Source organism: Polaribacter sp. (genome assembly GCF_049276715.1).
In the GTDB taxonomy this organism is placed as follows: domain Bacteria; phylum Bacteroidota; class Bacteroidia; order Flavobacteriales; family Flavobacteriaceae; genus Polaribacter.
Genome location: NZ_JBASWY010000052.1, coordinates 57,672 through 115,342, shown reverse-complemented (window position 1 = coordinate 115,342; position 57,671 = coordinate 57,672). Strand labels below are relative to the sequence as shown.

The window sequence follows — 57,671 nt, the reverse complement described above, 5'->3', positions numbered from 1 at the left end:
GATAAAAAAAAGGTAACTATAAATTACGGTTTTTTTACTACAAAAACTTTGCTTGAAAAAATTGAGATTGTAGAAAAATCAAAATAAGTCTTCATTATTTTTTGTAAATAAGTAATCTTTTTAAAATTTCCCAATTTCAGTTAAATACTGTTAAGAATATATTAAAGTGTGCTTTTTGTTGAAACGTTTTTAAAATCTAGGCGTCTTTTAGTTGTATTCATTTAACTTAAAACACTTATTATGAGAAATTTAAAATCAATCATTACTGTTATTGCTATTAGTTTAGCTACCACTTTTTCTGTATCAGCTGCAGACATTGAACCTTCAAAAATTACTAAAAATTTAAGAACAGAAATTGTTTCTATGTTAGGAGACAAAATTCCAACAGAATTTAAAAGCACAAGTTCTGCAGAAATTTCATTTATGGTTAATAACGAAAATGAAGTTGTTGTTATTACTGTAGATTCTAAATTAAACGAGTTTAGTTCATTTGTAAAGAATAAGTTGAACTATAAGAAAATTAATGTAAAAGGAATAAAAATAGGGGAAATCTATAAAGTTCCAGTAAAAATAAAAGTACAATAATTACAACTGGTTGGTTAGTTGGTGCCCAATTTTAATTTTTAAAAAAAAATTAAATTGGGCATTTTTAGTAATAAAAAACTCCTGAATTTCTTCAGGAGTTTTATTAATTTAAGAACTTAAAATGTTTATTTAGCATTTTGCTTTTTAATCAAGTTTAATGCAGAACCCTCATTATACCAATCTATTTGAGATTGATTGTAGGTATGATTTGCAATAAACTCATCTTTTCTACCATCAAGATGAACCACCTCTATTTTAAGTGGTTTTCCTGGAGCGAATTTATCTAGATCTAAAAAGTTGAAAGTATCATTTTCTTGAATTAAATCATAATCAGCTTCATTAGCAAACGTTAAACCTAACATTCCCTGCTTCTTTAAATTTGTTTCATGAATTCTTGCAAAAGATTTTACAATAACAGCAGCCACGCCTAAAAATCTCGGTTGCATTGCAGCATGCTCTCTAGAAGAACCTTCACCATAATTATGATCACCAACAACTATTGTTTTAATTCCTGCTTTTTTGTACTCTCTTTGCACAGCAGGCACAGCATTATATTCACCAGTTAATTGATTTTTAACAAAATTAGTTTTTTGATTAAAAGCGTTCACAGCACCAATTAAAGTATTATTTGCTATGTTGTCTAAATGTCCTCTAAAACGTAACCAAGGGCCAGCCATAGAAATGTGGTCTGTAGTACATTTACCAAAAGCTTTTATTAGTAATTTAGCTCCAGTTATTTTATTTCCAATAGGTGTAAAAGGTGTTAATAATTGTAATCTTTCAGAGGTGTCACTTACAGAAACAACAACACTACTTCCATCTTCTTTTGGCGCTAAATAACCATTATCTTTTACTTCAAAACCTTTTGGAGGCAATTCCCAACCTGTTGGTTCATCAAACATAACTTCTTCTCCATTTTCATTGATTAAAGAATCCGTTAGTGGATTAAAATCTAAACGACCTGCAATTGCAATTGCTGCTGTAATTTCTGGTGATGCAACAAAGGCATGTGTATTTGGGTTGCCATCTGCTCTTTTTGCAAAATTTCTATTAAAAGAATGTACAATACTATTTTTAGGAGCGTTTTTAGGATCTGAGTATCTAGCCCATTGACCAATACAAGGTCCACAAGCATTTGTAAATATCTTTGCATCTAGCTTTTCGAAAATTCCAAGAATTCCATCTCTTTCTGCAGTATATCTAACTTGTTCAGATCCAGGATTAATTCCTAGCTCTGCTTTCATTTTTAACCCTTTATCAATTGCTTGTTGTGCTATAGATGATGCTCTTGATAAGTCTTCATAAGATGAATTTGTACAAGAACCAATTAATCCCCATTCTACAGTTAAAGGCCAATCATTCGCATTTGCTTTTTCAGTCATTGCAGAGCCTACTGTTGTTGATAAATCAGGTGTGAAAGGTCCATTTAATAAGGGTCCTAATTCAGATAAATTAATTTCAATTACCTGATCAAAATATTGTTCTGGATTTGTATATACTTCAGCATCTGCAGTTAAATATTCTTTTACTTTATTTGCTGCATCAGCAATATCTGCTCTATCTGTTGCACGCAAATAACGTTCCATAGATTCATCATAACCAAAAGTTGAAGTTGTAGCTCCAATTTCTGCACCCATATTGCAAATAGTTCCTTTTCCTGTACAAGACATTGCTGTTGCTCCAGGTCCGAAATATTCCACAACTGCTCCTGTTCCACCTTTTACCGTTAAAATTTCTGCTACTTTTAAAATAACATCTTTAGGAGCTGTCCAGCCTGAAAGTTTTCCTGTTAATTTAACTCCAATCAGTTTTGGAAATTTCAATTCCCAAGCCATACCAGCCATAACATCTACTGCATCTGCACCTCCAACACCAATAGCTATCATGCCTAAACCTCCTGCGTTCACTGTATGAGAATCTGTACCAATCATCATTCCTCCAGGAAATGCGTAATTTTCTAATACTACTTGATGAATAATTCCTGCTCCTGGTTTCCAAAAACCTATTCCATATTTATTAGATACTGATTCTAAAAAATTAAAAACTTCGCTACTTGTGCTATTTGCATGTTTTAAATCAGTTGCAGCACCATCTTTAGCTTGAATTAAATGATCACAATGAACGGTTGTAGGGACAGCAACTTTAGCTTTTCCTGCTTGCATAAATTGCAATAAAGCCATTTGTGCAGTAGCATCTTGACAAGCAATTCTGTCAGGCGCAAAATCTACATAATCTTTACCCCTTACTAACTCTTTAGTAGGTTTTCCCTCCCATAAATGAGAATATAAAATCTTTTCTGCTAAAGTAAGTGGTTTACCTGTAATTTTACGAGCTGCATCTACACGTTCTGCCATATTTGCATAAACATGTTTGATCATATCAATATCAAAAGCCATATCTAATTTTGAATTTAAAATTTTGTAAAACAAATCTACAGTAATAAAATCAATTTTGAAAGATAAATAATAGATTGCTATAATTATTGAATAAATAAAAGCTATTTTTTTAAAAAGAGTGATTTTAATTCAATAAAAAAATAGTTTTTATCTTTTTTTATGCGAATTCTGTAATCAAAAAATAAAATAGCAGGCTTGTAAGCCGAATTCTGTTCCTAAGTAGTATAGGTTCTTATCATTTATCTAGTTTTAAGATTACTCTTAAAATCTATCTGCCTACCCTTTAGAATCGAGCGAGTAGCTCTCAAGCTCTAATTTACATGGCATTGCACCTCATAGAGTTTACCTGGTTTCACTACAGCCGAACTGTACTTGCTTTCTGTTGCACTTGTCCTCAACTTACGTTGGACGGATGTTATCCGCTATGAATACTCTTTGGTGTCCGGACTTTCCTCTTTATTCTAAACTAATTTAGATTAAAGCGATAAGATAAGCCTGCTAAAAGTTTCAAAATTAAACTTTTTTAAATTCATAAAAAAGCGCACGTAGTTAAAAATTCATTGATAAAATGGTAATCTAAAAAGAAAAAGTGCTATTGATTTTATCAGTAACACTTTAAATGTTTTTTACGAAATAAAAAAATACATTTTTAAGAAAACATATCTTTTACTTTTTCAAAAAAGGATTTATCTGATGTGTTTGGATTTGGAGAAAAGTTTTCATTTTCTAACATTTTTTCAAAAAACTCTCTTTGATCTTTATCCAATTCTTGAGGAGTCCAAACATTTGTATGAATTAAAAAATCTCCTGTACCATACCTTTCAATACTTGGTAATCCTTTACCTTTTAATCTTAAAATTTTTCCTGATTGAGTGCCTGCATCAATTTTAATTTTTACTTTACCTGTAACAGTTTCTACTTCTTTACTAGTTCCTAATACTGCTTCAGAGAAATTAATGTATAAATCATAGTGTATGTTCGTCCCTTCTCTTTTTAATTTATCATGAGGTATTTCCTCTATCAAAACTAATAAATCTCCAGAAATAGAATTTTTGCCTGGTGCATCATTTCCTTTACCACCAACTTTTAATTGAACACCCTCTGTAACACCTGCAGGAATATTTATTGAAACGGTTTCTTCTTTTACTATTAAACCTTGTTCATCTGCTCCATTAGGTTTGCTGCTGATAATTTCACCTGCTCCAGAACAAGTTCCACAAGTAGTAGCAGTTTGCATTCTACCTAAAATTGTATTTTGAATTCTCATCTGCTGACCAGAACCATTACAAGTTGTACAGGTTTTATATTTTACGCCATCAGCTTGGACTTTTCTACGAACTTTTACTTTTTTCTCAACTCCTTTAGCAATTTCTTCTAAAGTAAGTTTTACACGAATTCGCATATTACTTCCTTTTACTCTGGCTTGTCTAGAGCCACCTCCACCAAAACCACCAAAACCGCCACCAAATCCTCCACCCCCAAAGATGTCTCCAAATTGGCTAAATATGTCTTCCATATTCATACCTCCACCACCAAAACCACCTCCACCTTGAGGACCATCGAAAGCAGCATGACCATATTGATCGTATCTAGCTTTTTTATTTTCGTCGCTCAAAACTTCATAAGCCTCTGCTGCTTTTTTAAAGTTTTCTTCAGCAGTTTTATCATCTGGATTTTTATCTGGATGATATTTGATTGCCATTTTTCTGTAGGCTTTTTTAATTTCTGCTTGTGAAGCTGATTTTGTGATGCCTAATATTTCGTAAAAATCTTGTTTTGCCATTTTTTATAGTTTGCAATATTCAGTATGCAGAATTCAGTCAGTTTTTCACTGTTTACTGCCAACTGACGACTGATTACTTTATTACTGTCCTATTACCACTTTTGGGTAACGAATTACTTTTTCTCCTAACTTATATCCTTGCTCTACACAATCAATAATTTTTCCTTTTAAGTCTTCTGAAGGAGCTGGAATTTGCGTGATTGCTTCATGAATTTCTGCATCAAAAACATCACCTGCATTGGTTTCTATTTTCGATAATCCTTTTTGCTCTAATGTATTATAGAACTTATTGTAAATTAAAAGTACTCCTTTTCTTAATTCTTCGGCCTCTGCATCTTCTTCAATATGTGTCAGAGCGCGTTCGAAATCGTCTACAACTGGCAGTAAAGATGTCATTAATTCTTGGCTTGCTGTTTTATATAACTCAATTCTTTCTTTGGTTGTTCTTTTTTTATAGTTTTCAAACTCTGCAAAAAGACGTAAAAATTTATCTTTTTCTACTTGAATTATTTCGTCTACTGTAGGTTCTTCTTTTACAACTTCAACTTCAACTTCTTGACTTTCTTCTACTTGAGAAGTTTCTTGCTTATTATTTATTTCTTCTTCTTTTATATTTTCTTCTTTACTCATTTCTTTGTAACGTTAAATTATCAAGTTCTTATGGGCAAAAATGTTGCCAACAAAAAAAATAGTGTCAATTTGACACTATTTAATATTAATATCAAAAAATTATCTATATCTGTGACCAATTTTCACCAGACTTTATTCTGTGAATTTGGGTATCTGAAACACCAAAACGCTTGGCAATCATTGAAATTCTAGTTCTATTATTTTTAAGCTGACGTTTAATGATCTTTACTTTACCTGGAGTTAGTTTGCCTATATTTTTGCTTCTATTTTTAACTATGTTATCCCAATCTGGATGACTAAATTGATGCAACTCTTTTTCTCTTTTTGTTGCCCATTTTAAATTACCTAAAACGTTATTTTTTTTATCATAATCTAAATGAATTACAAAAATTTGTTCGGAATTTTCTTTTTTTATAAAGTGTTCAGCAACTAATTTATGAACATATCTACTCGTAGATTTATTATTAACCTCTTGTTTTAAAGAAATTGTTTCATAACCGTTAATAAAGGCTTTATTTTTTAAAAATTCTTTTTCTTTTGTGCAATTTATAATTCTGCCATAGTTAGAAATTTTAAATTTTTCGTTTTTTGATATTTTATCATCAAACCGAATATCTTTCCATTCTTCATTCCATAAGTTTCTTATCATTTCTCAAAAGTTTAACTAAAATTATTAACAAAACTTTTTCTTCTTCAATTCAATTTTTTTTTGATTTATTTTTATTAATCTATTCTTTCAATTTTTGCACCAATAGATTTTAAACGAGCTTCTATATTTTCATAACCTCTATCTATTTGTTCAATATTGTGAATTGTACTTGTTCCTTTAGCAGAAAGTGCTGCAATTAACAATGAAATTCCTGCTCTAATATCTGGAGAAGTCATTGTGGTTGCTTTTAAAGAACTCTCGAAATTCATTCCTATTACTGTTGCTCTATGTGGATCGCAAAGAATAACTTTTGCACCCATATCTATTAATTTATCAACAAAAAATAAACGGCTTTCGAACATTTTTTGATGGATTAAAACTGTGCCTTTTGCTTGAGTTGCAATAACTAAAACAATGCTTAATAAATCTGGAGTAAAACCAGGCCAAGGAGCATCTGCTACTGTTAAAACAGAACCATCTATATAATTTTGAATTTGATAAGATTCTTGTTCTGGAATGTAAATATCATCTCCCCTTTTTTCGAAATTAATTCCTAATTTTCTAAATACATTTGGTATTTGTCCTAAGTTTTCCCAGCTAACATTCTTAATAGTTAATTCTGATCGTGTCATAACTGCAACACCAATCCAAGAACCTATTTCTATCATGTCTGGTAAAACTCTATGCTCACATCCTTTTAAAGATTTTACACCTTGAATTGTTAAAAGATTAGAACCAACTCCGGTTATTTTTGCGCCCATAGAATTCAACATTTTGCATAATTGTTGAATATAAGGTTCGCAAGCTGCGTTGTAAATTGTTGTTATGCCTGTTGCAAGAACTGATGCCATTAAAATATTTGCAGTTCCTGTTACAGAAGCTTCATCTAATAACATGTCTGCACCAAATAATTCATCTGCTTCTACACCATAAAAATGCTCTTCTTTATTGTATCGAAATTTGGCCCCTAATCTTATAAAACCTTCGAAATGGGTATCTAATCTTCTACGACCAATTTTATCTCCTCCAGGCCTTGGAATATAACCTTTTCCAAATCTGGCTAAAAGAGGACCAACAATCATAATAGATCCACGCAGAGAACCTCCATCTCTTTTAAAATCTTCAGATTCTAAATAGTTTAGATTGACTTGATCTGCCTGAAAAGTGTAAGAATTACTTGTTAATTTTTCTATTTTAACCCCTAATTCCCCTAATATAAAAATTAACTTATTAACATCTATAATATCTGGAACATTAGTAACCGTTACTTTTTCTGGAGTTAATAAAACTGCACAAAGAATTTGTAAAACTTCATTTTTTGCTCCTTGAGGAGTGATGGTTCCATTTAATTTATGACCACCTTCAATTTTAAATGATGCCATTTAATTTTGTCTTTTTCTATTTCTATTATTGTTGTTGTTTTGTTTTTTATGAGCACTCTTGGTCGTATTTTGCCCTTGAGAATTTCGTTTTTTTAATAGATTCTTACTCTCAGACAAATCTTCATCAGAATTACGCAAGTCTATTTTACCATCAGATAAATCTACCAAATGTTTAAAAATTACAGCATCATCTACTGTATCTTTATTCCAATTTAAATAACATTTTTTCATGTGGTTTGCAATGGTAAAAACCAATGCTTCTTTCATTTCTCCTTCTTCCCAGCTTAAAGCTACATTAATCATGGTTTGAATATTTTTACCATAATAACGATATTTTGAGGCTGCTTTTGGATAAGGCAAACTTTCTGGTTTTTCTTGCAATTCCTCTCGTGAAGTAACTGGATAAGGAGAATCTGCATCTAATTTAAAATCTGACATGATAAAAAGTTGATCCCATAACTTATGTTTAAAGTCTGGAACATCTCTTAAATGCGGTTGTAAATTACCCATAACATCTACAATTGCCAAGGCCATTGTATTTCTTTCTTCTTTTGTAGGCAATGCCATACAGTGAATGATTAATTTCTGAACATGTCTGCCATATTCTGGAATTATCATCAAGGTTCTTTCTGAATTATATTCTAAATCGAATGTCATTTATTTATTTTTGTGAAGTGTGTTGTATACGCATTTTCTGTTTTTATTTTCATAAAAGAAAAACACTCGAACTAACATCTTATTGTTTGTAGTTATTTAACGTTGCAAAATAAGAATTTATTTTCAGTTTTTCTTAAATTTTAAGGAATTGATTTTCACGAGAATTATCCAATCACTTTTAATTTTGCAAATTGTAATAATAATTTTTTATTACCAACTGTACCAAATTTAATATCTGCTTTTTTATTTGGCCCATTTCCTTCTAGGGCAATTACTTCGCCATTTCCAAATCTATTGTGTTCTACAATATTACCAACAACAATATTGCCATCAAATAAATTTACTTTTGGAGTTGTTTGGGAGATTTTTTTTAAATTTTTAGGAATTATAATTTCTTTCTTTTCGGCTAAATCTCTTTCGGCTTTTTTACGCTGAATTGGTTTTTGAAAGCGAATTCCTTTTGGAGCATCATCAAACAAACTTTTGTCTAAAAATCGATTTATACTTGGCTCTGATTTTTTTGGTGTGATGTAATACAAAAATTGATCGTCTATTTCTTCTAAAAACCTACTTGGCTCAGCATCAACTAATTTACCCCATCTATAACGTGTTTGTGCGTAACTTAAATAGGCCACTTTTTCGGCTCTAGTTAAAGCCACATAAAATAATCTACGTTCCTCCTCTAACTCACTTCTGGTATTCATACTCATAGCAGAAGGAAACAAATTTTCTTCCAAACCAACAATATAAACATACAGATATTCCAAACCTTTAGATTGATGAATGGTCATTAAAGAAACACTTGGTTTGTCATTATCTTTTTTAGAATCAAAATCTGTAGCCAAAGCAACATCTTCTAAAAAAGTAGTTAAAGAGGCATCTTCTCCTTCTTCGATTTTATCGGTTATAAAATCTTTAATTCCGTTTAACAATTCTTGAACATTCTCCACTTTACTAACAGCTTCTGGAGTGCCCTCTTTTTCTAAATCTTTTATTAATCTTGTTTCTTTAACAACGGTTTCCGCAATTTCAAAGGCATTTTTTGTTTGATTTTCTATTTGCAAACGCAACATCATATTCATGAAATTCTGCAACTTGTTTTTTGTGCCAGAATTTATATTGATGTCTATTTTATCAATATATTTTATGATTTCAAAAATTGATTTTTTATAATGATTTGCAGCAATCGTAAGCTTATCAATGGTTGTTGCTCCAATTCCTCTAGCAGGATAATTGATAATTCTTTTTAAAGCTTCTTCATCATTTGGATTGATTAAAATACGCAAATAAGACAAAATATCTTTGATTTCTTTTCTTTGATAAAAGGATATTCCACCATAAATTGTATAATCAATTCCTTTTTTTCTTAGAGCATCTTCTATAGCTCTAGATTGAGAATTTGTTCTATACAAAACACAAAAACTATCGGGTGTTAATTGATTGTTCATCATATTTTCCCAAATAGATTGCGCTACAAAACGCCCTTCTTCACCATCAGAAATGGTACGCATTACATTTATAGAATCTCCTGCATCATTACTTGTCCAAACTTCTTTGTCTAATTTTGTTTTATTTCTTGATATTACTGAGTTCGCAGCATTTACAATATTTTTTGTTGACCTATAATTCTGCTCTAATTTAAAGGTTTTTACCTCTGGATAATCTTTTTGAAAATTTAAAATATTCTGAATGTTTGCACCTCTAAAACTATAAATACTTTGAGAATCATCACCCACCACACAAATATTTTCGAATTTATCCGCCAAAGCTCTAACAATAATATATTGTGAATGGTTTGTATCTTGATACTCATCAACCATAATATACCTGAATCTGTCTTGATACTTTGCCAAAACATCAGGAAAACGTGCTAGTAATTCATTGGTTCTTAACAATAAATCATCAAAATCCATGGCACCAGATTTAAAACATCTGTCCACATATTCTTTATAAATATCACCAACTTTTGGTCTGCTTGCGTGCATATCTGCTTCTTGCAAATCAGCGTTATTAAAGTAGGCTCTAACTGTTATTAAACTGTTTTTGAATGATGATATTCTACTTAAAATCTGTTTGGGTTTGTAACGTTCTTTATCTAAATTCATTTCTTTAATAATGGCTGTTATTAAGCGAACTGAATCTTGTGTATCGTAAATTGTAAAGTTTGATGGAAAACCTAATTTATCTGCTTCCGAACGTAAAATTCTTGCAAAAACCGAGTGAAAAGTTCCCATCCAAAGGTTTTTGGCTTCACTCTGCCCAACAACTCCAGCAATTCTATTTTTCATTTCTCTGGCTGCTTTGTTGGTAAATGTGAGCGATAAAATGTTAAAAGAATCTACTCCAGATTGCATTAAATGCGCAATTCTGTAAGTTAAAACACGTGTTTTACCAGAGCCAGCACCAGCAATAATAATCATTGGACCTTCTTTTTGTAAAACCGCTTGTTTTTGTGCTTCGTTTAAAGAATTTAAATACGTATTCAATCGTTTATTTTAGATAAGTTATAAGCTGTGAAATTAACCAAACTAATCCTTTTTAAAAAGGAAGATTGTTAGTTTTTATTCACAAAGTTTTCATCTAAAAAAAGTATTTTTGTTTCAGAAAATAAATCGAATGGAAGATAAAATTTTAGAAAGTATTGCCTACATTTTACCAGCTGCTGTAACAGGTTTTGTAGCTTATTATATGTTTAATGGTTTTATAAATCAACAAAATTCTGAAAAGAAATTAGAACTATTAGCACAAAGGAAAAAGGAATCTTTGCCCATAAAACTGCAAGCTTACGAAAGAATGTTATTGTTTTGCGAAAGAATAAACCCTATTAAAATGTTGGTTCGAATTCAGCCAATATCAGAAAATACAAATGATTATTTACAACTATTAATAGCAAATATAGAACAAGAATTTGAACACAACTTGGTACAACAAATTTATATATCTAATGATGCTTGGACTGCAATTGTTGCAACAAAAAGAGCGATTATCACCAAATTAAAACAGGTCGCAGAAACATCAAACTCCGCAAATGATTTAAGAGAAAATGTTTTAATCGATTATTCTAAAACACTACCACCAACTGAAACAGCAATTGCTTTCATTAAAAATGAAGTGAAAAAATTAGTATAAAAAAAGCTCTTTTTAAGAGCCTTTTTTATACAATTATAGGTTTATTCTTAAACCTAAATTATAGTTTCTACCACGAGTTGTAAAACCTGCAATTTCTTGAAAATTTTCATTTAATAGATTGGTTACACTTCCATAAAAAGTAACTTTATTTTCTAACAAACTATGGTTGATAAAAAAATCTACCAAGCTATAGGAAGCCAAAGCTACATTTCCGAAATCTTTAGTTTCATCAACAAACCTGTAACTTACAGATGTAAATGTTTGTGAAAATAAGTTATAATCTGCCTTTACAAAAAACTTGTTTTGAGGAATTTTTAATAACAAACTTTCATCTCTCTCAATAAAAGTATAGTTTGCTAAAAGTCTTAATTTATTGGAAGCTTTGTAAGAAATTTCGGTTTCAAAACCTTTGGCTAAAAAAGTTCCAAAGTCGTTAATGGTTTGAAATGTTGTTGGATCAAAACCAATTTTATTAGTTTCTTCTCTGTAAAAATAGGTTCCATTCAAATTGATTTTATCACCCAAATCCAAATCAAAACCAGCTTCGATAGTAATATCTTCCTCTGGCAAAAGTTCTTCTATTGAGGGTAGTTTTGTAAAAATTTCTGATAAAGTTGGTGTTACAAATGCAGTGCTGTATGAACCAAAAACTTTCATCTTATTTTCAGCAATTTTAAAGTTATAAGAAGGATTTACATTAAAAACAAAATTATTTCCATATTCACTATGCATGTTTAAACGCGTTCCTGCATTCAAATTAAAACCATTTGCTCCATTATAATTTACAGACAAATAAGGATCATAAAAATGTTGTTTTCCTGTTCCTTCTTCAATGGTGCTGAAAGAAGTTCTCTGTATCATATCTTGAAATTGCGAAGTAAAACCAACTAAAAAAGAAAACTCATTGTTGAATTTGTAATTATTGTACACATCAAAACCATACACTTCTCCAAAGAAAAAATCTTCATTGGGCGTTTGATTTCTATCAATTTCTGTTAAAAATGTTCTGATTTTCAATTCCCCTTTTTCGTAACTGTAATCTGCATTCACCCCTAATCTTTTTTGCATACTTTTTAAGTTGTTATCTCTATCTGCAGGAATACTTGCAAAGGTTACAGGATCGAAATCGAAACCATCAAAATCTGTAGAGAACTCATCATAGCTTGATAAAATTCCAATTTTTAATTTATTATTTACAGCATAATTCACCTTTAATAATACATTTTGTCTAGAGAAATTATCTTCCAAAAAAGGCGTATTTGTTGTACTTTCAGCTGCTGATAAACCACTTGATCCATTCGTATTTAAAGCCAGTAAATAATCAACTTTATTTAAAGTTCCATTAAAGTTAAAGTTTGCGGTAAATTCTTCTGCAGAAAATTTTGCATTTTCACTTGATGAATTTGTACCTACAGATGTTGTAAATGTACCTGTAAAACTATCATTTGATGCTTTTTTTAAGATGATGTTAATTACACCTGTTGCAGCACCTGAACCATATAAGGTAGATGATGCACCTTTTAGAACCTCAATCGTTTCAATTTGATTAATGTCTATTTGACGTAAATCAAAATCACCATTAAAAGAAGATGGATCATTTACATTTACACCATCAATTAAAATAGCTACTTGTCTGTTTCTTCCTCCTCGAATGTAATATCCTAAATTCTGACCTTTCGTACTAAAATTACCGTTAATTTCTACTCCAGGAATGTCGTTTAATAAATCTACAACTGTTTTTCCTTGACTTTTTTTAATAGTTTCTTGTGTAATTTTATATACAATTTTACCAACATTTTTTTTATTAGTTGCAAATTTTGTAGCAGTTACAACAACTTCATTAAGCGACTCAATACTGTCTTTTTTTTGTTGAGAGAATAAATTTGGATTGAAAAAATTACACGCTAATACACTAACAATTAATAATTGTTTTTTCATTTTTAATAAATTTGATTTACAATAAATCAGGTAAATTCTGTGTACAAAAAATAGATTAGTACATAAACTTTTATCCCGAAAGTTTTTAACTCTTTTTTCGATTATAGGCAGGTCTCCTGACTTGCGTCTTGTAACAAACCTTCCCAACAAAAAAGTCAGTGGTTAAAGAATTAGTTACAAGCTTTGTAGCTTACAGTTGCGGGTACAGCTCTGGATTTAAACCAGATTCCCTTTTAATTTGATATAAATCAATTTTTACATCAAAACCAAAATCTGTGCAAATATATATGAGTTGTTATGAACAATCTAATAAAAAGAGTATCAATTTTTATATCTTTAAACTTTTAAAAGTTCGATAGATATGAGAATAGAAAATGACTTAAAGTTAGGATTTAAAGATGTAATGATTCGTCCAAAACGTTCTACCTTAAAATCGCGATCACAAGTAACTTTAGAAAGAGAGTTTAAATTTTTACATAGTAATGTTATTTGGAAGGGAATTCCAATAATGGCAGCAAATATGGATACTGTTGGTACTTTTGAAATGGCAAAAGCTTTGGCTAAACACGGTCTTTTTACAGCAATTCATAAGCATTATTCATTGGAAGAATGGAAAGAATTTGCAAAAAATGCATCCGAAGAAATTTTAAAAAATATAGCTGTAAGCACAGGAACTGGAAGAAAAGATTCCGAAAAAGTGAAACAGATTTTATCAGAATTTCCTCAAATAAATTTTATTTGTATTGATGTTGCTAATGGCTATTCTGAACATTTTGTAAATTTTGTAAAGAAAATCAGAGGTAATCATCCAAATAAAATAATTATTGCTGGCAATGTTGTTACAGGAGAAATGGTTGAGGAATTATTATTGGCTGGAGCAGATATTATAAAAGTAGGTATTGGACCAGGTTCTGTTTGCACAACTCGTGTTAAAACAGGTGTTGGTTATCCACAATTATCAGCAATTATAGAATGTGCAGATGCTGCTCATGGAATGGGAGGTCAAATTATTTCTGATGGTGGTTGCAAAACTCCTGGAGATTTAGCCAAAGCCTTTGGTGGAAGTGCAGATTTTGTAATGTTAGGTGGCATGTTAGCAGGACACACAGAAAGTGGTGGAGAATTGATTGAAAAAAATGGTGAAAAATTCAAAGCATTTTATGGAATGAGCTCTGAAACTGCTATGAATAAACATGCTGGAGGAGTTGCGAATTATAGAGCATCTGAAGGAAAAACAGTTGAAGTGCCTTTTAAAGGTGATGTAGAAAATACGATTATTGATATTTTAGGTGGAATAAGGTCTACATGCACATATGTTGGTGCTAGCAGATTAAAAGAATTGACCAAAAGAACTACTTTTATTAGAGTTCAGGAGCAAGAAAATCAAGTATATTCTTAATGTGTATATATAACAAATTGTCAGTTCGAGTGATTTTGAGATTATCAAAATTAAAATATATTTTAATTGAAGATAGCTTATATCGAGAACTAATTTATAAAACTTCTCGATACAATTTTTCTTCATTCTTCAGAAAAATTACTCGAAGTGACATCTCTATTCTTTTTGCTATTACATTTGTATTACTTTTTAGTTCTTGTAAAAAAGAGGTAACAAGAATTGACAAAAATAATCAGGCGAAAAGCACTATCAAATATGCAAAAGGGTTTGATATTGTTGATGATAATGGAATTAAAAAATTAATAATCAAATCTGCGTATCAGAATTCTGAGGAAGTTTTTGAGTATATGATTCAAAAGAAAAAAACTGACAGAATTATTGATTACAAATATGAGGTTATTGAAGTTCCAATTCAAATAATTGTTGTGACTTCTACAACACACATTCCAATGATCGAGTTGTTAAACGAAGAAACTTCGATTATTGGTTTTCCTTATGCCAAATATGTATCCTCAGAAAAAACGAGACAGTTAATTGATGATGGAAAAATTACAGAGATAGGAAAAGAAAGCTCTTTAAACACAGAGATTTTATTGGCTTTACAACCTGAATTAGTAGTTGGCTATAGTGTTTCAGCTGCAGATAAATCTTTAACAACCATCCAAAAATCGGGTATCCATGTAATTTATAATGGAGATTGGTTAGAAGAAACTCCTCTTGGCAGAGCAGAATGGATTAAATTTTTTGGTATTTTATTTGATAAAGAAAAACAAGCAGACAGCATTTTTAAAGCAATAGAAACCAATTATTTAGAAGCTAAAAATATCGCTTTAAAATCAACAAATAAACCAACAATTTTATCTGGTGCAATTATGAGCAAAGACATTTGGAATTTACCTGCTGGAGAAAGTTTTGTTGCACAATTTTTAAAGGATGCAAATTTGGATTATTTATGGCAAAATTCTGAAGGAAAAGGAAGCTTATCTTTAAGCTTTGAAAGTGTTTTTGATAAAGCTCAAAATGCCGATTTTTGGATTGCTCCAGGTTATTTTGCCTCTAAAGAACAATTGCTAAGTAGCAATCAAATTTATGCAGAATTTAATGCTTTTAAAAATGATAAAATTTATACACCATCCACCAAAAAAGGAAAAACAGGTGGTGTAATTTATTACGAATTGGCGCCTACAAGACCTGATTTGGTTTTAAAAGATTTGATAAAAATTACAAATTCTGTGTTGCTACCAAATTATGAATTAACATTTTTTGAGAAGATGCAATAACTATTGTTGCTGCTGTTGTTGTTGTTTCTCCTTTTGATTTGAATCCTTATCCTTTTCTAAGTCTTTATCTTTTGGTTTTTCTTGATATTCCATTTTTTTAAATATTCTTTATTAAAATTAATTATTTTTCTTTTGATTCTCTATAGCTAATTCTCTCATATACAGAAACAAAGGAAAAGTAAAAGCAATTGCTATTAAAAAAGTTAACGGAATTAAAACCCACCAATATTTTATTTTTAAACGTAAAGATTCTGGAACTAGAAAAGCAAAAAAGGTAAAACAAACTACTGTTAAATCTGCCCCAAAAGACTTGCCTGCAAAGTTACTTTGTGCATCCTGAAAAAAACCTATTAAATTTGCATTTTCTACTGAATTAAAATACTGAATATTATAATACCAGGTATAACAAATACCCAAAACAGAAAGCAATAAATAAAGGTGTTTTAGTTTCATTTTTAAAATAATTTTGTCTGATTTTCGTCATCAATTCTTTTCTGTTCTGCTTTCTTTTTTGCAATGGATTTTTGCAAAGCAATTTTTGCTTTTTCATCTGCAGAAAGTTCTTCAGAAACCGGTTTTTTAATTTCTGGTTCAGAAATCTCGAATGGTAATTTGTCATCAACAATTTCTTCATCAACAACCTCTATATCATCAGAAGTTTCTTCTTCTGGTTCTGCATAAGGTAAAGATTCTAATAAGTTTACATTCTTTATTTTTTCTGTAGTTAATTGGTTCCCAAGCGCTTTAATTCCCTTCACTGCAATAAACTCTTCAAAGTTTACAGTTTCATTCTCTAAATTCCGCTTAGAAAATTGCACTTCTGCAATAGGTCTAAAATCGGTTGCTACAATTTCGAGTTGACTTTTTGGGTGATCGGAAATAAACTCCTCTTCTTTTTCTGTAGTTTCTATCAAGAAACGTTTTACGTAATAACGTTCTTTTTCACCATCAAAATAAATAGCAGAAATTGGTTTTTTAGGATTCCATTTTTCGAGTATAATCATATCATCTTCAAAATGCATTGCCAAATCTGGTTTTACAGCTTTTGCTTTTCCACTTTGATTGATGATTAACAACTTGTCTTCGGCTTTAAATTCGCCCAATAATTCACCTCTTTCATCTACATTTAAACGTTGCACAGTATCATCAAACCAAATTTTTCTAGGTTTTAATGTTGATACACCCTCACTTTTAAAATCGACAGATTTTATAGCGTATTTCGTTATTACATTTCCTTTTACATTTCTACCTTTAATTGCTAAATCTGCAAAATCGATATCCCATTTTAATTTTTTCACACTACCAACAGCTCTCAAATTGATGGTAACAACTTCTGCTTCTCCATTTAAATTTGCAGAAAAATAATGTACAATCGAATTTTTATTTCCATTTGCCAAATCGTACTCTTTATCACGAGTCATGGAAGTAACATTGAATCGTTTCATGTAACTTGGTCCGCTTTTTCCATCTCTGTACATGTAATTGTAAACCGTTCTTTTGTCTTTCTTTTTAAAGACTGCTACATGAATAATATCTTTACCAACAAAGGTTTTAGCATCAACTTTAGAAACCATCATTGTAGCGTCTTTTCTAAAAATGATAATGTCATCAATATCAGAACAATCACAAACAAATTCATCTCTTTTTAGTGAGGTTCCAATGAAACCTTCTGCCCTATTTACATAAAGTTTAGCATTGTTCATAGCAACTTTCGATGCTTCTATATCATCAAAAATTCTGATTTCTGTTTTGCGCTCTTTTCCTTTGCCATAAGTAGTTTTTAGATTTTTAAAATAATTAATAGCATACTCAATTAAATTTGCCAAATAATTTTTTACAACTGCAATTTTATCTTCTAAACTTTCTATGTGTTGTTTCGCTTTGTCTATATCAAATTTTGATATTTTTTTGATCCGAATTTCAGTTAAACGCAGAATATCTTCTTCTGTAACTTTTCTTTTTAAATGCTGAATATGAGGCTGTAAACCTTTATCAATAGCTATAATTACACCTTCCCAAGTTTCTTCTTCTTCTATATCTCTATATATTCTGTTTTCTATAAAAATGCGTTCTAAAGAAGCAAAGTGCCATTGTTCTTCTAGCTCATTTAACTGAATTTCCAATTCTAATTTTAACAATTCTACAGTATTATCTGTTGAATGTTTAAGCATTTTGGTAACTCCTACAAAAATGGGTTTGTTATCTTCTATGATGCAGCATAAAGGCGAAATTGAACTTTCGCAATATGTAAACGCATACAAAGCATCTATGGTTTTATCTGGAGAAACGTTTGGTGGCAAATGCACCAAAATTTCTACTTCTGCTGCTGTATTATCTTCAATTTGACGGATTTTAATTTTGCCTTTATCGTTTGCTTTTAAAATACTATCAATTAAAGAAGATGTTGTTGTAGCAAAAGGAATTTCTGTAATAACTAAGGTCTTTTTATCTAATTGAGAAATTTTTGCACGAACTCTTACTTTTCCTCCTCTTTTTCCATCATTATAGTTGGTAAAATCTGCAATTCCACCTGTTAAAAAATCGGGTAAAATGGTAAAACTTTTTCCTCTTAAATATTTGATAGAGGCATCTATTAATTCTAAAAAATTATGAGGTAATATTTTAGTTGATAACCCAACTGCAATTCCTTCTGCACCCTGAGCCAATAGCAATGGAAACTTAACTGGTAAATTTACAGGCTCTTTTTTACGACCATCGTAAGAAGATTGCCATTTTGTAGTTTTTGGATTAAAAACAACTTCTAATGCAAATTTAGACAAACGTGCTTCTATATATCTGGAAGCTGCAGCTCTATCTCCTGTTAAGATATTACCCCAGTTTCCTTGCATGTCAATTAGCAATTCTTTTTGTGCAATTTGAACCATTGCATCTGCAATGGATGCATCTCCATGAGGATGATATTGCATTGTATGTCCAACAATATTGGCTACTTTATTGTAACGTCCATCATCCAAATCTTTCATAGAATGCATTATTCTACGTTGAACTGGTTTTAAACCATCCATTAAAGCAGGAACTGCTCTTTCTAAAATTACATACGACGCATAATCTAAAAACCATTCCTTGTACATTCCTGTAACTTTGGTAATGGTTTCTACAGCTTCTGTTTGATTTTCAAGATTCTCTGACTGATTTTCTTGATTATTATTTATTTCTTCGTGTTCGTTAATATCTTCACTCATATTCTAAACTTCCTCAATAACATCTAATTCAACCTTTAAATTAGAGATAATAAACTTCTGTCTATCAGGCGTATTTTTACCCATATAAAATTCTAGCATTTGTTCAATAGAAACCTCTTTGTCTAACATTACAGGATCTAAACGAATATCATCACCGATAAAATGCACAAATTCATTGGGTGAAATTTCTCCTAATCCTTTAAATCTTGTAATTTCTGGTTTCCCTCTTAATTTTTCTATAGCTTCTCTTTTTTCTTCCTCAGAATAACAATAAATAGTTTCTTTTTTATCTCTTACTCGAAACAATGGAGTATCTAAAATATACAAATGTCCATCTTTTATCAATTCTGGAAAAAATTGAAGAAAAAATGTTATTAATAACAAACGAATGTGCATACCATCAACATCTGCATCAGTAGCAATTACAATGTTATTATATCGCAAATCCTCCAAACCATCTTCAATATTTAATGCAGCTTGTAAAAGGTTAAATTCCTCATTTTCATAAACTATTTTTTTGCTTAAACCATAAGAATTTAAAGGTTTTCCTTTCAAGCTAAAAACGGCTTGTGTATTTACGTTTCTAGATTTAGTTATAGACCCAGAAGCAGAATCTCCCTCTGTTATAAACAAGGTCGTGTCTAAATAATTTTCATGTTTAATATCGCCCAAATGTACTCTGCAATCTCTTAATTTTTTATTATGTAAACTTGCTTTTTTTGCTCTATCTCTTGCTAATTTTCGAATTCCAGAAAGTTCTTTACGCTCTTTTTCTGCTTGCATAATTTTTTTCTGAAGCAAATCTGCAACATTGGTATTTCTATGTAAGAAATTGTCCAATTTGGTTTTAAGAAAATCGTTAATATGAGTTCTCACAGTTGGTAAATCTCCACCCATTTCTGTAGAACCTAATTTGGTTTTGGTCTGACTCTCAAAAATAGGTTCCATCACCTTTATAGCAACTGCTGCAATTATTGATTTTCTTACATCTGAAGCTTCGAAACTTTTTCCGTAAAAATCTCGAATTGTTTTTACAAGGGCCTCTCTAAATGCTGCTTGATGCGTTCCTCCTTGTGTAGTATGTTGCCCATTTACAAAAGAATAATATTCTTCTGAATATTGAGTTTTACTGTGTGTAATTGCAACCTCGATATCATTTCCTTTTAAGTGGATTATTGGATACAACATGTCATCAATGTTGTTATTATCTTCTAATAAATCCTTTAATCCGTTTTCAGAAAAGTATTTTTCTCCATTAAAAATGATGGTTAAACCAGGATTTAAATACACATAGTTCTTTAACATTTTAGAAACATATTCGTTTCTAAACTTGTATTTTTTAAAGATGATTTCATCAGGAATAAAAGAAACTTTTGTTCCTTTTCTTCTAGATGTTTCTTCTAAAAATTCTTGATTTGTTAAGTTTCCTTGACTAAATTCGGCAGAAGCAGATTTTCCATCTCTTGTAGATTCTACTCGAAAAAAGTCTGAAAGTGCATTTACTGCTTTGGTTCCAACACCATTTAAACCGACCGATTTTTTGAAGGCTTTAGAATCGTATTTACCACCAGTATTCATTTTAGAAACCACATCAACCACTTTTCCAAGGGGTATTCCACGTCCAAAATCACGAACTGTCACTTTGTTTCCTTGAATAGAAATTTCGATGGTTTTTCCTGCTCCCATCACATATTCATCAATAGAATTGTCTAAAACTTCTTTTACTAATATGTAAATTCCATCATCTGCAGAAGAACCATCACCCAATTTACCAATATACATTCCTGGACGCATTCTAATATGCTCTTTCCAGTCTAATGATCTAATATTATCTTCTGTATATTTTGTTTCTTCACTCATGAAATCTCTTACTATTATTGGTTTGAAGCATCTGCAAGATAGGATTATCATCATATAAATAAAATAGTAAAATCAATTAGTTATCAACAGGATTTCAACGATTTTTTAGACATTATATGTTTTGGTTTTTAGTTCTTTGCTAATAGCAAAAATCACTAAAAATCACAATAAAAAACAATTTGTTATATTTTTAAACAAATCAATAATAATTAAACTAATTAACTATTTTTGAGCCTCGATAAAAAAATAAATACAAAGTGGAAAACGCACAACTTTTAGAATTAGCAAATAAATACGGAAGTCCTTTATACGTTTACGATACAGATAAAATTGAATCGCAATACAACAGATTAACAAATGCTTTTAGCAGTGTTAAAAGTTTGAAATTAAATTATGCTGTTAAAGCACTTTCGAATATTAATATATTGAAATTTTTTAAAAATTTAGGTGCTGGTTTAGATACAGTTTCGATACAAGAAGTACAATTGTGCTTAACTACTGGCATTGATCCTAAAAAAATTATTTATACACCAAATGGAGTTTCTTTAAAAGAGATTGAAGAAGTTGCAAAATTAGGTGTTCAAATTAATATCGATAACCTTTCTATTTTAGAGTTGTTTGGACAAAAACATCCAGAAATTCCTGTTTGTGTTCGGATCAATCCTCATATTATGGCTGGTGGAAATTCTAAAATTTCTGTAGGGCATATTGATTCTAAATTTGGGATTTCTATCCACCAAGTACCTCATATTAAACGTGTTGTAGAAAACACCAAAATGAATATCAATGGAATTCACATGCATACTGGTTCAGATATTTTAGATATCGATACTTTTTTGCGTGCTACAGAAATTTTGTTTGACGTTGCAAAACAGTTTGATAATATTGATTTTATTGACTTTGGAAGTGGTTTTAAAGTACCTTATAAAATAGGTGATATTTCTACAGATATAGAGCAATTAGGATTGCAATTATCAGAACGTTTTAATGAATTTTGCACTGAATATGGTAAAGACATCACTTTAATGTTTGAACCTGGAAAATTTTTAGTTTCAGAAGCTGGTTCTTTTTTAGCAAAAGTAAATGTGGTAAAACAAACAACATCAACCGTTTTTGCGCACGTAGATTCTGGTTTTAATCATTTGGTTCGTCCAATGATGTACAATTCTTATCATCATATTACAAATATTTCGAATTCAGAAGGTAGAGACCGTTATTATTCTGTAGTGGGTTATATTTGTGAAACAGACACGTTTGCATCTAACAGAAGAATTGCAGAAATTTCTGAAGAAGATATTTTGTGTTTCCACAATGCTGGCGCTTATTGTTTTTCTATGGCATCTAATTATAATTCAAGGTATTTACCTGCAGAAGTTATGATTGTTGATGGTAAAGACTATTTAATAAGAAAAAGACAAACTATACAAGATATACTTCATAATCAAGAAATTGTAGAATTTTCTACCAAGAAAAACAGTAGTAAAAAAGAAGCTGCAGAAGCTTAATCTAAATTAGAGACTAAAATATTAGCCACGTATTTTCAAATATTTATATTTGTAAAACCGTGGCTTTTTTAAAACAATAAACAATGAAAATATTAGCAATAGGCAAAAATTATGTAACCAATTTAGAAGATAAAAATGTTGGTAAAACTGGCCAACAAATCATATTTTCTAAACCAGAATCTAGTTTAGCAGTGAATTGCGATGTTGAATATCCAGATTTCACAAAACAACTGTTATATGAAATTGAGTTGGTGATAAAAATAGGAAAGCAAGGAAAAAACATTTCTTTAGAAAATGCAAATTCTTACATTTCTGAAATCGCAGCTGGTATTGATTATACTGCAAAAGATGTTTTTAACGAATCTAGAGAAAACAAAGGTCCTTGGGATTTATCGAAAGGTTTTGATGGGGCTGCACCAATTTCTAGTTTTAAACCAGTTTCTAATTTCTCTAATTTAGACGATATTAATTTCGATTTAAAAATAAATGGAGAACAGAAACAAGTTGGAAATACAGCTTTTATGATTTACAATTTTGCAGAAATTATAGCTTTTATATCAAAATTTATGACCTTAAATCCTGGTGATTTAATTTTTACAGGAACTCCTGTAACTGGTGCAGGCGAAATTCAAAAAGGAGATCGTTTACAACTTTCAATTGAAGGCGAATTGTTACTCGATTTTAAAATGATTTAATTTTTTTTTGATGCAAATAAGACTTTCTACTTTTGATGATATTCCAAAAATAATCGAAATTATTGAGGATGCTAAAGCATTATTAAAATCATTACAGATTGATCAATGGCAAAATGGATATCCGAATGCAGAACAAATAGAAAACGATATTAAAAATGTAGAAAGTTTTGTGGTTGTAAATGATGAACATAAAATCATTGCAACATCCATGTTTACAATAAGAAAAGAGCCAACTTATAAAGTAATTTTTGATGGAAAATGGATAATTTCTGAAGATGAAAAATATGGAGTTATTCATAGATTAGCTATTAAAAAAGAACACAGAAAATCAGGAATTGCACAATTTGTTTTCAACGAATTTCATCAACAATTAAGAGAGCAAAACATACAAAGTTTAAAGATTGATACCCATGAAGAAAATCTAGGAATGCAATCTTTAATTAAAAAATTAGGCTATAAATATTGTGGAATTATTTACACCAATTATGGTGATAAAAGATTGGCTTTTGAGAAAGTAATCTCTTAAAATACACATTTTAAAAACTATATTTGCAACCTCATAAATTCATTTTTATGAGGTTTCTTTTTTCAGAAAAAATCAAACAAAAATGCAATTAATCCAATATATAATTCAACAAACACAACTTTCTTCAAAATCTGTAGAAAACACCATTTCTTTATTAAACGAAGCTGCTACAATTCCATTTATCAGCAGATATAGAAAGGAAATGACAGGCAATTTAGATGAAGTTCAAATTGGCGAAATTGTAAAATTTAAAGAAGTTTTTGAAGCCTTAGAAAAACGTAAAAAGGCAATTTTAAAAGCGCTTGAAGATCAAGGAGATTTAACAACTGAATTAAGCCAAAAAATAACTGATTCGAAAGACATCATTTCTTTAGAAGATTTGTATTTACCATTCAAGAAAAAAAGAAAAACCAAAGCAGAAACTGCACGTTTACAAGGTTTAGAACCTTTGGCAAAAATGATGATGAGCCAAAATGTAAACAATTTAGAATATACTGCATCAAAATACATTACCAAAGAAGTAGAAACGCTTGATAATGCTTTAGAAGGCGCACGTTTTATCATTGCAGAATGGATTAATGAAAGAACAGATATAAGAACTTATATTCGAAGAGAATTAGGGCGTTATTCAACCATTTCATCCAAAGTAATCAAATCAAAAATTGATGACACTTCGTCTGCTCTCAGTGCAGGCTCCAAAGCACAAAAATTTAAAGATTATTTTGATTGGAATGAATCTTTAAAAAACATTCCATCACATAGATTATTAGCCATTTTACGAGCAGAAAGCGAAGGTTTTATTCGCCAAAAAATAGAAATTGATGATGAAAGAGTGCTGCAAAAAATGGAAGAAAAAATAATTAGAACTCAAAACGAATGTACAACACAAATCCAAATTGCTATACAAGATGCTTACAAACGATTATTGTTGCCATCGTTAACCAACGAAGCTATATCAATTGCCAAAGAAAAAGCAGATGAAGAAGCAATAACGGTTTTCACAAAAAACTTACAGCAATTATTATTAGGCGCTCCTTTAGGCGAAAAAAGAGTTTTGGCAATCGATCCTGGTTTTAAGTCGGGTTGTAAAATTGTGTGTTTAAGTGAGCAAGGAGATTTGTTACACAATGAAAACATCTATCCTCATGCGCCTCAAAATCAAACTATTGAAGCTATTAAAAAAATTAGTTCGTTAACAGATGCTTACAAAATAGAAGCCATTGCCATTGGAAATGGAACAGCTTCAAGAGAAACTGAAGAACTCATTAAAAAAGTTTTCTTTAAAAATAAATTGGATATTTTTGTGGTGAGTGAAGCTGGAGCATCTATTTATTCTGCTTCAAAAATTGCAAGAGACGAGTTTCCAAATTACGATGTAACTGTTCGTGGTTCTGTTTCTATTGGCAGACGATTGCAAGATCCTTTGGCTGAATTGGTTAAAATTGATGCAAAATCGATTGGAGTTGGTCAATATCAGCATGATGTAGATCAAACAAAACTCAAAAAATCGTTAGATACCACAGTAGAAAGTTGCGTAAATACAGTTGGTGTAAATATTAACACTGCTAGTGAATCTTTGTTGAGTTACGTTTCTGGAATTGGTCCAAAACTAGCTCAAAATATTGTGAAATACAGAAATGAAAATGGTTCTTTTTCAAGTAGAAATTCAATAAAAAAAGTTCCAAGTTTGGGAGCAAAATCTTTTGAACAAGCTGCAGGTTTTTTACGAATTAAGTCTGCTAAAAATCCTTTAGATGATTCTGCTGTACATCCAGAAAGCTATGCTATTGTTGATAAAATAGCCAAAGATTTACAAAAAAATGTTTCTGATATTATTGGAGATAAAGAAATTCTTCAGAAAATAAAATTGAATAAATACATTTCAGAAACCATTGGTTTGCCAACTTTAAAAGACATTATTAGAGAATTAGAAAAACCAGGTTTAGACCCAAGAGAAAAAGCAAAAATATTTTCTTTTGATGCGAATATTAAAACCATTTCCGATTTAAGAATTGGTCAATTATTACCAGGCATTATAAATAATATTACCAATTTCGGTTGTTTTGTAGATGTTGGCATTAAAGAAAGTGGCTTAATTCACATTTCTAATTTATCCGATACTTTTGTAAAAGATGTAAATGCAATTGTGACTTTGCAACAACAAATCATAGTAAAAGTTTTAGAAGTAGATGTGGTTAGAAAGAGAATTCAATTGGCTTTGGTGAAATAGTTATTTTAGTTGTTAACTTTTCTATTATAGTCATCATTATTTTTATATTTTCGACCTCCCAAAAATAATCAATGAAAGTCTGTATTGCAGAAAAACCAAGTGTAGCAAGAGAGATTGCTAACATTCTAGGGGCCAACACAAAACGTGATGGTTTTTACGAAGGTAATGGCTATGCAGTAACTTATACTTTTGGACATTTGTGCACACTTTTAGAACCCAAAGATTACAAACCTCATTGGAAAAGTTGGGATTTGAATAATTTACCCATGTTACCTGAACGTTTTGACACGAAAGTTACAGGTGATTCTGGCATCAAAAAGCAATTTAATATTGTAAAAAGTCTTTTTGATAAAGCAGATGTGGTTATTAATTGCGGTGATGCTGGAACAGAAGGAGAACTCATTCAAAGATGGGTCATCAATCAATGCAATTACAAAGGACCTGTGCAACGTTTATGGATTTCTTCTTTAACAGAAGAAGCCATCAAAGAAGGATTTAACAATTTAAAATCCTCAGAAAAATACGACAATTTATATTATGCTGGGTATTCTAGGGCTATTGGAGATTGGTTGTTAGGCTTAAATGCTACACGTTTATACACTATTAAATTTGGTGGTTACAAACAAGTTTTGTCTGTGGGTAGAGTGCAAACTCCTACGCTTGCAATGTTGGTAAATCGTTTTTTTGAAATTCAAAATTTTAAACCAGAACCTTATTGGGAATTGCAAACTACTTACAGAGATACACTCTTTAATTACGAAGATGGTCGTTTTCTAAAAAAAGAAGATGGACAAATTTTAGCAGATAAAGTTGCAGAATCTGAGTTTGAAATTGTTTCAGTAACTAAAAAGAAAGGGAAAGATTATGCTCCAAAATTATTCGATCTAACTGGTTTGCAAGTCTATTGCAACAATAAATTCGGCTTTTCTGCAGATGATACTTTAAAAATTGTACAGAAGTTATATGAGATGAAAGTGGTTACCTACCCAAGAGTTGACACCACATTTTTACCAAATGATGTATATCCAAAAGTTGCAGGAATTTTATCAAAGTTAACGAAGTATAGTCAGCTTACGCAGCCTCTTTTAGGTAAGAAAATTAAAAAGACAACACGTGTTTTTGATGATAAGAAAGTAACCGATCATCATGCCATTATTCCAACAGGAATTGAAGCTAACTTGCAATACAATCAACAACAGGTGTATGATATTATTACCAAACGTTTTATTGCGGTTTTTTATCCTGAATCTGATATTTCTAACTCTACAGTTTTAGGAAAAGCTGCTGAAATTCCTTTTAAAACAACAGGTAAAGAAATTTTAACGCAAGGTTGGAGAATCGTTTTTCAATCCGCAGAAAAAATAGATCAAAAAAATAGTGAAGCTGTTTTACCCAATTTTACAAAAGGTGAAAAAGGACCTCATGAACCCTCATTTTTAGAAAAAGAAACAAAACCACCAAGAAATTTTACAGAAGCAAGTTTGTTAAGAGCTATGGAAACTGCTGGAAAACAAGTAGATGATGATGAAATGCGTGAGTTGATGAAAGAAAACGGAATTGGAAGACCATCTACTAGAGCTAGTATTATTGAGACTTTATTTAGAAGAAAATATATTGAACGTCAAAAAAAATTAGTAGTTCCTACACAAACAGGAATTGATTTAATTAATATTATTGATAACGATTTACTGAAATCTGCAGAATTAACTGGAAGATGGGAAAAACGTTTGAAAGAAATTGAAAGAGGAGAATTCAATGCTGGAGTTTTCATCAACAATATGAAAAAAATGGTGGATGAATTGGTTTATGAAGTTCGCTCTAATACTTCTAAAAAGAAGATTTCTGCTGTCAGTTCCAGTGCAGTCGAGAATGCTTCTAAAACGATTCAAAAAGAAAAAAAATCAAAACAACTTGTGGGTAAAACCTGCCCTAAATGTAAAAAAGGACAACTTTTACAAGGTTCTTCAGCTTTTGGTTGTTCTGAATATAAAAATAATTGCGATTTAAAAATTCCTTTTGAAATTTATGGTAAAAAAGTTTCTGAAAATCAAATCATTAGATTGATTGATAAAGGATGTACCACCAATTTAAAAGGTTTTCAATTGAATGATAAAGTTGTTGAAGGTTTGATACGTTTTGATGACGAGTTTACTTTAAAGCTAGAGCCAAAGCAAAACGTCATTGCGAACAAAGTGAATCAATCTTTTAATAATAAAGAGATTGCTTCGTCTAAAACTCGCAATGACAGTGATAAAATGATACCCTGTCCTAAATGTGCAAAAGGAACCATTTTAAAAGGAAAAACAGCTTACGGTTGTTCTAATTATAAAAATGGTTGTGATTTTTTATTCACATTCGAAAACATCAAAAAAATAGCCAATGGAAAACCATTGACTAAGGAGTTTGTTTTGGAAATTATATCAAAATAGATTTTCTAAAAACTACTCTTCTTCATCAGAATTATTTTTTCTAGGCTTCATTTTACGAGTTCCTTCATACAAATCGTATCGAACAAACTTACAGTTTAAATCTCCATTTCTTAATTCGAGTCTTTTAGAGGTTCTTAAACCTACATGTTTTAAAGCCTCGATATCTGAGGTAATAAACCAAGCTGTAGAACCAGGGTAATTGTGTTTTAAAGTATCGCCTATTTTCTTGTAAAATTCTTGAGTATCAACATTTAAACGTTCTCCATAAGGTGGATTGAACAAAATAGTGGTTTTCCCAAAAACCTCTTTGGTTGAGTTGAAAAAGTTTACATGATGCACCCCTATAAACTCTTCTAAATTAGCTGATATAACATTGTCTTTTGCTTTTTGAACTGCAGAAGGAGCTTTATCAAAACCCATAATTTTGAAATGCGAAGAACGAATTTTCTTGAGCAAAGCATCTTGAATGGTAAAATATAAATCTTCATCATAATCTTTCCAATTTTCAAAAGCAAAGTGTTTTCTGTTGATATTTGCAGGAATGTTATTGGCAATCATGGCTGCTTCAATTAAAATAGTGCCAGAACCACACATTGGATCTATAAAGTTTTCATCACCTGTATAACCAGACAATAAAACCATACCAGCTGCTAAAACCTCGTTTATTGGAGCAATATTTGTCGCTGTTCTGTAACCACGTTTGTGCAAAGAATCTCCAGAAGAGTCTAAAGAAATGGTTAACAAATCTTTGTTGATGTGAATGTGAATTTTTAAATCTGGATAATCTAAATCTACATTGGGTCTTTTATCAAATTTGTCTCTAAAATAATCTGCAATTGCGTCTTTAGACTTTAAAGCAATATAATGAGAATGATTTGGTAAATTTTTAGAATTAGAAACTGCGCCTATTGCAAAAGTGCCATCGACATCTAAATAATTTTCCCATTTAATTTTTTTTACAGAATCATATAAATCCTCTTCATCATATATTTTAGTAACTTTTATAGGTTTTAAAATACGAATAGCAGTTCTTAAAGCAATATTTGCTTTGTACATAAAGCCAACATCACCTTTAAAAGAAACACTTCTAATAGATTCTTCTATATCCTTTGCTCCTAGGTTTTTAAGTTCCTCAGCCAAAACGCCTTCTAAACCAAACATGGTGGTTGCCACCATTTTAAAATCTTTATTCATACTTGTAAAATTGATTGCAAAAATACATTTTATAAAAGTATATTTCAGAAATTCTGAATTTCATTTTTTGAAACCCAAGATTTAACTACTTTTGCTGACTTAGATAATTATGAAAACAAAAGATTGGTTTACAGATTGGTTTAACACACCTTATTATTACATTCTTTACAAAGATAGAAATGATGTTGATGCGCAGTTGTTTATGAAAAATATAACTGAGTTATTAGCATTACCAAAAACCACTCATATTTTAGATTTACCTTGTGGAAAAGGTCGTCATTCCGTTTTTTTAAATTCTTTAGGTTATAAAGTTACTGGTGGAGATTTAGCTGAAAATAGCATAAAAATTGCAAAAGAATTTGAGAATGAAAATCTAAAATTTAAAGTACATGATATGCGTAAACCTTTTAATAATACCTATGATGCTGTTTTTAATTTGTTTACGAGTTTTGGATATTTTGAAGATGATAAAGAAGATCTTTTAATACTACAAAACATAAAGAATGGCTTGAATAAAGATGGTTATTTTGTTTTCGATTTTTTAAATGCAGCTTATGTAAAAGCAAATTTGGTAAAGCAAGAAACAAAAATTGTGGATGAGATTAGATTCAATATTACAAGAGAAATTAAGGATGGTTTTATTTTTAAAAATATTTCTTTTTTTGCTGATGATAAAAATCATTCTTATACTGAAAGAGTAAAATATTTAGATGAAACTAAAATGAAAACCTATTTTGAAAAAGTTGGTTTTAAAATTACCAATATTTTTGGTGATTATAAATTAAATAAATTTAAAGTTGAAACTTCCAACAGATTAATACTAATTGCAAAGTGAACTATATTTTACTAATCTTATCTGTTTTATTGGGTTCTTTGTTGGTTTTATTTATAAAGCCAAATAAAAAATTAGTGCGTTTATTATTAGCTTTTAGTGGAGCTTACCTCCTATCTGTAACTATTTTGCACTTATTACCAGATGTTTATACAATTACATCTAATAGCACTACAGTTGGGATTTTTATTTTAATTGGTATTATTTTACAATCGGTTTTAGAATCGTTTTCTAAAGGAGCAGAACATGGGCATATTCACATTCATACAGATGGAAAACAATTTCCTACTTTATTATTTGTGAGTTTGTGTTTGCACGCATTTTCTGAAGGATTACCTATACACAATGCTGATACAAATTTACTTTGGGCAGTTGTAGTGCATAAAATACCTATTGCAGTTGTATTAACTACCTTTTTATTACAGGCTAAATACTCTAAAAAAATAGTTTTTAGTTTCTTGTTTTTCTTTGCTGTCATGAGCCCTTTAGGAGTTTTATTGGGAGATAAAATTAAATTCTTCTCAGAATACGCAACAGAAATTACAGCTTTAATCATTGGTGTTTTCTTACATATTTCTACAATTATTCTTTTTGAAAGCACTGAAAACCATAAATTTAACTTACAAAAGTTTATTGCCATTCTTTTAGGGGTTTTATTAACTATTTTTACTCTTTAATTTTTTTTACTTACTTTTAGTCAAGAACAAATACCTAAGTATAGGTATGCTTTTGCTTAAAATATATGTGATATTTGAGTTAATATTATAATTATTAAAAACTTTTACCAATAAACAAACTAAAACCAAACCATGGCTCACGAAAATTTAAAATTCAAATTAGACGTAAACAATCAAAAAGATTATCAACCAATATTAGGTTCGCAAGATTATGGTACTTTTCATATGGTCTATGTAAGAATAAAAAAGTATGAAATTGTTACAAAAACTGATGGAATTAAACAACACAATTACACTTGCGATTTTAAAATTCAGAATTTTATAGGTAACATAACTATTGGTTTTTCTAAACCAAAGCCAACTATTAATCTAGGTTCTTCTATGAATACAGATCAAGATCCTATTGATGCAACAATTAAACTTGCTATAGAACCTTTTAGCACAAAAACTGTAGTAAAAAATGTGCTTGTAGAATTAGCAAAACCACTCTCAAAAGGCATGATTTTATTCACAGATTTTACCAGAAATAAACCAGGTAAAAAATTATACAATCCACTTAAACCAGAAAAATCTAAGTTTCTAAATCCTTATCGCTTTGAAAGAGATGGAGAAGATTATTTAGAAATTTCACAAAGAACGTTTGGTTCTGGTGAATCTTTTCCAGAACCAGGAGGAATGGATTTTTTTTATCCAAGAGGATTCTGTGTGCCTAATAGATCTGTAATTATATAAATTGAAAAGAAAAATAGCGATACTATTATTTTTTATTTCATGTACTTTATTCAGTAATAATGAAGTACATGATTTTTTTAGTGCTATAAGACAAAACGATTTTGAAAAAAGCAGCTTGTTTTTAAATGATGTTAAAAATGAAAGTCTTAAAATTGAACTATACAAATATTATAATTTAATAACTAGAGGTGTTTTTGACACAGAAGATGTTACATCAAACAAAAAAATAACAGAAGAAACACAAATTGTAAGACTTTTAAACGAAGGTCTATTTTTATATTATAAAAAAGGAAATGAAATTGAAGCCTTTAAAATATTAAAAGAGGCATTAGAAATTGCTATTAAAATAAATAACAAAGTACTAATTTGTGAAACTACAAAAGCAATTTTAGATATTTACGAAAGATTTGTTATTACACTTTACGACGAATCTTATAACTACTTTTTAAATCTTCATAAAAAAAATGCCTACGATAATCTGGAAATTGAAATCAACAAATATTATGAGTTTAGCATTAATTTAAGATATAAATATGAAGACGAAAAATTTATAGAAAGCTTATACAGCAGCTTTAAAAATAGAATAAAAGATAAAGATCCTTATTATTTAAAAGTTAAAAACAATATTGCTTTATGTGGCTATCACTATAGAATTACTAAAAATTATGAGCAAGCATTATTTCATGCAGAAAAAGCTAAATTATTGCTGGCGGAAAAAGAAAGTTACTTAGATAAGGAAAAAAAACAGTCTGTAGAAATTTTGAATGGAGTCTTGTTATATCTTTCTAATAAACCAGAAATGGCGCTTCAAAAATTAGAAAGTATAATTGATAATAAAAGCTCCGATTTTATTTTTAAAGTTTTAAAAAGATACAAATATTATTGGCTCTATACCATTAATTCTAAACTTAAAACGAATGCTTTAGATAGTCTTAAATATAAAAGTAAATTTTTAGAATTACAACTCGACATTAATCATGATGAAAGCTTAAGAGCAGTGTCTGATTTAGAAACAAAATATCAAACTGAAAAAAAAGAAAAAGAAAACTTAGAATTAAAGGCGAAAAATAAAAAAACAGAAGAAGATAAAATTCAATTTCGAAATTTTTTAGTAATCTCCGTTTTAATTCTCTTTCTAATTTCTCTCATTGGTATTTTAACCATTAAAAACTCGAAAAGAAAAAGAATTTTAGCGCAGCAGAACCAAGAATTAGAAACACAAAAGAATTTAACTTTAATTAAAGAACAAGAAATTACCACTATAAACGCTATGGTTAATGGCCAAGAAAAAGAGCGTAAACAAATTGCAGAAGATTTACACGATAATTTAGGCTCTGTTTTGGCAACTTTAAAACTGCATTTTGAAAATTTAAAAATGAATAGCGTAAAGAAAAAAATAGACCAAGAAGAATTATTTAATAAAACCGAAAATTTAATTAATGAGGCCTATTTAAAAGTTCGAAGCATTGCCCACGCTAAAAATGCAGGAGTAATTGCTAATCAAGGTTTGTTATTAGCTGTGCAAATGATGGCTGAAAAAATATCTTCTGCAGATAAAATTAAAATTGAAGTAGTTCATTTTGGTTTACACAAACGTCTAGAAAATAGCTTAGAAATTACAGTTTTTAGAATTATACAAGAATTGATAACAAATATTATAAAACATGCAGAAGCAAAAAATGCTACCATTAATATTTCTTTGTATGATAATAACCTAAACATTATTATCGAAGATGATGGAAAAGGTTTTGATATTAAAAAAGTTAACCTTAAAAACGGAATGGGAATTAGTTCTATTAAAACTAGAATTAAACATTTAAGTGGTACATTTAAAATTGATGCAACTATTGGTAAAGGAAGTTCTATTATTATAGATGTTCCAGTTTCCTAAATCATTATAAGTAGGTATTTTAAAGTTTTAATAATGTTGTATTTTTATTAAAAAAAATTATGATTACAATTATTATGGCAGAAGATCATCAAATTCTCATAGATGGTGTAAAATCTTTCTTTGAATATAATGATGAAATTAAAATAATTGGTGCAGTAAATAATGGTGATGATCTAGTAAAACTAGTTTCTCTAAAGCAGCCAAAATTGGTGATTACAGATATTCGAATGCCAATAATGGATGGTATAGAAGCCACCAGAATTATCAAAAAAAAATTACCTCATATTCATGTTTTAGCCATGACAATGTTCGATCAGCCAGATGCTATTAAGCAAATGATAGATGCTGGTGCTACTGGTTATATTTTAAAAAATTCTGGAATTAAAATGTTATCAGAAGCAATTGTAGCTGTTGCAAATGGAGAAACTTTTTTCGACCCAAATGTGGCATTTAATTTCATGAATTCTTACATTGATGAAAACACAAATATTGGAAACACTGACAATGTGATTTTGTCTAATAGAGAAAATGAAATTTTACATCTAATTGCTAATGGGAAATCTTCTAAAGAAATTTCTGAAAGCTTATTTATTGCAAAAACCACTGTAGACACTCATAGAAAAAACATGATTCGAAAACTTGATTTATCTTCTGGAAATGAATTAGTTAAATATGCTATCGATAAAAAATATAAGTTTTAATTTGCAACTTCATTTGTAAATTTAATACGCATTAAACGCAACTCATCTTCATCATAATCGCCATCAAATTCGTCTAAAGCTTCTTGAATTTTATCAGATTTAGCTTCCATAAAGTAATCGTAAATTTCTTCTTGCTGCTCTTCATCTAACAAATCGTCAATGGCATAATTGATATTCAATTTGGTGCCAGAAAAAATAATTACTTCCATTTCTTTTATCAATTCTCGCATTTCTAAACCTTTTGATTTTGCAATATCTTCTAATGGAAGTTTTTTATCTGTATTTTGAATGATGAATAATTTTAATCCAGAATTAACACCAGTGCTTTTTACAATTAAATCGTCTGGTCTTAAAACATCATTTTCATTAACATAATCTGTAATTAATTTTACAAAATCTTTACCAAATTTTCTTGCTTTACCTTCTCCAACTCCATGTACTTTAGATAATTCGTCTAAATTCATTGGGTATTTTAAAGCCATGTCATCTAAAGAAGGATCTTGAAAAACTGCAAATGGGGGTACTTCTAGTCTTGCAGCTACCTTTTTACGCAAGTCCTTTAGCAGTTTCACTAATTTTTCATCAGAAGAACCTCCAGAGGCTTTTGAGTTTGTAACAATTGCGTTGTCATTTTCTTCGCTATAAATATGATCTTCAGTCATTAAAAAAGAAGTTGGATTCTGTAAAAAAGCTTCTCCTTCTTCTGTAAGTTTTATCACTCCATATTGTTCTATTTCTTTTCGAATAAAATTTACCACTAAAATTTGTCGTAAAAGCGCCATCCAATAAGAGCTAGATTTGTTTTTACCAATAGCAAAATAATCTTGCAAATGGGTTTTATGAGATGTTAATAAAGCATTTTCTTTACCAACCAAAGTGTTTACTATTTCTTTTGATTTGTATTTTTGAAGTGTTTCTTTAATAACATTTAACATTTTAACTACATAATCTTTTGCTTCATGCTTTTTCTTTGGGTTTCTAGAATTGTCATCCATATCTGCTCCATCTCCATTCACTTCATCAAACTCCTCACCAAAATAATGCAATAAATACTTTCTTCTGTTCATCGAAGTTTCTGCATAACCGACAACTTCTTGTAAGAGAGCGTGCCCAATTTCTTGTTCTGCAACAGGTTTACTTGCCATAAATTTCTCTAGCTTTTCTATGTCTTTATAAGAATATAGTGCCAAACAATACCCTTCACCATCATCTCTACCAGCTCTGCCTGTTTCTTGGTAATAACTTTCTAAACTCTTAGGAATATCGTGATGAATAACATAGCGCACATCTGGTTTGTCTATACCCATTCCAAAAGCTATGGTTGCTACAACAACATCGCAATCTTCCATTAGAAACATATCTTGATGTTTTACTCTAGTTTTAGCATCTAAACCTGCATGATATGGAACTGCCTTAAACCCATTTACTTGTAAAATCTGAGCAATTTCTTCTACTTTTTTTCTACTTAAACAATAAATAATTCCAGATTTTCCCTCTCTTTGTTTTACAAAACGAATAATATCTTTTTCTACTTCCTTCGTTTTTGGTCGAACTTCATAAAATAAATTTGGTCTGTTAAATGAAGCTTTAAATCGATTTGCATCTAATATACCAAGAGTTTTTAGAATATCTTCTTGCACTTTTTCTGTAGCAGTTGCTGTTAAACAAACAACAGGCACATTGTCTATCGCTTTAATAATGTGCTTTAAATTTCTGTATTCTGGTCTAAAATCATGTCCCCATTCAGAAATACAATGTGCTTCATCAATAGCAACAAAAGAAATTTTCTGTTCTCTTAAAAAAGCAACATATTCTTCTTTTATTAAAGATTCTGGAGCAACATATAAAAGTTTTGTAATACCATTTACAATATCTTCCTTTACTTGATTAATTTCTGTTTTATTTAATGATGAATTTAATACGTGTGCAACTCCATTATGTTCAGAAATTCCTCTTATCGCATCAACCTGATTTTTCATCAAAGCAATTAATGGTGATACCACAATTGCAGTACCCTCTTTCATTAAAGCAGGCAATTGATAACAAAGAGATTTCCCACCTCCAGTTGGCATAATGACAAAAGTATTCTCGCCATTAACAACACTAGTAATTACTTGTTCTTGCAAACCTTTAAAAGTGTTAAACCCAAAAAATTTTTTTAAAGGACCATGTAAATCCATAAGTATAATTCTCTTTTATTATTTAAGAAAAAATAAACCTACTATTATAAAGTTTGATGAAACTTATTTTTATAGTAAATTTGCTCGTTTTGTATATATAAAGATATAACTTTTTTTTATTTGATAAAAACCTAAAGCTTGAAAGATAATTCCATTATTGAAAATGCAAAAAAAACGATTCTAGCAGAAAGTAATGCTATCGCTAATTTAGCTAATTTAATTGACAATCATTTTAAAAATGCAGTCGAATGTATTTACAATTCTAAAGGTCGAGTAATTGTTACAGGAATTGGTAAAAGTGCAAATATTGCCACCAAAATTGTGGCAACCTTTAACTCTACAGGAACTCCTGCTGTTTTTATGCATGCTGCAGATGCCATTCATGGAGATTTAGGAAATGTTTTAGAAGACGATGTTGTTATTTGTATTTCTAAAAGTGGTAACACACCAGAAATTAAAGTATTGGTGCCATTAATTAAAAATTATGGTAATAAAATAATCGCAATTACAGGTAATATAGATTCTTTTTTAGGTAAGAATGCAAATTTTACTTTAAATACTTTTGTAGAAAAAGAAGCTTGTCCTAACAATTTAGCACCCACAACAAGTACAACTGCACAATTAGTTATGGGCGATGCATTAGCTGTTTGTTTATTAGAATTAAAAGGATTTAGCAGTAAAGATTTTGCTAAATATCATCCAGGAGGCTCTTTAGGAAAACGATTATATCTAAGAGTTTCTGATTTAACTAAAAATAATAAGTTACCTCAAGTTTCTGAAAATGATACAATTACGAAAGTAATTATTGAAATTTCCGAAAAACGTTTGGGAGTTACTGCTGTTCTTAAAGGTGAAAAAATTGTTGGGATTATTACTGATGGTGATATTCGAAGAATGTTAAGTAAAACTACAAAAATCGATGATTTTGTGGCAAAAGATATTATGGGCAAAAGTCCAAAAACAATACATAAAGATGCTATGGCTATTGAGGCTTTAGATGCTTTAGAAAATAATAGTATTACTCAAATTTTAGTTATTGATGATGAAGATAATTATGCAGGAGTTGTACATTTACACGATTTAATTAAAGAAGGTATATTTTAATGGCTAAGCAACAAAAAGAAATGTCTTTTTTAGGACATTTAGAAGAATTAAGATGGCATTTTGTAAGAAGTTTTGCTGCTATTTGTATTCTAGCAATCGTTTTTTTTGTTTTTTCTAAAGAGGTTTATGACTATTTTCTGTTAGCTCATCTGAAATCAGATTTTATAACATATCAATTATTTTGCGATTTTTTCAATCTATTTGGAATGGATAGCGATTTCTGCGAGGTGAACCTTTCCACAAAAAAGCTACAAAGTATATTAGTAACAGGGCAATTAATGAATTCTATTTGGTCTTCTTTAATTTTAGGAATAATAATCTCTTTCCCATATCTTATTTGGGAGGCTTGGAGATTTATAGCTCCTGGTTTAACTGAAAAAGAAATCAAAAATTCTAGAGGTTTTATTTTTATAGCTTCTTTCTTATTTTTTATTGGTGTTTTATTTAGTTTTTATGTTATCGCACCAATTTCGGTACATTTCTTATACAATTATCAAATTACAGATGCAATTGAAAATAGTTTTACATTAGAATCTCATATAGGTTTAGTAACTAATATGTTACTTGGTGTTTCTATTTTATTTGAATTACCTGTTATTATTTATTTTTTAACAAAAATAGGTTTAATTACACCCGAGTTTTTAAAAAAATACAGGAAACATGCTTTAGTAGTTGTACTCATTGTCGCTGCAATTATTACTCCACCAGATGTTGCTAGTCAGATAGTTGTGGCAATCCCAATTCTTATTTTGTATGAAATAAGTATTAAAGTTTCGCAAAGAGTTATAAAAAATCAACAAAAAAATGCAAAAAAAGGTTAAAGATTTCAACGATTATCGTCAGAAAATGAATGATAAAATTCTGGCTTCTGACAATAAAGTGATTAAGAGAATATACAATTTAGACACAAATGCATACGCAGAAGGTCATTTATCAGTAAAAACAAAAGAACTTTTAGGTTTAGTTGCCTCTGCAGTTTTAAGATGTGATGATTGTATTGCATATCATTTAGAAACTGCTTTTAAAAATGGCGTAACTAAAGAAGAAATGATGGAAACAATGTCTATAGCTACTTTAGTAGGTGGCACAATTGTAATTCCTCATTTAAGAAGAGCTGTGGAATTTTGGGAAGCTTTAGAAAATGAGTAACCAATTTTCTGTTAAACTATAATCATCAAAAACAGAAGGTTTAAGAAGGTTTTAAGAGCTTTATAAAATTAGATTAAATACATTTACCATTTACAACATTAAACAATTTCATATTTTAAGAAATACATGATTTTAAGGGCAGAAAATATTCAGAAAATTTATGGTTCAAGAAAGGTTGTAAAAGGTATTTCTTTAGAGGTGAAACAGGGCGAAATAATTGGTCTTTTAGGACCAAATGGTGCAGGAAAAACAACTTCTTTCTATATGATTGTTGGCATGGTAAAACCAAATGCAGGTCGTATTTATTTAAATGATCAAGAAATTACAGATGATGCAATGTATAGAAGGGCTCAGAAAGGAATTGGCTATTTGGCACAAGAAGCATCCGTTTTTAGAAAACTCTCTGTAGAAGATAATATTCTTGCTGTTTTACAATTTACTAAATTATCTAAAAAAGAACAAAACTTAAAATTAGAATCCTTAATTGAAGAATTCAACATTGGCCACGTTCGTAAAAATAGAGGCGATTTACTTTCTGGAGGTGAAAGACGAAGAACAGAAATTGCACGTTGTTTAGCTTCTGATCCAAATTTTATTTTATTAGATGAACCTTTTGCAGGTGTAGACCCAATTGCAGTAGAAGACATTCAAAGTATTGTTGCACATTTAAAGCATAAAAATATAGGAATTCTTATTACAGATCATGATGTGCAAGCAACTCTTGCGATTACAGATAGAACCTATTTAATGTATAATGGAAGTATTTTAAAAGAAGGTACTCCAGAAGAATTGGCTGAAGATGAAATGGTTCGAAAAGTATATTTAGGGAAAGATTTTGAGCTGAAAAGAAAGAAGATTTTTCAATAGAAACAGCCTATATGCCATAGAATTCCTGACGGATCGTGTAAAAAAAATTCTTTACCCCAATCATTTTTTACAATTTCAGATAATTGAACATTCGAAAATTTCTCAGTAAGTTTTTTTAGTTTTAGTTCTGATAAATAATCTTCAATATTCTCAACTTCCAAAAACAACATAGAATTATCTACCCAATCTTTAACGTAGGCTTTTTGCAAGTAAAAACTAAGTTTTTCATCAACTTTAAAAACACTTAAGTTTTCTGCTAATTTTGTTTCGTTAAAACCAAGAGTATTATAAAAACTTCTTGATTCTTCGAAATTTTTAGCTCCTAAAAAAGGTCTAATAGATTTAAATTTTTTCTTTTCGATCAAAATATTTACTCTTTAATTTCTTCAGTCTGTTTGTTGTTAAAAAATGAAAAAACAACATAAAGGATTATAATTAAGGGAATTGATAAATATTTCAAACCAATAATCATTTGTAAAGAAATTAATAAAAACAAATACTTTACTAAATTCTTTTTAATTGAATACTCTTTAAATTTTAAAGAAAATAACGGAATTTCTGCATTCATTAAATAGGTTAAAACTAAAGTTATTAAAACTAAAAAGTAACTATTTTCAATTAAATTTTGAGCGAAATCAACCTCAGAATATTGCAAAATTAAAGGTAAAGAAACAACAAACAAGCACATTGCTGGCGTTGGTAAACCTATAAAAGAATCTGTTTGTCTAGTATCTATATTAAATTTCGCCAACCTATAACAAGCTCCTAAAGTTAATAACAAACCCAATAAAGGGAATAGTTCTAAATGAAAACCATCAAAAGAAGAGGTTTCATAAGAGTCACTAAAATAAGTAATTGCAGAATTTTCAGATAATAAATTAAACATTATTATTCCTGGCACAACTCCACTTGTAACCATATCTGCCAAAGAATCTAATTGTGTGCCTAATTCTCCAGAAACTTTTAATAAACGTGCCACAAATCCATCTAAAAAATCAAAGAATATTCCTATTACAACAAGTAAAGCTGCAGCTTCAAAATTACTTTGAACCGCAAAAATAGCAGCAACTGTTCCACTAAAAAGATTACCAAGCGTTAATAAATTAGGAATATGTTTTTTTATTTTCATTTTTATAGTTGATTTAAGAGCTAAAATAAGAAATCAAAAATTGCTAATTTTCTTAATCCTATTTTTTTTGTCATATTTGTAAAAATATTTTTGCTATGCCTGTTTTTTCTTCGGATTTTTTACCCACAATTCCTTTTAGAAATGGTCACTTTAATACTGTTTACAGACCATTATTTATGAAAGATGAATCTGTATTCAACAGAAAGCGAATTACAACTTGGGATAACGATTTTATAGATTTAGATTTTTCTTTAGTAGGTTCAGAAACTTTAGTTGTTTTAATTCATGGTTTGGAAGGCAGCTCAGAATCTAAATACATTACAGCCAGCTCTAATCATCTAAATGATAAAGGATTAGATACAGTTTGTTTTAATTTAAGAGGTTGTAGTGGTGAAGATAATTTACTATTGGCAACCTATCATAGTGGAAAAACCGAAGATGTAGATTTTGTAATCAATCATCTTTTAGAACACTTTGATTATAAAAATATAGTTTTGGTTGGTTTTAGTTTAGGAGGAAATTTAACATTAAAATATTTAGGTGAAAAAGGTGATAAAATTTCATCGGTAATAAAAGGCGGAATTGCAACTTCTGTACCTATAGACATTGCTTCTGCTGAAATAGAAATGGATAAACTAAAAAACAAATTATACATGGAAATGTTTTTTAAAACAATGAAAAACAAGGTTTTAGAAAAGGCTCATAAATTTCCAGAATATAATTTAGATAAAGACAAACTGTTTAAAGCAACCCGATTTAAACATTTAGAATATTTATATACTGTGCCTGTTTTTGGTTTTGAAAGTCCAGAAGATTATTGGCAAAAAGCAAGTTCTAAACCTTACCTTTTAAACATTAAAAGACCAACTTTATTAATCAATGCAAAAGATGATACTTTTCTATCAAGAGAATGTTATCCTTTTGAAGAAGCAGAAAACTCTGAATTTTTCTTTTTCGAAGAAACTAAATTTGGCGGTCATTGTGGTTTTATGACTTCTTTTAAACCTCAAGACAATACTTGGTTAGAATACAGAATAGAACGTTTTATAAGAGAAAACATTCAAATTGATATTTTGTAAACAATATCTTATAAAAACGACAGTTATTTTAATAGGTTTTTAGATATTTGTTATCACTAATTTTACACTGTTGAAATATAAATTTTTAATTCTTTTAATCATTTTACCTTTACTTTTAAAAGCACAAACTTTTAGAAATTATTCCAACGAATTTTTAAATATTGGTGTAGATGCTGCAGCTCTTGGCATGAGTAAAGCTGTGGTAGCTAGAACCAATAATGTAAATGCAATTTACTGGAATCCTGCTGGTTTAGTTGGCATAGAAGACTACCAAGGTTCTTTAATGCATGCCTCTTATTTTGCAGGTATTGCCAATTACAATTATGCAGCTTTTGCAATGCCAATTGATAGAGAAAGTGCGCTAGGTTTTGCTATAATTCGTTTTGGTGTAGATGATATTTTAAACACAACAGAATTAATTGACAGCCAAGGAAATATCGATTTTAATAGAATTAGTTTATTTTCTGCAGCAGATTATGCATTTAATGTTGCTTATGCAAGAAATTTAATTTTTAAGGATTTAAAATTCGGAGTGAATGCAAAAATTGTGAGAAGAATTATTGGTGATTTTGCCTCTTCTTGGGGCTTTGGTTTTGATGCAGGAATTCAATTCGAAAGAAATAATTGGTATTTTGGATTAATGGTTAGAGATATTACTACAACTTTTAACACTTGGGCAATTAATGAAGATGAGTTTGAAAAAATTAGAAATGCCATTCCTGGACAAAATCAAGATTTGCCAGAAACCACAGAAATTACAAAACCTAAAATGCAATTAGGAATTGCCAAAGATTGGAGAATTGGTCGTTTTTTTAACTTACAAACAGAGATAGATTTAAACGTTCGTTTTGAACAGACAAATGATATTTACTCATCAGAATTTGCAAGTATAGATCCTGCAATTGGTTTTCAATTAGATTATGATCGAATTGTATATTTACGATTAGGAGTTGGGAATTTTCAATATATCACAGAATTCGACAACTCAAAATCTCTTTCTACACAACCTAACTTTGGACTTGGGTTTAATTACAAAGGCATTCAAATAGATTATGCTCTAACCAACATTGGTAGTGTTGGAAACGCTTTATTCTCAAATATTTTTTCGGTAACTTTCGATTACGGCTTCTTTAGAAGATAATATATGAAAAAAAAATACTCCTTTCTACTCTTCTTTTTATTGTTAATAAATCACACACAAGCACAAGTTAACCTTTCTGTCTACTCAGAAATTAGCATTGTAACTGCAGGTCCTGGAACAGAATTGTACGAGGCATTTGGGCATTCTGCCATTAGAATTAAAGACCCAGTTTTACAATTAGATTTGATTTATAATTATGGAATGTTCGATTATAATGCGCCTAATTTTTATTCAAATTTCACCAAAGGAAAATTGTTGTATAGTTTGGCTAGATATGATTTTGCCTATTTTTATGCAAGCTACAAACGTGACAAGCGTTGGGTAAAACAGCAAGTTTTAAATTTAACGCAGCAAGAAAAACAAACTTTTTTTAATTATTTAGAAAATAATGCTTTGCCAGAAAATGCAAATTATTTCTATGATCCTTTTTTTGATAATTGTGCCACTAAATTAAGAGACATTACAAATACTATTTTAGCAGATAAAGTTGAATTCAGTTCTAAAAATATAGATCAAAATTTATCTTTTAGACAATTAATGAACAGAGAAATACCTTGGAATACTTGGGGTAGTTTTGGCATTAATTTAGCTTTGGGAAGTAAATTAGATGCAAAAGCAGATTTTACACAATACATGTATTTACCTGATTATGTTTATCTTAATTTTAAGAATAGCTCTTTATTTATTAAAAATCAACCAGAAAATTTAGTTTTAAGAGAAGATGTTTTATTAGATTTTGAAGAGCAAAAACAATCGATTTCAATTGCAAATCCGTTTTTAGTTTTTTGCATTATTTCTTTGCTTGGAATTTTTATAACCTACAAGGATTTTAAAAAGAAGAAAAGGACAAAATGGTTCGATTTTTTGTTGCTTTTTATCACAGGAATTGTTGGAGTTTTAATAGTATTTTTATGGTTTTTTACAAACCACTCCACTACTCCAAACAACTTTAACTTTTTGTGGGCTTTTGCACCCAATATAATTATTGCATTTTTAATGCTGAATCCATCTCCAAAAAAATGGTTGAATTACTATTTTAAATTCTTAATCTTCTTATTAATTTTAACGCCATTTGTCTGGGTTTTTGAAATTCAATTATTCCCTGTTTCTGTAATTCCACTTTTAATTTTATTACTTGTTAGATATCTCTATTTATCAAAAAAAGATAAATACTTATTATAATTTATTTTTTTGATAATTTATGTAGCTTATTTTTGGCGAAAATTCTACATTTGATAATCAAATCAATCAAAAATGAATAAGCAACTTATAGAATGTGTTCCTAATATTAGCGAAGGTAGAGACATCAACAAAATAAATGAAATAGCCAATGTTGTAAAGACTGTAGAAGGCGTGAAATTATTAGATATCGATTCTGGAAAAGCAACAAACAGAACCGTAATTACTTTTGTTGGTGAGCCCGAAAATGTAATTGAAGCTGCATTTAGATTGATAAAAAGAGCCTCTGAATTAATTGATATGAGCAAACAAAAAGGCGAACATCCACGTTTTGGAGCAACAGATGTTTGTCCTTTAGTACCAATTGCAAATATTTCTATGGAAGAAACTGCGAAATACGCGCATAAACTAGGGAAAAGAGTTGGTAAAGAATTAGGAATTTCTGGCTATTTTTATGAAAATGCTGCAACAACATCAGACAGAAAAAACCTTGCTACAGTTCGTTCTGGAGAATATGAAGGCTTAAAAGAAAAATTGTCTAAACCAAACTGGAGACCCGATTTTGGTCCATCAGAATTTAATAAACAAATTATTTCATCTGGAGTTACAGCAATTTCTGCACGAGATTTTTTAATTGCGTACAATGTAAATTTAAACTCAACTTCTACAAGAAGAGCCAATGCTATCGCTTTTGATATTAGAGAAAATGGTCGTGTAAAAACAATTAATGGTAAAAATGTTATTGATAAAAATGGAAATCCAGAGAGAATTCCAGGTAAATTAAAAGCTGTAAAAGGAATTGGTTGGTTTATAGAAGAATATGGAATTGCACAAATTTCATATAATTTAACCAACATCTCAATCACTTCCATGTACGAAGCTTTTTACGAAACAGATTTGGCTGCTACAAAACGTGGCTTGCGTGTAACAGGTTCAGAATTAGTTGGTTTAGTACCTTTAAAAGCAATGCTTGATGCAGCAGATTTCTATCTAAAAAAACAAGAACGATCTTTAGGAATATCAGAAAAAGAAAAAATTAAAATTGCTATAAAATCTTTAGGATTGGATGATTTAAAACCTTTTAATCCTCAAGAAAGAATTATAGAATATGTGATGAATACTGATGCTGAAAAAAAACTAATTGATTTTTCTGTGAAAGATTTTGCAGAAGAAACTGCTTCAGAATCTATGGCTCCTGGAGGTGGAAGTATTGCTGCTTACGTAGGTGCTTTAGGTGTTTCTTTAGGAACTATGGTTGCAAATCTTTCTGCTCACAAAACGGGTTGGGATGAAAAATGGAAATATTTTTCTGATTGGGCAGAAAAGGGTCAGAAATATAAAAACGATTTATTGTTTTTAGTTGATGAAGATACAAACGCTTTTAACAAAATTATTGATGGTTTTAGAATGCCAAAAACCAATGAAGAAGAAATTGAAGCTAGAAAAAAGGCTATTGAAGATGCTACAAAATACGCAACTGAAATTCCGTTTCAAGTAATGCAAACTGCTTATAATTCTATTGAAGTAATGCTTGAAATGATGAAAAATGGACTGCAAAATTCGCTTTCAGATGGTGGTGTTGGTGTTTTATGTGCAAAAACAGCAGTAACTGGGGCTTATTTTAACGTTAGAATTAATGCGAAGGATATTAAAGACAGAAAATTTGCAGAAGATATTTTAGCAAAAGCCAAATCAATTTATCAAAATACTTGTGAATTAGAACAAGAAATGATGCAAATTATAGATTCAAAAATCTAATTTTATGAATATAGAAATCATCCCTTTTGAAGAGAAATATGCCAAATATTTTTATGATTTAAATGTAGAATGGTTAGAAAAATATTTTTATGTAGAACCTTATGATGAAAAGGTTTTGAGTAATCCAAAAGAATATGTTTTAGATCCTGGAGGATTTATCTTTTTTGCAAAATATAATACTGAAATTGTTGGGGTTGTTTCACTTATTAATCAAAAAACATTTTTTGAGTTAAGTAAAATGGCTGTTTCACCTATATACCAAGGTTTAAAAATTGGGCAAAAATTAATGGATTTTTGTATAGATTTCGCCATAAAACAAGAATGGAAAAGTATTACTTTATATTCTCATAGAAGTTTAGTTCCTGCCATTAATCTATATAAAAAAATAGGGTTTGTGGAAATTCCTGTAGAAAAAAACTCTCACTATAAACGTGCAGATATTAAAATGATTTTAGAGTTGTAAATTAAAGAAAACTTTGAATAGCCAATTCATATCCTTTTAAACCAAAACCAAATAATACTCCTTTTGCATTTTTGGCAATAAAACTTTGATGTCTAAAATCTTCACGAGCATGAATATTTGAAATATGGACTTCTACAACAGGTGTTTCTATGCCTTTTACAGCATCTCCAATTCCAACAGAAGTATGTGTGTAAGCAGCTGCGTTTAATATAATCCCATCAAAATTAAAACCAACTTCGTGTAATTTATCTATAATTTCACCTTCTATATTCGATTGAAAATAAAACAATTCTATATTTTTAAACTTTAATTGTAAAGTTTTAAAAAAATCTTCAAAAGTTTCAGAACCATAAATTTCTGGTTCGCGTTTTCCTAAAAGATTTAGGTTGGGTCCGTTTATAATTATAAGTTTCATAAAATCAAAAATACAATTATTTTTAATAAAAAAACGGAGGCAAAATGCCTCCGTTTTAAAAAAAATATTTAGTAAGAATTAAAAATCATACATTAAACCCACTCCAACATTTGCTAAGGTAGATCCACTACCACTTACTGCAGAATAAGAAGCATTTAAATCAAATTTTTCACTTAAATTATAAACTAACATTGGTCTGTAATAAAAACCTCCATTAGTAGCAATTCCATAACCAACATCAGCACCTAATGCAAATGTGTCTGATAACTTATATCTACCAGCAAGAGCTAAAGGAATAAAATCCTGAGAAGGCCCACCGTTTTTACCACTGTAAAACTGCAATCCAGATGCTAAACCATAAGTAAAATCTTCGTCAGCATTAAACATGTAGTTTACATCAACCCCAAAAGCAAAAGAACTTACATTACTTGCATCGCCAATTGGTAATCCAACATTAACTCCAGCACTAAAGCCTTGAGCATTAGCAGTTCCTAATCCAAAGATTGCAAAAGCTGCAATAAATAATAATTTTTTCATAATTGATTGTTTTTTTTATTGATTTAACTTGTTATGTAAATGTATTAAAAAAAATAATACTCTAATTTATATTGATTAAAATATTAATAATTTAATTTTATTCTTAATAATCAAGAATATGATAATTTTTAATTTTTTGATAGATAACACTAATGTTTTCTTATATTTCGTGTTATGAAATGGAATTCTGCAATTAAAGATTATCAGTTGTATTTAAAAATAGAAAGAGGTTTATCTATGAACACCATAGAAAGTTATACTAGAGATTTAGAGAAACTAACTTTTTATTTGGATGAAAATGAGATGAACATCTCTCCTATTATTATTGATAAAATTATTATTCAACAATTTATTTATGATGTTGCAAAAAAAGTAAATCCAAGAAGTCAAGCAAGAATTATTTCTGGTCTTCGAAGTTTTTTCGATTATTTAATTTTTGAAGATTACCGAAAAACAAATCCCACAGATTTAATTGAAACTCCAAAAATTGGAAGAAAACTTCCAGACACATTATCAGAAGAAGAAATTAATCAATTAATATTAGTAATTGATTTAAGTCATTCTCAGGGAGAGAGAAATAGAACTATTCTAGAAACTATGTACAGTTGTGGTTTAAGAGTAAGTGAACTGATTAGTTTAAAGATTTCTGATTTGTTTTTTGAAGAGGGTTTTATAAAAGTCACAGGAAAAGGGAATAAAGAGCGTTTTGTTCCTATCCATTTTAATGCTCAAAAATATATTACTATTTATATCAATGAAATCCGAATTCATTTAAAACCCACAAAAGGATATGAAGATACGCTGTTTTTAAACAGAAGAGGAAAAGGTTTAACGCGTCAAATGATTTTTACGATTTTAAAAGATTTGGCGACTAAAATAGGCTTAAAAAAGAAAATTAGCCCTCATACATTACGTCATTCTTTTGCTACACACCTATTAAAAAATGGTGCAGATTTAAGAGTAATACAGCAAATGTTAGGTCATGAAAGCATTACTACAACAGAGGTTTATGTACACTTAGACAATAGCTATTTAAAAGAAATTGTTGAAACTTTTCATCCTAGAAGGATCTCATCCTAGCCTTCCTAAAAGGAATGAACTCTTGTCTTGTATAGTGCTTCTAAAACAAAGAGTATTAACTTTACTAAAAAAGAATAATCCTAACTTTTAAAAAGTTAGGATTATTACATTTTGTTTTCACAACTATGAAATATTCAAAAGAGTCTTTCTTCCTTTTAGGAAGATTAAAATGGGCTCATTATTTTGCCACATTCACAGCTCTAGTTTCTCTAATTACAGTAACTTTTACTTGACCTGGATATGTCATATCATTCTGAATTTTTTGTGAAATATTAAAAGATAATTCAGAAGCTTTTGTATCACTAACCTTGCCACTCTCTACCATTACTCTTAACTCACGACCTGCCTGAATTGCATATGCTTTTTGAACACCTGCAAAGCCGAAAGCAATATTTTCTAAATCTTTTAAACGCTGTATATAAGAATCTAAAACTTGACGTCTTGCACCAGGTCTTGCTCCAGAAATAGCATCACAAACTTGTACAATTGGTGATAATAAACTCTTCATTTCAATTTCATCATGGTGTGCACCAATAGCATTGCAAACTTCTTCTTTCTCTCCGTATTTTTCAGCCCATTGCATACCAAGAAGTGCATGAGGAAGTTCACTTTCTGTATCAGGTACTTTACCTATATCATGCAACAAACCAGCTCTTTTTGCCATTTTTGCATTCAATCCCATTTCTGCAGCCATAATGCCACAAAGATTAGCAACTTCACGAGAATGTTGTAATAAATTTTGACCATAAGAAGATCTATATTTCATACGCCCAACAATCTTTATTAGTTCTGGATGCAAACCATGAATACCTAAATCGATTACAGTTCTTTTACCAACTTCAATAATTTCTTGATGGATTTGAGTTTCTGTTTTCTTAACAACTTCTTCAATTCTAGCAGGGTGAATTCTACCATCTGTTACTAATTTGTGCATAGATAAACGCGCTATTTCTCTACGAACAGGATCGAAACAAGAAAGAATAATTGCTTCTGGAGTATCATCTACAATAATTTCTACACCTGTTGCAGCCTCCAATGCTCTAATATTACGTCCTTCTCTGCCAATAATCCTTCCTTTTACATCATCAGACTCTAAATTAAAAACAGATACGCAATTTTCTACAGCTTGCTCTACACCTACTCTTTGTATAGTACCTAAAACAATTTTTCTAGCTTCTTGCTCTGCTGTTAACTTAGCTTCTTCTATAGAAGTTTGAACAAAAGCCATTGCCTCTGCTTTTGCTTCGTCTTTTAATGATGAAACCAACTCCTTTTTTGCTTCATCAGCAGAAAATCCAGAAATTTGCTCTAACATATCTACATGACGTTTGTGCATCTTATCTAGATCTTCTTCCTTTTTCTCTAAAAATTCTAATTTGTTATCGTAATCTTTTTCCTTGTTTTCTAAAGAATTATTTAAACGAGTACTTTTATCTAATTCTGAAGCAACTTTAGATTCTCTATCTCTAATTCGTTTTTCTACCTCAGAAATTTTCTTTTCTCTAGATAATATTACTTTTTCATGTTCAGATTTTAGCTCAATGAACTTTTCTTTTGCTTGAAGAATTTTATCTTTCTTAATGGATTCTGCATCAATTTTTGCCTCTTTTAAAATAGCTGCTGCTTCAATTTTAGTAGCATCTACTATTTTTTTACCTTTAGATTTTTCTAAGGCTTTAAATATGATAAAACCTATTACAATTCCTATTATAACTCCCACAATAATGGGAAGTATCATTCCTTCCATAATTTAAATTTAATGTATAAAAAAGCCTACGATAGATTTAGGTTTTTAAACTCCAATATGACATTTATAGGACTAACTAACTGTTCAAGGATCCACTTAATGTACTGAAAAAAATCAGTATTCATGGCTTGCTTTAGTAGTTAAGACTCGTCCTTCATAATAGAATAGTGTTGAGTTTAATAAACAATTTACTAACGTAGGCAGTGTGTTGTTAATGTATTTTAATGAACTTACTCTAAATGAGCGTTTACCAATTTGGTTAACTCATTTAATTTTTCTAATTCTTCTTTCTTTGTGTCGTTTTTGTCTAAAGATAAAATTTCTAACTTCGAAGCAAATTGTAATGCAGACATGGCTAAAACATCTTGTTTATCACTAACTGCATAATTTTGCTCATACATAGAAATTAATTTATTAATAGCGCTTGCAGCTTTACGCATACCTTCTTCTTCTTTGGTGTTATTAACACTTAAAGGGTAGGTTCTGCCAGCAATTACAATATTAATTTTTAATTTATTACTCACAATTTAAAGAACTTTATTCTTGCAACTGAACAATACATTTATCAATTTCTCTAATTAATGAATTTATTTTCAGCTTTGTATCTTTTGTGTTTGTACTACTGCCTTCAATAGTTTTTGCAATTTTAAGTAAATCAAATTCTTTTTTTTGATTTGCTAAAACTTGCTTATTTTCTAATAGCTGAATTTGTAATGATGTGTTATTTTGAAGCAAAATTTGATTTTCTTTTTTCAAAAATTCATAATTAGAAATTAGGTTTTGCAACTTTTCTTCTAATAAATGAATCGCTTCTAACGTATTACTCATCTTATTATTTAGAATAAACTATACTCACAAAGTTAGCATTCTGTTTTAAATATTACAACATTTTATTACTTTTTTATTAATGTATTGAATGTAAAGAGATTACCAAAAGAATCATTTTTGTATTTTTACACAAAAAAAATTGCCCTTTGAGACCTTTACTACTTTTATCTATTTTATTCATTCACTATTTAACATTTTCTCAAGAAAAATATCCAACCGATTATTTTGGTAATCCTTTAGGCATTCCGATTGTTCTCTCTGGTTCTTTTGGCGAATTAAGAAGTAATCATTTTCATGCAGGTCTTGACATTAAAACCCAAGGTAAAGAAGGTTTAGAAGTACTTTCTGCAGCAGATGGTTATGTTTCTAGGATAAAAGTGCAACAATTTGGTTATGGTAAAGCTATCTACATTACACATCCCAATGGATTTACAACTGTATATGGGCATTTAAGTAAATTCGAAGATAGCATTGAAGAATATGTAAAATCAATTCAATATAAAAAGGAAGATTATGAAACAGGAAACTTGTATTTTGATGAAGACATGTTTCCTGTAAAAAAAGGAGAAATCATTGGTTTTTCTGGTGATACAGGTGGTTCTGGAGGTCCTCATTTACATTTTGAAATTAGAAATACGGAAAGTGAAAATGTTATAAATCCGTTATTGTTTGGTTTAAAGGTTGCAGACTCAATACCTCCAACTTTTCAATATTTAAAAGTCTATGCTTTAAGTGATGATGCCAGAATTAATAATCAAAAAATGGATTTTCAAATACCCATAAAAAAAGTGAGTAAAAATCAATATGCTGCAGATAGAATTGCTGCAAGTGGAACTATTGGTTTTTCTGCTAGTATTTTTGATAGGTTTGATGAAGCACCCAATAAAAACGGGCTATTTAGTTTAGAAATGTTAGTAAATGGTAAACGTTTTTATTATCATGATGTCGAAACCTTTTCTTTTGCAGAAAGTAAATATTTAAATTTACATATAGATTATGAGCATTTTAAGAAATATAAAATGCGTTATGAAAAAACTTTTAAATTGTCTTCTAACAAATTATCTACTTATAAGGATTTAATAAATAACGGAAAAATAGAGGTAGTTTCCAATCAAAATTATAGAGTCGAAATTATAGCAAAAGATTTTGAAGGCAATAATAGTGTTCTAAACGTACAAATAGTTGGCAAAGAAACCAATGCTATTTTTAAAAAGCAAAAAGATACCACTGCTTATAAAGTAGTTGCTAAAAATTTTAACAAGTTTCAATTAGAAAATGTAACAGTTGCTTTTCCTAAGAAAACATTTTATGAAGATGTTTTTTTAGATTTTAAAGTGAATGATGGTATTGCTCAAATTCACACTCCTACAATTCCTTTAGATAAATATTTTACTTTAACTTTTAACGTTTCAAAATACTCTGAAACTGAGAAAGAATTGCTTTATATTGCTAATTTAGAGTATCCTAAATATCCAAAATATCAATATACAAGAAAAAAAGATAGCACATTTTATACGACAAGTAAAACTTTAGGTAACTACGCATTATTAACTGACAATCAAAAACCTATAATTAAATTATTATACTTTAAAGACCAACAATGGATTACAAATTCTAAAACCATAAAAGTTAAAATAGATGATGTTGGATCTGGCATAAAAGATTACAGAGCTACCATAGATAATGAATGGGTTTTAATGGAATACAATCATAAAACAAAAATATTAACCTATAATTTTAGTGATAAAAAATTGGTTGATAGCAAACATATCTTTAAACTTGTAGTTTCGGACAATGTTGGAAATACGAATGAGATTTCTACAACGTTCTTTAAAAAACAACTAAACTAACTTTGTGAAAAAAATATTCTTCTTCCTGCTTTTAATTCCATCTTTTTTGATGGCTCAAAAAACAACAATTTTAAAAGGAACTGTAAAAAATAGCGAAAACGAACCTGTAGTTGAAGTTTCTGTGAAATATAGAACAACTGGAACAGCAACAGATATTAATGGAAATTATTCAATTAGAATACCTCTAGATGAAGAAATAACCATTGTTTTTAGTCACATTTCATACAAATCAGTTACTAAAAAAATAACTGCGACTAACAGAAATATAATTCGCTTCTCTCCTACCTTATCCTTAAAAACAGAAAAATTAGAAGAAGTTGTTGTAAAAGACAATAAAAAAGAAGCGCAGGGACTTACAAAAATAGACATCAGCCAAGTTAAAAATACTGTTGGCCCAAATGCAGGTGTAGAAAACGTATTAATGACTTTACCTGGTGTAAATAATAATAATGAGCTAAGTACTCAATACAATGTTAGAGGTGGTAATTTTGATGAAAATTTAGTCTATGTGAATGGTATAGAAGTATATAGACCTTTTTTAATTAGATCTGGTCAGCAAGAAGGTTTAAGTTTTATCAACACAAATATGGTGCAGAATATTAACTTTTCTGCTGGTGGTTTTCAGGCTAAATATGGTGATAAATTATCATCCGTTTTAGATATTACTTATAGAAAACCTACAGAAACTGCAACTACTGTTGATGCAAGTTTGTTAGGTGCGAGTGTAACTTTTGAAGGGCAGTTTTTAGATAAAAAGTTAAGCACAATTACAGGTATTCGATATAGAGATAATAGTTTGTTTGTAAACAGTAAACAAATCGAAACCAATTTTAGACCAAAATTTACAGACGTTCAAACTTATTTATCCTATGATTTTTCAGAAAAGTTTCAATTGAATTTTCTGGGTAACTTTTCTTTAAATGATTATAATTATCAACCTTTATCTAGAAGAACTCGTTTTGGAACAGTTGCAGATCCTTTAGAATTAATTGTTTTTTATTCTGGGCAAGAAAGAGATAAATACTTAACCATGTTTGGTGCTTTATCTGCTGATTATAAGGTAAATGAAAACTTTACTTTAACAGCAACAACTTCTAGATACAACACGCAAGAAGAAGAACATTTTGATATTGCTGCACAATATAATTTAGGGGAAGTGGATACCAATATTGGATCTCAAAATTTTGGTGAAGTACAATTTTCTCAAGGAATAGGCTCTCAGTTAAATCATGCACGAAATGATTTAGACGCTTTAATAACCAACGCACAAATTAGAGGTAACATAAAAAAAGGAGATACTCAATGGGATTTTGGTGTTAAATACCAAAATGAAGATATTAAAGACAGAATTAGAGAATGGGAAGTAATCGACTCTTTAGGTTTTTCTATAAGACCTCCTTTCCACTCTTCTAATAACCAACCTTATGAACCTTTTGAAGGCGAAATTACACCTTTTCAAAACATCAGAAAAGATAATAATGTGAGCATTAATAGAATGTCTGGATTTGTGCAATACAATCAACGTTCTTTTATAAATGATCATGAAATTTGGTATAATTTAGGAGTTAGAGTTCATAATTGGTCTGTGGCTGGAAATGGAGTTTCATCAAAAAGTCAAACTGTATTTAGCCCTAGAGCTCAATTTGCTATCAAACCAAATTGGGAAAAAGATATGTTATTTAGAGTTTCTGGCGGTTTTTATTATCAACCTCCATCTTATAGAGAGTTGAGAGATTTTAATGGTAATTTAAATGTAGATGTAAAAGCACAAAAATCAATTCATTTCGTATCTGGGATGGATTACAGCTTTAATATGTGGGAAAGACCTTTTAAACTAACCACAGAATTGTATTATAAAGATTTATCTGATGTAAATGCGTACTCTATTGATAATGTTAGAATTAGATATAGAGCAGATAATGTTACAAATGCTTATGCTTATGGATTGGATGTGCGTTTAAATGGTGAATTTGTTCCAGGAAGTGAAAGTTGGGTAAGTTTAGGATATTTAAAAACAGAAGAGAATATTAATAACAGAGGTTCGATTGCAAGACCCTCTGACCAAAGAATTAAATTCGGAATTCTATTTCAAGACTATGTTCCAAATTTACCAGATTTAAAAGCGTATTTAAACTTAGTTTATAATACTGGAGTTCCTGGAGGTTCTCCTGCGTATTCAGATCCTTATAATTTTCAAGAACGTCTGCGTGATTATAAAAGAGCAGATATAGGTGTTTCCTATATTTTTGTAGATTCGAATAAACAATTTAGCACTGGCTGGTTGTCCAAATTTAAAGAATTAACTGCTGGTTTAGAATTGTTTAATATGTTCGATATACAAAATGCAATAACAAATACTTGGGTTAGAGATGTGTATTCTAAAACACAATTTGGAATTCCCAATTTTATGACTGGTAGAGTTTTAAACTTTAAAGTTTCGATGAAGTTTTAAAAAAACGAGTTGCTACAAATCAACTCGTTTTTATTTATTCTAAAATTTGGGCAGCATGTGCTTTTGTTTTTACTTTCGTAATTACATCTTCAATGATTCCTTTTTCATTAACAACAAAGGTGGTTCTGTGAATACCATCATACTCTTTTCCCATAAACTTTTTAGGCCCCCAAACATTAAAAGACTCAATAACTGCTTTATCTTCATCTGCTAAAAGAGGAAAAGGTAATTGGTATTTATCTATAAAACTTTGTTGTCTTTTTGCACTGTCTGCACTCACACCTAAAACATCATATCCTTTTGCTAAAAACGATTGATAATTATCTCGTAAATCGCAAGCTTCAGCTGTACAACCAGGTGTACTAGCCTTAGGATAGAAAAACAAAACTAGTTTTTTACCTGAATAATCAGATAGCTTTATTGTATTTCCTTGATTGTCTTTTGCTTCAAATTGTGGAGCTTTATCTCCTATTTTTAATGAGGTCATCTTTTCTATTATGTTTATAAAATATAAAAACAAATATAGTAATATAAAAAAAACGGTTTCTTAAAAGAAAGCGTTTTTAATATATTTTAATAACAACTAGTCCACAAATGGATCATTGAATTGCTCATAAGTTGTTGCAGAACATGGACCTGCAGCTTGTTGAGAAGCAATAACAAGATTATTAGCATTTAAATAAGTTAGCGTAAATTCTACATTACCAATATCTGAAGCATAAACAGTGTTTTTATTATCATTTCCCCATCTCCAAGTTCCACGAGTAGTAGTTGATCCATTTTTTGAGGTTCTAAAAATCAAATCTCCATTTGGTGAGAAAGCAAAATAACCAACATTCCTGATAGACTGACCCTCACCACAATCTTCTGGGCCAGAAATATCAATATTACTAACTACATGTGTCCACCATTTCTGAGCATCTACTCCTTTAGCAGAATAACCTGTTAATGTTTCTTGTCTTAATTCTAAAGCCACAATTTCTCCACTTGGAACTCCTGGGAATTGACCTGAATCACTATCATCTCCAGAACAGAAAGAAAATGTAAATGCTAATGTTAATAAAAGTACGTTTCTAAAATTAATTATTTTCCTCATAATAAATTTGTTTAAATTTACACAAATATAGAGTTTTAAAAAAAAAAGCAAATACCTATCTATAGGTATATTTATAAAAATATGACTAAAAAGGAGAAAGTAAAATTTGTAATAAACACATTACAAGAGTATTACCCAAAAATACCAATTCCTCTAAATCATAAAGATCCTTTCACTTTATTAATTGCTGTATTGTTATCTGCTCAATGCACAGATGTTCGAGTAAATTTAATTACACCTATTTTATTTGCAAAAGCAGACAATCCTTTTGATATGGTTAAAATGACTGTTGAAGAAATTAAGGAAATTATTAGACCTTGTGGTTTGTCTCCTATGAAAAGCAAAGGTATTTATGGATTGTCTAAAATTTTAATTGAAAAGTACAATGGAGAGGTTCCAAAATCTTTTGAAGGTTTAGAAGAATTGCCTGCTGTTGGGCATAAAACAGCAAGTGTTGTTATGAGTCAGGCTTTTGGAGTTCCAGCTTTTCCTGTTGACACTCATATTCATCGTTTAATGTACAGATGGAATTTAACCAATGGAAAAAATGTGCAACAAACAGAAAAAGATGCCAAACGCTTATTTCCTAGAGAATTATGGAATGACTTGCACTTACAAATAATTTGGTATGGTAGAGAATATTCTCCTGCTCGTGGTTGGAATTTGGAAAAAGATATTATTACCAAAACTATTGGCAGAAAGTCTGTTTTAGACGATTATTATAAAAATAAAAAACCATAAAAAAAGCCTCAACGTTCGTTGAAGCTTTTTCCACTCTTAATTCAAATTCAATTCAATGAAGTTTTTTGACTTGGTTTTGACAATAGTTAGCGACTTTGAAAAATCAATCAAAAATTGAACTGTTTCTTTTTTGGGTTGCATCTGCAAATCAGATGGCTTTCTTGAGTAAATTTGCATCATATAGTCAATTTAATATGTTGGTTATAAATTGATAACGATGCTTTTTTAACAATATTGTTAGTTCACTAAAATAATTTTATTTTTTTCTATTAATTTTCTCATGTTAATTAATGCGTAACGCATCCTTCCTAAAGCTGTATTAATGCTAACCCCTGTATTTTCGCTTATTTCCTTAAAGCTCATATCTTTATACATACGCATAATTAAGACTTCTTTTTGTTCATCTGGTAATTCGTTTACAAGTTCTCTTACATCTTCAAAAATCTGCTCTTGTATAATTTGCTTTTCAACATTTAAAGTTTCGTCACCTAAAACAGAAAAAATATTAAACTCATCTGTGTTGTTAAATTTAGGCATTCTTTTCGATTTTCTAAAATGATCGATTACTAAATT

General features: G+C 29.7%; 51 protein-coding genes, 2 other RNA genes and 1 riboswitch (2 of these 54 cut by a window edge). Of the genes, 28 read left to right on the top strand and 25 right to left on the bottom strand.

The window, feature by feature from the left end; translation table 11 throughout:
- Both WAO74_RS13715 and WAO74_RS13710 read left to right on the top strand, forming a co-directional pair.
- On the top strand, positions 1-87 hold the 3' end of the coding sequence (locus WAO74_RS13715; RefSeq protein ID WP_422162825.1) for an endonuclease MutS2. Its footprint begins 2,118 nt before the window's first position; the window shows 87 of its 2,205 coding nt (coding positions 2,119-2,205); its start codon lies beyond the left edge, outside the window; it ends in the stop codon at positions 85-87.
- 153 nt (positions 88-240) lie between these two features.
- Positions 241-585 (top strand): hypothetical protein, encoded by a 345-nt coding sequence (locus tag WAO74_RS13710; protein ID WP_422162824.1) that lies wholly within the window; start codon positions 241-243, stop codon positions 583-585.
- A 125-nt stretch (positions 586-710) separates the two neighbouring features.
- Here the strand turns inward: WAO74_RS13710 and WAO74_RS13705 are convergent, their stop codons facing one another.
- The 8 genes from WAO74_RS13705 to WAO74_RS13670 form a co-directional block, all read right to left on the bottom strand.
- The gene (locus tag WAO74_RS13705; RefSeq protein WP_422162823.1) at positions 711-2,981 is read right to left on the bottom strand and encodes an aconitate hydratase; all 2,271 of its coding nucleotides are present in this window, start codon (positions 2,979-2,981) and stop codon (positions 711-713) included.
- Positions 2,982-3,163: 182 nt separating this feature from the next.
- Positions 3,164-3,483, bottom strand: an RNA gene (gene rnpB, locus WAO74_RS13700) — RNase P RNA component class A.
- Positions 3,484-3,630: 147 nt separating this feature from the next.
- Complete coding sequence (gene dnaJ, locus WAO74_RS13695) at positions 3,631-4,764, bottom strand: molecular chaperone DnaJ (protein WP_422162822.1); 1,134 nt, start codon at positions 4,762-4,764, stop codon at positions 3,631-3,633.
- A gap of 81 nt (positions 4,765-4,845) precedes the next feature.
- Positions 4,846-5,394, bottom strand: coding sequence for a nucleotide exchange factor GrpE (locus WAO74_RS13690; RefSeq protein ID WP_422162821.1), 549 nt, complete (start codon positions 5,392-5,394; stop codon positions 4,846-4,848).
- A gap of 103 nt (positions 5,395-5,497) precedes the next feature.
- The gene (locus tag WAO74_RS13685) at positions 5,498-6,043 is read right to left on the bottom strand and encodes an NUMOD4 domain-containing protein (RefSeq protein WP_422162820.1); all 546 of its coding nucleotides are present in this window, start codon (positions 6,041-6,043) and stop codon (positions 5,498-5,500) included.
- Between the two features lie 74 nt (positions 6,044-6,117).
- On the bottom strand, positions 6,118-7,425 hold the full coding sequence (gene murA, locus WAO74_RS13680) for a UDP-N-acetylglucosamine 1-carboxyvinyltransferase (RefSeq protein WP_422162819.1): 1,308 nt from the start codon (positions 7,423-7,425) through the stop codon (positions 6,118-6,120).
- Entirely contained in the window at positions 7,426-8,082 is a 657-nt protein-coding gene (locus tag WAO74_RS13675; protein ID WP_422162818.1) for a DUF4290 domain-containing protein, read from the bottom strand.
- A 164-nt stretch (positions 8,083-8,246) separates the two neighbouring features.
- Entirely contained in the window at positions 8,247-10,568 is a 2,322-nt protein-coding gene (locus WAO74_RS13670) for an ATP-dependent helicase (RefSeq protein ID WP_422162817.1), read from the bottom strand.
- Positions 10,569-10,698: 130 nt separating this feature from the next.
- Here WAO74_RS13670 and WAO74_RS13665 point away from each other — a divergent pair, with 130 nt between their 5' ends.
- Entirely contained in the window at positions 10,699-11,211 is a 513-nt protein-coding gene (locus WAO74_RS13665) for a hypothetical protein (RefSeq protein WP_422162816.1), read from the top strand.
- A 33-nt stretch (positions 11,212-11,244) separates the two neighbouring features.
- Here the strand turns inward: WAO74_RS13665 and WAO74_RS13660 are convergent, their stop codons facing one another.
- On the bottom strand, positions 11,245-13,149 hold the full coding sequence (locus tag WAO74_RS13660; protein ID WP_422162815.1) for a TonB-dependent receptor plug domain-containing protein: 1,905 nt from the start codon (positions 13,147-13,149) through the stop codon (positions 11,245-11,247).
- An 89-nt stretch (positions 13,150-13,238) separates the two neighbouring features.
- Positions 13,239-13,435: riboswitch (cobalamin riboswitch) on the bottom strand.
- Between the two features lie 75 nt (positions 13,436-13,510).
- On the opposite strand from WAO74_RS13660, the gene guaC reads away from it, so the two are divergent.
- Positions 13,511-14,548 (top strand): GMP reductase, encoded by a 1,038-nt coding sequence (guaC, locus tag WAO74_RS13655; protein WP_422162814.1) that lies wholly within the window; start codon positions 13,511-13,513, stop codon positions 14,546-14,548.
- 35 nt (positions 14,549-14,583) lie between these two features.
- Positions 14,584-15,828 carry an ABC transporter substrate-binding protein gene (locus tag WAO74_RS13650; protein ID WP_422162813.1) on the top strand — a complete coding sequence of 415 codons (1,245 nt, stop codon included), beginning with the start codon at positions 14,584-14,586 and terminating at the stop codon, positions 15,826-15,828.
- Between the two features lie 117 nt (positions 15,829-15,945).
- Here WAO74_RS13650 and WAO74_RS13645 read toward each other — a convergent pair whose 3' ends face one another.
- Genes WAO74_RS13645 through WAO74_RS13635 form a run of 3 tightly spaced genes read right to left on the bottom strand, consistent with a single transcriptional unit; the run spans position 15,946 to position 20,891 of the window.
- Positions 15,946-16,281, bottom strand: a complete 336-nt coding sequence (locus WAO74_RS13645) for a DUF2834 domain-containing protein (RefSeq protein ID WP_422162812.1) — start codon at positions 16,279-16,281, stop codon at positions 15,946-15,948.
- 2 nt (positions 16,282-16,283) lie between these two features.
- Entirely contained in the window at positions 16,284-19,031 is a 2,748-nt protein-coding gene (locus WAO74_RS13640; protein ID WP_422162811.1) for a DNA gyrase/topoisomerase IV subunit A, read from the bottom strand.
- Positions 19,032-19,034: 3 nt separating this feature from the next.
- Positions 19,035-20,891: a DNA topoisomerase IV subunit B gene (locus tag WAO74_RS13635; RefSeq protein WP_422162810.1), complete on the bottom strand. Its 1,857-nt coding sequence runs from the start codon at positions 20,889-20,891 to the stop codon at positions 19,035-19,037.
- Between the two features lie 257 nt (positions 20,892-21,148).
- Between WAO74_RS13635 and lysA the strand changes: the two genes are divergently transcribed.
- From lysA to WAO74_RS13610, 5 genes are all read left to right on the top strand, one after another.
- Complete coding sequence (gene lysA, locus WAO74_RS13630; protein WP_422162809.1) at positions 21,149-22,396, top strand: diaminopimelate decarboxylase; 1,248 nt, start codon at positions 21,149-21,151, stop codon at positions 22,394-22,396.
- Positions 22,397-22,479: 83 nt separating this feature from the next.
- Positions 22,480-23,091 carry a fumarylacetoacetate hydrolase family protein gene (locus tag WAO74_RS13625; protein WP_422162808.1) on the top strand — a complete coding sequence of 204 codons (612 nt, stop codon included), beginning with the start codon at positions 22,480-22,482 and terminating at the stop codon, positions 23,089-23,091.
- 10 nt (positions 23,092-23,101) lie between these two features.
- Complete coding sequence (locus WAO74_RS13620; protein ID WP_422162807.1) at positions 23,102-23,617, top strand: GNAT family N-acetyltransferase; 516 nt, start codon at positions 23,102-23,104, stop codon at positions 23,615-23,617.
- 82 nt (positions 23,618-23,699) lie between these two features.
- Positions 23,700-25,847 carry a Tex family protein gene (locus tag WAO74_RS13615; protein WP_422162806.1) on the top strand — a complete coding sequence of 716 codons (2,148 nt, stop codon included), beginning with the start codon at positions 23,700-23,702 and terminating at the stop codon, positions 25,845-25,847.
- A gap of 71 nt (positions 25,848-25,918) precedes the next feature.
- Entirely contained in the window at positions 25,919-28,276 is a 2,358-nt protein-coding gene (locus tag WAO74_RS13610; protein ID WP_422162805.1) for a DNA topoisomerase 3, read from the top strand.
- Positions 28,277-28,288: 12 nt separating this feature from the next.
- Here WAO74_RS13610 and WAO74_RS13605 read toward each other — a convergent pair whose 3' ends face one another.
- Entirely contained in the window at positions 28,289-29,470 is a 1,182-nt protein-coding gene (locus WAO74_RS13605; protein WP_422162804.1) for a THUMP domain-containing class I SAM-dependent RNA methyltransferase, read from the bottom strand.
- A gap of 109 nt (positions 29,471-29,579) precedes the next feature.
- Here WAO74_RS13605 and WAO74_RS13600 point away from each other — a divergent pair, with 109 nt between their 5' ends.
- The 5 genes from WAO74_RS13600 (at position 29,580) to WAO74_RS13580 (ending at position 34,303) form a co-directional block, all read left to right on the top strand.
- Entirely contained in the window at positions 29,580-30,305 is a 726-nt protein-coding gene (locus tag WAO74_RS13600; protein WP_422162803.1) for a class I SAM-dependent DNA methyltransferase, read from the top strand.
- Positions 30,302-30,979 (top strand): ZIP family metal transporter, encoded by a 678-nt coding sequence (locus WAO74_RS13595; protein ID WP_422162802.1) that lies wholly within the window; start codon positions 30,302-30,304, stop codon positions 30,977-30,979. Before WAO74_RS13600 ends, WAO74_RS13595 begins: the two co-directional genes overlap by 4 nt.
- A gap of 132 nt (positions 30,980-31,111) precedes the next feature.
- Positions 31,112-31,711: a hypothetical protein gene (locus WAO74_RS13590; RefSeq protein ID WP_422162801.1), complete on the top strand. Its 600-nt coding sequence runs from the start codon at positions 31,112-31,114 to the stop codon at positions 31,709-31,711.
- A 1-nt stretch (position 31,712) separates the two neighbouring features.
- The gene (locus WAO74_RS13585) at positions 31,713-33,602 is read left to right on the top strand and encodes a sensor histidine kinase (protein ID WP_422162800.1); all 1,890 of its coding nucleotides are present in this window, start codon (positions 31,713-31,715) and stop codon (positions 33,600-33,602) included.
- Positions 33,603-33,661: 59 nt separating this feature from the next.
- The gene (locus WAO74_RS13580) at positions 33,662-34,303 is read left to right on the top strand and encodes a response regulator (protein WP_422162799.1); all 642 of its coding nucleotides are present in this window, start codon (positions 33,662-33,664) and stop codon (positions 34,301-34,303) included.
- On the opposite strand, the gene WAO74_RS13575 is transcribed toward WAO74_RS13580, so the two are convergent.
- On the bottom strand, positions 34,300-36,483 hold the full coding sequence (locus tag WAO74_RS13575) for a RecQ family ATP-dependent DNA helicase (RefSeq protein WP_422162798.1): 2,184 nt from the start codon (positions 36,481-36,483) through the stop codon (positions 34,300-34,302). The two genes, WAO74_RS13580 and WAO74_RS13575, sit on opposite strands and share 4 nt — an antisense overlap.
- A gap of 138 nt (positions 36,484-36,621) precedes the next feature.
- Between WAO74_RS13575 and WAO74_RS13570 the strand changes: the two genes are divergently transcribed.
- The 4 genes from WAO74_RS13570 to lptB all read left to right on the top strand — a co-directional run bounded on the left by WAO74_RS13570 (position 36,622) and on the right by lptB (position 39,603).
- A complete protein-coding gene (locus WAO74_RS13570; protein WP_422162797.1) occupies positions 36,622-37,587 on the top strand; it encodes a KpsF/GutQ family sugar-phosphate isomerase in 966 nt (321 codons plus the stop codon).
- Complete coding sequence (gene tatC, locus WAO74_RS13565; protein WP_422162796.1) at positions 37,587-38,408, top strand: twin-arginine translocase subunit TatC; 822 nt, start codon at positions 37,587-37,589, stop codon at positions 38,406-38,408. Before WAO74_RS13570 ends, tatC begins: the two co-directional genes overlap by 1 nt.
- Positions 38,392-38,736, top strand: a complete 345-nt coding sequence (locus WAO74_RS13560) for a carboxymuconolactone decarboxylase family protein (protein WP_422162795.1) — start codon at positions 38,392-38,394, stop codon at positions 38,734-38,736. The genes tatC and WAO74_RS13560 overlap by 17 nt, the downstream gene beginning before the upstream one ends.
- A 126-nt stretch (positions 38,737-38,862) precedes the next feature.
- Positions 38,863-39,603 carry an LPS export ABC transporter ATP-binding protein gene (gene lptB / locus WAO74_RS13555; protein ID WP_422162794.1) on the top strand — a complete coding sequence of 247 codons (741 nt, stop codon included), beginning with the start codon at positions 38,863-38,865 and terminating at the stop codon, positions 39,601-39,603.
- Here the strand turns inward: lptB and WAO74_RS13550 are convergent.
- Positions 39,597-39,968 (bottom strand): glyoxalase, encoded by a 372-nt coding sequence (locus WAO74_RS13550; protein WP_422162793.1) that lies wholly within the window; start codon positions 39,966-39,968, stop codon positions 39,597-39,599. The genes lptB and WAO74_RS13550 overlap by 7 nt on opposite strands.
- Before the next feature lie 5 nt (positions 39,969-39,973).
- Complete coding sequence (locus tag WAO74_RS13545) at positions 39,974-40,732, bottom strand: CDP-alcohol phosphatidyltransferase family protein (protein ID WP_422162792.1); 759 nt, start codon at positions 40,730-40,732, stop codon at positions 39,974-39,976.
- Positions 40,733-40,827: 95 nt separating this feature from the next.
- On the opposite strand from WAO74_RS13545, the gene WAO74_RS13540 reads away from it, so the two are divergent.
- The 5 genes from WAO74_RS13540 (at position 40,828) to WAO74_RS13520 (ending at position 46,352) form a co-directional block, all read left to right on the top strand.
- A complete protein-coding gene (locus tag WAO74_RS13540) occupies positions 40,828-41,811 on the top strand; it encodes a YheT family hydrolase (RefSeq protein ID WP_422162791.1) in 984 nt (327 codons plus the stop codon).
- 70 nt (positions 41,812-41,881) lie between these two features.
- On the top strand, positions 41,882-42,952 hold the full coding sequence (locus WAO74_RS13535) for a PorV/PorQ family protein (RefSeq protein WP_422162790.1): 1,071 nt from the start codon (positions 41,882-41,884) through the stop codon (positions 42,950-42,952).
- 3 nt (positions 42,953-42,955) lie between these two features.
- A complete protein-coding gene (locus tag WAO74_RS13530) occupies positions 42,956-44,134 on the top strand; it encodes a DUF4105 domain-containing protein (protein WP_422162789.1) in 1,179 nt (392 codons plus the stop codon).
- Between the two features lie 72 nt (positions 44,135-44,206).
- Positions 44,207-45,889, top strand: coding sequence for a glutamate formimidoyltransferase (gene ftcD, locus WAO74_RS13525; protein ID WP_422162788.1), 1,683 nt, complete (start codon positions 44,207-44,209; stop codon positions 45,887-45,889).
- A 4-nt stretch (positions 45,890-45,893) separates the two neighbouring features.
- Positions 45,894-46,352, top strand: coding sequence for a GNAT family N-acetyltransferase (locus WAO74_RS13520; RefSeq protein ID WP_422162787.1), 459 nt, complete (start codon positions 45,894-45,896; stop codon positions 46,350-46,352).
- Between the two features lies 1 nt (position 46,353).
- Here WAO74_RS13520 and aroQ read toward each other — a convergent pair whose 3' ends face one another.
- Both aroQ and WAO74_RS13510 read right to left on the bottom strand, forming a co-directional pair.
- Positions 46,354-46,767: a type II 3-dehydroquinate dehydratase gene (gene aroQ, locus WAO74_RS13515; RefSeq protein WP_422162786.1), complete on the bottom strand. Its 414-nt coding sequence runs from the start codon at positions 46,765-46,767 to the stop codon at positions 46,354-46,356.
- Between the two features lie 78 nt (positions 46,768-46,845).
- Positions 46,846-47,304, bottom strand: a complete 459-nt coding sequence (locus WAO74_RS13510; protein WP_422162785.1) for a hypothetical protein — start codon at positions 47,302-47,304, stop codon at positions 46,846-46,848.
- 174 nt (positions 47,305-47,478) lie between these two features.
- Between WAO74_RS13510 and xerD the strand changes: the two genes are divergently transcribed.
- On the top strand, positions 47,479-48,384 hold the full coding sequence (gene xerD, locus WAO74_RS13505) for a site-specific tyrosine recombinase XerD (protein ID WP_422162784.1): 906 nt from the start codon (positions 47,479-47,481) through the stop codon (positions 48,382-48,384).
- A gap of 178 nt (positions 48,385-48,562) precedes the next feature.
- Here xerD and rny read toward each other — a convergent pair whose 3' ends face one another.
- The 4 genes from rny to WAO74_RS13485 form a co-directional block, all read right to left on the bottom strand.
- Positions 48,563-50,131 carry a ribonuclease Y gene (gene rny, locus WAO74_RS13500; RefSeq protein ID WP_422162783.1) on the bottom strand — a complete coding sequence of 523 codons (1,569 nt, stop codon included), beginning with the start codon at positions 50,129-50,131 and terminating at the stop codon, positions 48,563-48,565.
- 47 nt (positions 50,132-50,178) lie between these two features.
- Positions 50,179-50,307, bottom strand: a non-coding RNA gene (ssrS, locus tag WAO74_RS13495) — 6S RNA.
- A 54-nt stretch (positions 50,308-50,361) separates the two neighbouring features.
- Positions 50,362-50,655, bottom strand: a complete 294-nt coding sequence (locus WAO74_RS13490) for a cell division protein ZapA (protein WP_422162782.1) — start codon at positions 50,653-50,655, stop codon at positions 50,362-50,364.
- A 13-nt stretch (positions 50,656-50,668) separates the two neighbouring features.
- Positions 50,669-50,959 carry a hypothetical protein gene (locus WAO74_RS13485; RefSeq protein WP_422162781.1) on the bottom strand — a complete coding sequence of 97 codons (291 nt, stop codon included), beginning with the start codon at positions 50,957-50,959 and terminating at the stop codon, positions 50,669-50,671.
- Positions 50,960-51,105: 146 nt separating this feature from the next.
- Between WAO74_RS13485 and WAO74_RS13480 the strand changes: the two genes are divergently transcribed.
- Together WAO74_RS13480 and WAO74_RS13475 are read left to right on the top strand one after the other, a co-directional pair.
- Positions 51,106-52,809 (top strand): M23 family metallopeptidase, encoded by a 1,704-nt coding sequence (locus WAO74_RS13480; protein WP_422162780.1) that lies wholly within the window; start codon positions 51,106-51,108, stop codon positions 52,807-52,809.
- 4 nt (positions 52,810-52,813) lie between these two features.
- Positions 52,814-55,261 (top strand): TonB-dependent receptor, encoded by a 2,448-nt coding sequence (locus WAO74_RS13475; protein ID WP_422162779.1) that lies wholly within the window; start codon positions 52,814-52,816, stop codon positions 55,259-55,261.
- 34 nt (positions 55,262-55,295) lie between these two features.
- Here the strand turns inward: WAO74_RS13475 and bcp are convergent, their stop codons facing one another.
- On the bottom strand, positions 55,296-55,748 hold the full coding sequence (gene bcp / locus WAO74_RS13470) for a thioredoxin-dependent thiol peroxidase (RefSeq protein ID WP_422162778.1): 453 nt from the start codon (positions 55,746-55,748) through the stop codon (positions 55,296-55,298).
- Positions 55,749-55,844: 96 nt separating this feature from the next.
- Complete coding sequence (locus tag WAO74_RS13465; protein WP_422162777.1) at positions 55,845-56,357, bottom strand: hypothetical protein; 513 nt, start codon at positions 56,355-56,357, stop codon at positions 55,845-55,847.
- Between the two features lie 81 nt (positions 56,358-56,438).
- On the opposite strand from WAO74_RS13465, the gene WAO74_RS13460 reads away from it, so the two are divergent.
- A complete protein-coding gene (locus WAO74_RS13460; RefSeq protein WP_422162776.1) occupies positions 56,439-57,098 on the top strand; it encodes an endonuclease III domain-containing protein in 660 nt (219 codons plus the stop codon).
- Positions 57,099-57,335: 237 nt separating this feature from the next.
- Here the strand turns inward: WAO74_RS13460 and WAO74_RS13455 are convergent, their stop codons facing one another.
- Positions 57,336-57,671, bottom strand: partial view of an RNA polymerase sigma factor gene (locus tag WAO74_RS13455; RefSeq protein WP_422162775.1) — the 3' portion only. The gene runs 252 nt beyond the window's last position; only the last 336 of its 588 coding nucleotides appear in the window; the start codon falls outside the window, past its right edge; the stop codon is at positions 57,336-57,338.

Excerpts from the sequence above, each read along its gene's own strand:
- WAO74_RS13615 (WP_422162806.1), top strand. The coding sequence starts at position 23,700 with ATGCAATTAATCCAATATATAATTCAACAAACACAACTTTCTTCAAAA.
- WAO74_RS13600 (WP_422162803.1), top strand. The coding sequence starts at position 29,580 with ATGAAAACAAAAGATTGGTTTACAGATTGGTTTAACACACCTTATTAT.
- WAO74_RS13620 (WP_422162807.1), top strand. The coding sequence starts at position 23,102 with ATGCAAATAAGACTTTCTACTTTTGATGATATTCCAAAAATAATCGAA.
- WAO74_RS13635 (WP_422162810.1), bottom strand. The coding sequence starts at position 20,891 with ATGAGTGAAGAAACAAAATATACAGAAGATAATATTAGATCATTAGAC.
- WAO74_RS13610 (WP_422162805.1), top strand. The coding sequence starts at position 25,919 with ATGAAAGTCTGTATTGCAGAAAAACCAAGTGTAGCAAGAGAGATTGCT.
- WAO74_RS13605 (WP_422162804.1), bottom strand. The coding sequence starts at position 29,470 with ATGAATAAAGATTTTAAAATGGTGGCAACCACCATGTTTGGTTTAGAA.
- WAO74_RS13530 (WP_422162789.1), top strand. The coding sequence starts at position 42,956 with ATGAAAAAAAAATACTCCTTTCTACTCTTCTTTTTATTGTTAATAAAT.
- xerD (WP_422162784.1), top strand. The coding sequence starts at position 47,479 with ATGAAATGGAATTCTGCAATTAAAGATTATCAGTTGTATTTAAAAATA.
- WAO74_RS13580 (WP_422162799.1), top strand. The coding sequence starts at position 33,662 with ATGATTACAATTATTATGGCAGAAGATCATCAAATTCTCATAGATGGT.
- WAO74_RS13575 (WP_422162798.1), bottom strand. The coding sequence starts at position 36,483 with ATGGATTTACATGGTCCTTTAAAAAAATTTTTTGGGTTTAACACTTTT.
- WAO74_RS13645 (WP_422162812.1), bottom strand. The coding sequence starts at position 16,281 with ATGAAACTAAAACACCTTTATTTATTGCTTTCTGTTTTGGGTATTTGT.
- WAO74_RS13465 (WP_422162777.1), bottom strand. The coding sequence starts at position 56,357 with ATGAGGAAAATAATTAATTTTAGAAACGTACTTTTATTAACATTAGCA.
- guaC (WP_422162814.1), top strand. The coding sequence starts at position 13,511 with ATGAGAATAGAAAATGACTTAAAGTTAGGATTTAAAGATGTAATGATT.
- murA (WP_422162819.1), bottom strand. The coding sequence starts at position 7,425 with ATGGCATCATTTAAAATTGAAGGTGGTCATAAATTAAATGGAACCATC.
- rny (WP_422162783.1), bottom strand. The coding sequence starts at position 50,131 with ATGGAAGGAATGATACTTCCCATTATTGTGGGAGTTATAATAGGAATT.
- WAO74_RS13710 (WP_422162824.1), top strand. The coding sequence starts at position 241 with ATGAGAAATTTAAAATCAATCATTACTGTTATTGCTATTAGTTTAGCT.
- WAO74_RS13590 (WP_422162801.1), top strand. The coding sequence starts at position 31,112 with ATGGCTCACGAAAATTTAAAATTCAAATTAGACGTAAACAATCAAAAA.
- WAO74_RS13685 (WP_422162820.1), bottom strand. The coding sequence starts at position 6,043 with ATGATAAGAAACTTATGGAATGAAGAATGGAAAGATATTCGGTTTGAT.
- tatC (WP_422162796.1), top strand. The coding sequence starts at position 37,587 with ATGGCTAAGCAACAAAAAGAAATGTCTTTTTTAGGACATTTAGAAGAA.
- dnaJ (WP_422162822.1), bottom strand. The coding sequence starts at position 4,764 with ATGGCAAAACAAGATTTTTACGAAATATTAGGCATCACAAAATCAGCT.
- ftcD (WP_422162788.1), top strand. The coding sequence starts at position 44,207 with ATGAATAAGCAACTTATAGAATGTGTTCCTAATATTAGCGAAGGTAGA.
- WAO74_RS13520 (WP_422162787.1), top strand. The coding sequence starts at position 45,894 with ATGAATATAGAAATCATCCCTTTTGAAGAGAAATATGCCAAATATTTT.
- WAO74_RS13485 (WP_422162781.1), bottom strand. The coding sequence starts at position 50,959 with ATGAGTAATACGTTAGAAGCGATTCATTTATTAGAAGAAAAGTTGCAA.
- bcp (WP_422162778.1), bottom strand. The coding sequence starts at position 55,748 with ATGACCTCATTAAAAATAGGAGATAAAGCTCCACAATTTGAAGCAAAA.
- WAO74_RS13560 (WP_422162795.1), top strand. The coding sequence starts at position 38,392 with ATGCAAAAAAAGGTTAAAGATTTCAACGATTATCGTCAGAAAATGAAT.
- aroQ (WP_422162786.1), bottom strand. The coding sequence starts at position 46,767 with ATGAAACTTATAATTATAAACGGACCCAACCTAAATCTTTTAGGAAAA.
- WAO74_RS13675 (WP_422162818.1), bottom strand. The coding sequence starts at position 8,082 with ATGACATTCGATTTAGAATATAATTCAGAAAGAACCTTGATGATAATT.
- WAO74_RS13625 (WP_422162808.1), top strand. The coding sequence starts at position 22,480 with ATGAAAATATTAGCAATAGGCAAAAATTATGTAACCAATTTAGAAGAT.
- WAO74_RS13640 (WP_422162811.1), bottom strand. The coding sequence starts at position 19,031 with ATGAGTGAAGATATTAACGAACACGAAGAAATAAATAATAATCAAGAA.
- WAO74_RS13545 (WP_422162792.1), bottom strand. The coding sequence starts at position 40,732 with ATGAAAATAAAAAAACATATTCCTAATTTATTAACGCTTGGTAATCTT.
- WAO74_RS13510 (WP_422162785.1), bottom strand. The coding sequence starts at position 47,304 with ATGAAAAAATTATTATTTATTGCAGCTTTTGCAATCTTTGGATTAGGA.
- WAO74_RS13460 (WP_422162776.1), top strand. The coding sequence starts at position 56,439 with ATGACTAAAAAGGAGAAAGTAAAATTTGTAATAAACACATTACAAGAG.
- WAO74_RS13665 (WP_422162816.1), top strand. The coding sequence starts at position 10,699 with ATGGAAGATAAAATTTTAGAAAGTATTGCCTACATTTTACCAGCTGCT.
- WAO74_RS13660 (WP_422162815.1), bottom strand. The coding sequence starts at position 13,149 with ATGAAAAAACAATTATTAATTGTTAGTGTATTAGCGTGTAATTTTTTC.
- WAO74_RS13690 (WP_422162821.1), bottom strand. The coding sequence starts at position 5,394 with ATGAGTAAAGAAGAAAATATAAAAGAAGAAGAAATAAATAATAAGCAA.
- WAO74_RS13705 (WP_422162823.1), bottom strand. The coding sequence starts at position 2,981 with ATGGCTTTTGATATTGATATGATCAAACATGTTTATGCAAATATGGCA.
- WAO74_RS13540 (WP_422162791.1), top strand. The coding sequence starts at position 40,828 with ATGCCTGTTTTTTCTTCGGATTTTTTACCCACAATTCCTTTTAGAAAT.
- lptB (WP_422162794.1), top strand. The coding sequence starts at position 38,863 with ATGATTTTAAGGGCAGAAAATATTCAGAAAATTTATGGTTCAAGAAAG.